The sequence below is a fragment of the Nocardioides candidus genome, assembly GCF_041321175.1.
Taxonomy (GTDB): Bacteria; Actinomycetota; Actinomycetes; order Propionibacteriales; family Nocardioidaceae; genus Nocardioides.
Window position 1 is genome coordinate 850785 of sequence record NZ_JBGGWC010000002.1, and the last position, 57671, is coordinate 908455.

Sequence of the window (57671 nt, forward strand, 5' to 3'; positions counted from 1 at the left end):
ACCCACGAGAGCCCGAAGGGGGACCGCGATGACGACGTCGCCTGACCTCCGCGCGCGGCCGCGGGTGGTCACTCCTGCCCTGCTCCGCGACTGGCCGTTGCCGGAGCCCGGCAGCGACAAGGAGTCGAGCGGACGGCTGCTGGTGCTCGGCGGCTCGACGCGGTCGCCGGGCGCGGTACGCCTGGCCGGCGAGGCCGCGCTGCGCGCCGGCGCGGGCAAGGTGACGCTGGCGACGGTCGAACGCGTGCTGGCCGGCCTGGCGCCGCTGGTGCCGGAGGCGGGACTGGTGCCGCTCGCCACCGACGGGGCCGGTTGCATCGACACGGACCAGTCGGGCGCGATCGCGGACGAGGTGCACGACGTGGACGTCGTCCTCGCCGGTCCCGGCCTCGTCGACGGCGAGCACGCCGTCGCGCTCCTGGAGCGGGTGCTGCCACGCACCGAGGGCACGCTCGTGCTCGACGCGCTCGGGTCGGCGTACCTGACCGCCTGCCCCGACGGCCTGCGGCACCTCGAGGGCCGGGCGGTGCTGACGGTCAACCCCGCCGAGCTCGCGCGGACCGCGCACACCTCTACCGAAGAGGTCCTGCACGACCCGCTCGCGGTCGCCGCACGCGTGGCGCAGCGCAGCCGCGTCGTCGTGCTCTGCGGCGGCACCGTGAAGCACCTGGTGACCCCCGACGGCGATGCCTGGGTGGTCGAGGGCGGCGGCCCGGGGTTGGCGGCCTCGGGGTCGGGTGACGTCCAGGCCGGCATCCTCGCCGGACTCCTCGCGCGCGGCGCCGAGCCCGCGCAGGCGGCCGCGTGGGCCGGCTACGTGCACGCCCGCTGCGGCGAGCGGCTCGCGGCGGGGGTCGGTCCGCTGGGATACCTCGCGCGGGAGCTGCCGGGACAGGTGCCGCGGGTGCTGGCCGAGCTGGCCTGACCGCGCCGCGGTCAGTCGCCGGACGACGGCACGTCGCCGCCCATCTCCTCGCTGGCCTCGCCGTACTCGGCGGTCTCCGGGGGGCCCTCGGTCCGCGCCTCCTCCTCCTCGATGGTCGCCATGATCCGCACGATCTCGTCGCGATCCGTGGCCGAGGGATAGCCCCAGTCGGGCTCGTAGCCGTAGATGTGGTCGAGGAGCCGGCCCTCGGCGAGGGTGTCGGCGATCTCCACGGAGCGCGGTCCGATCAGGGCCGGGTGCGGCACCCCGCAGGTCTCCGCGACCTTGAGCAGGTCGCGGCGCAGCGTGCGCACGTAGTTCGCCACCCGCTCCCCCTTGCCGACCGGGTCGACGCCCCGCGTCAGCCAGGGGTTCTGGGTCGCGACCCCGGTCGGGCAGCCGCCGGTGTGACAGCGCTGCGCCTGGATGCACCCGACCGCGAGCATGGCCTCGCGCCCGACGTTGACCATGTCGGCCCCGAGCGCGAACGCCACGACGGCGTTGTCGGGCAGGCCGAGCTTGCCGGCGCCGATGAAGGTGACCTGGTCCTGGAGGCCACGGCTCGCGAACTCGGCGTACACACGGGAGAAGCCCAACCGGAACGGGAGCGAGACCGCGTCGGTGAAGATCATCGGCGACGCACCGGTCCCGCCCTCGCCGCCGTCGATGTTGACGAAGTCGACGCCGCGGTCTCCCTTCGCCATCATGTCGCCCAACCGCTGCCAGAACCCGAGGTCGCCCACCGCGGACTTGATCCCGACCGGGAGCCCGGTCTCCTCGGCGAGCATCTCGACGAAGTCGAGCATCATGTCGGCGTCGTCGAACTCGGAGTGCCGGGAGGGGCTGAGGCAGTCCTTGCCGACCGGGATGCCCCGGGTGTCGGCGATCTCCTGGGTGACCTTCGGCGCGGGGAGCACACCGCCGAGGCCGGGCTTGGCGCCCTGGCTCAGCTTGATCTCGAGGGCGCGGACCGGTGCGCTCTCCACGAGCTCCTTCAGCTTCGCGAGGCTGAATCGTCCGTCGTCGTCACGGCAGCCGAAGTACGCCGTACCGATCTGGAAGATCAGCTCGCCGCCGTTGCGGTGGTACGGCGACACGGCGCCCTCGCCCGTGTTGTGGAGGCAGCCCGCCTCGGCGGCACCACGGTTGATCGCCTCGACCGCGGGCCCCGACAGCGCGCCGAAGCTCATGCCGGAGATGTTCACGACCGACCCGGGACGGAAGGCGTGCCGGCGCCCGCGCGGACCGCCGAGCACCTTCGCCGACGGCAGCAGCGCCTCCTGGCCGACGGCCCCGTGCGTCGGGTACTCGTCGCCGAAGGTCCGGTGGTGCACGATCACGTTGCCCAGCGACTTCTCGAAGTCGTTGTCGGTGCCGAAGCCGAAGTAGTTGTTCTGCAGCTTGGCCGAGGCGTAGACCCAGCGGCGCTGGTCGCGGCTGAAGGGCCGTTCCTCGTCGTTGCTCGCGACGATGTACTGGCGCAGCTCCGGCCCGACGGACTCGAGCAGGTAGCGCGCGTGGCCCACCACGGGGAAGTTGCGCAGGATCGCGTGGTCCTTCTGGAGCAGGTCGCGGGCGGCGACCGCGCCGAGGGCGGCGAGCGGGGCGAGCAGCAGGGACTTCCTCATCAGGACGCGGTACCCAACGCGCGACGGCATACGGCATTTCGCGGACGTGGGGCTGCAGGAGGTCTAGCGTGCCGAGGACGGGGGGACCATCCGTCGACAGCGAGCCATGGGGGCCGTCGTGCACCGTCCGTCCGTCTCATCCTCACGTGTCCGGGTCGCTCGCTGGGCCGCCCTCGTCCTCACCGCGGCAGGCGGCCTCGTCGCGCCGACCGTCCTCGCGCCGCCGGGCGCCCACGCCGATCCGAGCGGCACCGGCCTCATCATCAGCGAGGTCGGGTTCACCGGCGTGGCCAACGAGGGGTTCATCGAGCTCTTCAACCCGACCGCCTCCGACATCGACCTCAACGGCTGGAGCGTCCAGCACTCCGGCACGTTCGGGGGCGCGAACCTGCAGATCGACGACAACCCGGTCGCCCTGATCGGCACCGTCCCCGCGGGCAGGACGTTCCTCGTCACCGACACGTTCGAGGCGGGCAAGGCCCAGTTCACGCCGGACTACACCGCGGCCGCCCGGATCGGATTCGACGGCAAGTCCGCCACCTGGATCCTCGCCAGCACCACGGCGTCCGTCTCCCGGACCGGCGACCTGGTGGGCGCCGCCAACGTCGTCGACGCGGTGGGCTTCAGCGGTCCGGCCGCGAGCGCGCCGGGCTACGAGGTCAACCCGGTCGCGCCGTCCACGCTGGAGGGCGGCACGCGCGTCGCGTGCACCGACACCGACGACAACGGCGCCGACTTCGGCGACGGGGTGGTCCGGACCCCGACCAGCTCGACGGGCACCGACCCGGTCTGCGGGGCGCACAAGTGCGACGGCAAGACCGCCACGATCGTCGGCACGGGCAGCACGATCGAGGGCACCGACGGCGACGACGTCATCGTCGGCACCGACGGCGCCGAGGTCATCCACGGCAACGGTGGCAACGACACGATCTGCGCGCTCGACGGCGACGACACCGTCACGGGCGGCGACGGCAACGACAAGGTGTACGGCGGCCTCGGGGCTGACGGCCTCGACGGCACCAGCGGCATCGACCTCCTCCACGGCGGCGCCGGCGACGACGTCGTCTACTCCGGCCTGACCGGCACCGAGGGCGACACCGTGTTCGGCGGCCCCGGCGCCGACACCCTCAACGGCGGACCCGGCGCGGACACCATCAACGGCGGCGCGGACGACGACCAGATCAACGGCGACAGCGGCAGCGACACGTTGCGCGGCAACGGCGGCGTGGACCTGATCGGCGGCGGATCCGGGGCCGAGATCATCGTCGGTGGCCCCGGTGGCGACACCCTCAGCGGCGGAGACGACAACGACACCATCCGTGGCGGCGACGGCGCCGACGACGTCAGCGGGGAGGACGGCAAGGACTTCCTGCTCGGCGGGGCCGACGTCGACTCGCTGAAGGGCGGCGCGGGCGACGACCGGCTCAACGGCGGGGCCGGCGACGACACCTTGGACGGCGGCACCGGGCACAACATCCTGGTGCCGTAGGACCTCCGGTGAGGGGTACCGTGCCCGAGGGGGAAGCAGACCGACGTCTCTGGAGGTTCCCGGTGGCCGCTCCTACCCGCCCCGCCCTGACCCTGCTCGCCACGGCAGCGCTCGTCGCCGCCGGGTTGGCCGCGGCGCCACCGAGCCAGGCTCTCGCACGACCATCGGAGCACCGCTCGTCGGAGCACCGGTCCGACCACCGGCCGTCCTCCACGAAGGCGCTCGCGCGCCCGGCCACTCTGAAGAAGGTCAAGGGCGGCTACTACTACGGCGTCTGGGGCCAGAACAACCACGTCACGGTGACCGTCGTCGAGGCGGGCCTGCAGTTCCGCGACCCGAAGCCCGTGCGGTGGGAGGGCTTCCCGAAGGTCTGCCACAAGAAGCGGGTCCGGCACGGTGTCAAGGCGATCTGCCCGGTGCCCCGCTGGGTCAGCCCGGCCGACCCGCTCACCCTCGACTTCGAGATGCGCCTCGGCGACGACGTCGTGGACACCTCGACCCTGCCGGCGCAGTTCCAGGCCTCGGTGCTCGCCGACGCCGGTCGCGACGTCGTGCACACCGGCGCCGGTGACGACTTCATCAACGGCGCGTTCGACCACGACGAGCTCTGGTCCGGCGACGGCGACGACCTGGTCAACGGGGGCGAGAGCGCCGACCTGGTCTTCGGGGAGGGCGGCAAGGACCGCCTGGTCGGCGGGGAGGTCGGCGACGTGCTCCACGGTGGCGACGGCAACGACTCCGTCGAGGGCGGGCCGGGCGACGACACGCTCTACGGCGACGCCGGCTCCGACACCATCAAGTGCGGGGACGGCCACGACCTCGCCGAGTCGGACCCGGCCGACACCCGGTTCTCCTGCGAGGGCGTCGCGCCCTGACCGCCCACGCTGCGCACGGCTCGCGGTGCTGGGCCTTTCGTCCCGACCGGGTGTGACGGCGTGCCTCCGCGGGCACTCGCTCGTTGGGTGGGAGTACGGACGGCACGAACGGGAGGTAGCGGGCGATGGGTGCAACGGGTGTCATCTACACCGGCATACTGATGGCGGTCTCGCTGGGCATGACCGCGTGGCGGGTGGTGGCCGTGCAGGGCAAGATCACCCTCGAGACCGACCGCGCGCTCGCCGCCTGCCTGATCTGCTCGATCGGGCTGTTCGTCGCCTTCCTCCTGCCCCACTACGTGCCGGGGATCCGCGTCCCCTGACCCCCGCGGGGATCACGCCATCACGCCCACCGGGTCGGGCGTGAAGCCCGGGAAGAGCTGGGCACGGCTTCCGCTGATGTCGGGGAACCGGTGCGCCATCACCTCCCACAGCACGCTGCGGAAGTCCTGACGCATCGCGAGGTCACCGTCCTCCAGGTCGGTCTCGGCCAGGCCCGGCCACCCGCCGTGCACCTGCCCTCCGGCGACGCCCGCTCCGAGCAGCAGCATCGCGTTGCCGTAGCCGTGGTCGAGCCCGCCGTCGCCGTTCTCCTCGAGGCGCCGGCCGAACTCGCTGATCGTCACCACCGTGACCCGACCGGCGTGCGTGCCGAGATCGGCGAAGAACGCCTTCAGCGAGGCCGCGAAGTGGGCGAGGTGGTCGTTCATCCAGCCGTCGTGGACCTGGCCGACACCCTCGTGCATGTCCCAGTCGCCGTAGTCGACGGTGACGATGCGGGTGCCGACGTCGGCACGGATCAGCGCCGCCGTGTTGGCCAGCACCTCGGCGAGCGGACCCTCCGGGTAGGCGGAGACGTGGACCGTGTCGTCGGCGCTCTCCACCAGCGGCGCGAGCAGCGTGGTCGCCTGGAGCGCGAGCCGGACCCCGCCGCCGAGGAGGCCCTGGTCGCCCGCCCACATCGACCCGAGCGAGGCACGTCGCACCGCCCCGGACGTGCCGACGTCGGCGACCGTCAGGTCGCCGATCTGGTAGGCGCCGAGCGCCGGGGCCGGCCCGATCATCGAGGTCGGCAGCAGCGTCGTGCCGAGCGTCACCGCGTCCTGGGGCTGGGCGGAGGCGTCGAGGCCGATGAGACGGTTGATCCAGCCCACCCGCGCGCTCGAGCCCGGGTCGGCGTCCTCGATCTCCTCCATGGCGTCGAAGTGGCTGCGGTTGGGCGCGGGCAGCCCGACCGCGTGCACCGCACCGAAGCGGCCGGCCTCCCACATCGGCATCAGGTCGCCCAGCGCCGGGTGCAGCCCGAACCTCGGATCGGCACCGAGCAGGGTGCTCTCCGGCACCGCGATGCTGGGGCGCCACGACACGAGGTGGTCGTGGTCGATCCCGCGCGGCACGACGATCGACAGGCCGTCGGCACCGCCCCGCAGGCTCAGCACCACCACGACGTTGCCGCCGGGCTCGCCGCCGTACGCCACCTGCAGGAAGGCGTCGCCGAGCAGCTGCGCGCCGACCAGGGCGCCCGCACCGGCGGCGGTGCTGCCCAGCAGCCTGCGCCGAGACAGCCGGGAGCGACCGAGGCCGCGGGTGTAGTCGGGGCACCCGCAGTCGCGACGCGAGCCGGGGACCTGGTCCATCGGGACTCCTCTCATCAGCGGTGCAGGTGCAGGGGCGAGTCGAGCAGGGACGTGATGATCCCGCGGATCGTCCAGTAGTCGAGGGCGTCGTCCTTGGACAGCTTCTTCGTCAGCGGGATGCCGAGGAGCTCCGCGATCCCCTTGCGTACGGCGCGCGTGGGCGGTCGGCCGAGCATCCGCAGTCCCACGTGGTCGATCACGGTCCCGAGGGTCGCCGGCAGGGGCGGCAGCAGGGCGGCGTACTTGGGGAAGCGGGCCTGCTCCGTCGGCCACCAGCGGGCCGCGAGGTCGCGGTGGACGGTGAAGCTGGTGAGCACCCGACCCGCGCTGGCCCACGCGCCATCGGCCTCGGGGTAGCCGTTGGGCGCCGGCCACTCGTACGGCGGCTGGCCGTTGTCGCCGTACTGCCAGTACATGGCGTTGGCGAACGAGTCGTCCGTGGTCGGCCGCTGGAGCTGGATGCCGAGCGCGCGGACCGTGGCGACGTAGTCCTCCGTCGGCATCCGCACCTTCAGCCCGGCCCCGGCGGCGAAGTCGGGGTGGTCGACGAGCGCCCGCAGGGTCGGCTTGATGGCTGTCCCGTTGGCCAGGTAGGCCTTGGCCACCGCCTTCACGATCGCCGGCGAGGGCTGGTCCGACACGAACTTCCCGCACAGCCGACGGGCCAGGCGGGCTGCCGTGGCGGGGTGGTGGGCGAGGTAGGAGAGGTAGGCGCGGGTCGCCGCCCGACCGTCGCGATCACGGTTCGCGTGGGAGAAGCCGAGCACCTCGACCGCGTGCGTGTCGTGCCAGGACGTGTCGTAGAACGCCCGGAACCGCGGGTCCCACAGGTCCACCCGGTAGCCGGTCAGCATCCGCGCCGACGCCTTCACGTGGTCCTCGGTGTAGCCGGCGTCGACTCCGACCGTGTGCAGCTCGAGGAGCTCGCGGCCCAGGTTCTCGTTGGGCGCCTCCTTGGAGGAGAACGCGTTGTCGAGGAAGAGCCCCATCGCCGGGTGGGTGATCGCGGCGTTGAGGAGGGCGTCGAAGCTGGTCAACGCGTGTGCGCGGATCACCCGGTCGTAGTCGACGCGCCAGAAGATCGCGTCGTCGTGGAAGAGCGCGACGTTGAGGAGGTTGGACCAGAAGTCGACCATCACCTCCTGCAGCTGGCGGTTGCTGGCGATCCGGCGGGAGACGGTCCAGCGGCTCAGGTCCGTGGCCACCTCCCAGGCGCCGCGGACGTCGTCCTGCTGGTCCTGGAAGATCTGCTCCGCGCTGCTCCGCAGCGACGGGAACCAGGTGTCCACCTCGTCGCCGGGCGCATCGGCCACCTTGGCGGGGCGCAGCTGCTTCTCGAACCAGGCACGCGCTCCGCCGGCCGCCTTCACCTGGGCGGCGAGCGCGGGCGTGACACCGCCGCTGAAGCGCTGGACCAGGTGCCGGTCCGCGGCGCTCAGCACCACCGGCGCGCCCCGTTCGCCGACGAGGTCGTCGTAGGTCATGACGGGCCTGCCCCGGCGGCGGACCGGGGCGGAACGGGCGGGTGCGGATGTCACGCGTGGGGCTCCTGGGGGACGAGGACACCGGACCGCCCACCGTAGGCAGTGCGGGCCCTCGCGCGGCACACCCGCGCGGACCGCACGGATGACCCGATGTGACTAGACTCCGAAACAAGAACACGTTTCAGTTATGGGAGATGTCATGGCGGCTGACCGCGACCGGGTCCTCGAGACCATCCAGAGCTACGTCGACCTCGTCGGCAAGGGCACCGCCGACGAGATCATGGCCCTCTACGCGGAAGGCGCCACCGTCGAGGACCCCGTCGGGACCGAGGTGCGCACCACGCGGGAGTCGATCCACGAGTTCTACGCCGCGATCGAGCCGCTCGAGCAGGAGAGCCGGCTGGTGTCCGCGAGGATCGCCGACGGCCAGGCCGCCTTCCTGTTCGAGCTGGTCACCCGGGTCGGCGACCAGACCTACACCCTGGCCCCGATCGACGTGATGACCTTCGACGACGAGGCGAGGATCACCACGATGCGGGCCTTCTGGAGCAACGAGGACATGCAGGTCGGCTGACGGCGTGGACCCCCGGGTCGCCGTATGCGGCCGGTCCGGCCCGGGTACCGGCCGACCATGGCGATGAGCAGCTACCGACGCACCATCCGCGCCAGTCCCGACCAGGTCTGGGCGGTCCTGGCCGACGGCTGGCTCTACCCGCTGTTCGTCGTGGGCGCCTCGCGGATGCGCGACGTCGACTCCGACTGGCCGGCGCCGGGCGCCGCCCTGCACCACTCCGTCGGCTCCTGGCCGGTGCTGATCGACGACAGCACGACCGTCGAGGAGGCAGAGGCCCCGACGCTACTCCGGCTGCGCGCCCGTGCCTGGCCGGGCGGCGAGGCGGACGTGACCTTCCGCCTGGAGCCCCGCGGGGACGAGACTGAGGTCGTGATCGAGGAGGACGCCGCCGTCGGGCCGGCCCGGCTCATGCCGCCGTTCATCCGGCGGCCACTGCTGGTGTGGCGCAACAGCGAGACCCTGCGGCGGCTGGCCTTCGTGGCCGAGGGCCGCGCGGCGGGATGACGGCGTACGACGCCGTCGTCATCGGCGCCGGACCCAACGGGCTGGTCGCGGCCAACCGGTTGGCCGATGCGGGCTGGAGCGTGCTGGTGCTCGAGGCCCAGCCGGAGGTCGGCGGTGCCGTTCGCAGCGACCGCGAGCTCGACCCCGACTTCGTCACCGACACCTTCAGCGCGTTCTACCCCTTCTCGGCCGCCTCGCCGGTGCTCAAGGCACTCGACCTGGAGCAGCACGGCGTCCGGTGGTTGCACGCCCCGGCGGTGCTCGGCCACCCGCGGGCCGACGGCACGTGGGCCCTGCTGCACCGCGATCGGGAGGTCACGGCGGCCTCGCTCGACGCCATCCACCCCGGCGACGGCAAGGCCTGGCTCGACCTGGCGCAGTGGTGGGACGGCATCGGCGACGACCTGGTGCGAGCCCTCCTGTCCCCCTTCCCCCCGGTCCGTGCCGGCCTCCGCACCGGGCCCGGCCTGCTCCGCGCCGGTGGGCTCGAAGCCGTCCGCACGCTGCTCGCACCGGTGGCCGACATCGCGAAGGAGCGCTTCGGAGGTGAGGGCGGCCCGCTCCTGCTGGCCGGCAACGCCGCCCACTCCGACATCCCGCTCAACTCCCCCGGCTCCGGCCTGCTCGGCATCATGCTCGCGATGCTGGGGCAGACCGTCGGCTTCCCCGTCCCCGAGGGGGGCGCGGGCCGGTTGAGTGCCGCGCTGTCCCGCAGGCTCACCTCCCGCGGCGGCGTGGTGCAGTGCGACACCGAGGTCACGCGCGTCGAGGTCTCCGGCGGGCGCGTCACGGGAGTCACGACGGCCGACGGCGAGCGGGTCGCCGTACGCCGGGCAGTGCTGGCCGACGTCTCCGCCCCGGCCCTCTTCGACCGCCTGCTGCGGCCCGACGACGTCCCGGGCAGGGTGCGGCGCTCGATGGAGCGCTTCCGCATGGACCCCGGCACGGTCAAGGTCGACTGGGCGCTGTCGGGGCCGGTGCCGTGGGCATCGCCCCCGGACCACGCGCCCGGCACGGTGCACGTCGCCCCGTCGATGGAGGCGCTGACCCGGGCGACCCAGCAGCTGGAGGTCGGGGTCGTCCCGGCCGACCCCTTCCTGCTCACCGGCCTCATGACGTCCAGCGACCCGAGCCGCTCCCCGGCGGGCACCGAGTCGATGTGGGCCTACACGCACGTGCCGCAACCGGACGGGTTCATCGCCGACGCGGGCGGCACGATCACGGGCCGCTGGGACCACGACGACCTCGAGCGGATGGGCGACCGCATGCAGGAGCAGATCGAGCGGCACGCCCCCGGCTTCGGCTCGATCGTGCGGGCGCGTCGGGTGCTGGGGCCGCTCGAGCTCGAGGCACGCGACGCCAACCTCATCGGCGGCGCGCTCGGCGGCGGCACCAGCCAGCTCCAGCAGCAGCTGGTCTTCCGGCCGGTGCCGGCGCTGCGCGGACGCCCGGAGACGGGGATCGCCGGGCTCTACCTCGCGTCGGCGGCCATCCACCCCGGCGGTGGCGTGCACGGCGCGTGCGGCAACAACGCCGCCCAGGCCGCGCTGCGGCACGCGGCGCTGTCGGGATTGTTCTCGCGCTCCCGGTGAGACGGCGCAGCCGCTCGGCTGCGACGAGAAGTGCGCCGCTCCGATCGGGTGCCGCGTGGTCATCACCCGCCGGTCCCTCTATCGTTGGGACATCGGCGGGCACCACCCCCGCGCGCCGGTCACATCCCGCCACACACCCTCGTGGCTGAGCAGAAAGCGGCAGCAGATGTCCGACAGCAGCACCCCGCCCGTCCGACCCGCCACCGACCTCCTCGAGCACGCGCTCGAGCACGAGCAGGTCGTCTTCGCCAACGACCCCGCCAGCGGCCTCCGCGCGATCATCGCGATCCACTCCACCGCCCTCGGCCCCGGCCTCGGCGGCACCCGCTTCTACCCCTACGCCTCCACCGCGGACGCGCTGGCCGACGTGCTCGCGCTCTCGCGCGGCATGACCTACAAGGCGGCCGTGACCGGCCTCGACCTCGGCGGGGGCAAGGCCGTGATCATCGGCGACCCGACCACCCAGAAGACCGAGGCGCTGCTGCGCGCCTACGGCCGCTTCGTGGAGTCGCTCGGTGGCCGCTACCTGACGGCCTGCGACGTGGGCACCTACAGCGAGGACATGGACGTGGTCGCGCGCGAGTGCTCCTACGTCACCGGCCGCACCGAGGAGCACGGCGGGGCCGGCGACAGCAGCGTGCTGACGGCGTACGGCGTCTTCCGCGGCCTCCAGGCGGCCGCCGAGTCCGTGTGGGGCGACGCCGACCAGGCGGACGTGCTCGCCGGGCGCACCGTGGGCGTGGCAGGCGTCGGCAAGGTCGGCCGCCACCTGGTGGGCCACCTGCTCGAGGCGGGCGCCGAGGTCGTCGTCACCGACGTCTCCGCCGACGCCGTCGCGCGGGTGCGCGACGAGCACCCCGGCGTCCGGGCGGTCGAGTCGACCGAGGCGCTGGTCGCCTCCGCGCTCGACGTCTACGCCCCCTGCGCCCTCGGCGGCGCGCTCACCGACGACGTCGTGGCGCAGCTGAGTGCCAGGATCGTTTGCGGCGCCGCCAACAACCAGCTCGCGCACGCCGGCATCGAGAAGCTGGTCGAGGACCGCGGCATCGTCTACGCCCCCGACTACGTCGTCAACGCCGGCGGCCTCGTGCAGGTCGCCGACGAGCTCGAGGGCTTCAGCTTCGAGCGCGCCAAGCTCCGCGCGGGCCGCATCTACGACACGACGCGGTCGATCCTCGAGCGCGCCAAGAGCGACGGCGTGCCGACCGCGACGGCCGCCGACCGGATCGCCGAGCAGCGCATCGTCGAGGTCGGTCGCCTCCGCAGCATCTGGCTCCGCTAGGAGCCGGCCGCACCGTCAGGCGGGAAGGTCAGTCGCGCTGGGGGTCTGCGTAGTCCGACCACTTGTCGAGATCCTCGACAGGGTCGGACTCCACCTCTTCGCCACCGTGGAGCTCTCGCGCCAGGGCACTGAGGTCAGTCTCGTGAGTGCGGTACTTCAGGTCGCGTGCGACCTTCGTCTGCTTCGCCTTAGCTCGGCCGCGGCCCATAGGGTCCAGCCCCCTCGCACAATTGGCCGGGGCGGCCAAGCGCCCCGGACTACTGATACATAGTCTCGTGGGGGCAACGCTACCTGCTCGGTGGCTGTTCCCGCACACCGACGGGGCCACTTGTCTCGCAGATCACCAGCCGGGGTGCTGGCCGACCAGGGTGACGGTGCCCTCCTGGTCGGGGTCGACATCGACCTCGCCGGCCACCCAGGCGTCGACGCCGTGGTCGGCGAGGCGGGTCAGCACGGCGTCCGCGTCGTCGGCGTGGGTCAGCGCGACCATGCCGACCCCGCAGTTGAGCGTGGCCTCGAGGTCGGGCTGGCTCACCTCGCCGAGGGTGCGGACCACGTCGAAGATCGGTGCCGGCTGCCAGGTGGCGCGGTCGAGGGTGGCGCGCAGCTCGACCGGCATCACCCGGGCGAGGTTGTTGGCCAGGCCGCCGCCGGTGACGTGGGCCATCGCGTGGGTGCGGGTCTCGCGCGCGATCGCGAGGCCCGCCTTGGTGTAGATCCGGGTCGGCTCCAGGAGCTCCTCGCCGAGCGTGCGGCCGAGCTCCTCGACCTCCCGGTCGACGCTCCAGCCGGCTTCGGTGAAGAACACGTGGCGCGCCAGCGAGTAGCCGTTGGAGTGGAGTCCGCTCGAGGCCATCGCGATCACCACGTCGCCCGGACGGACGCGGCCGGGGCCGAGGAGCTGGTCGGCCTCGACGACACCGGTGGTCGCGCCCGCGACGTCGTACTCGTCGGGCGCCAGCAGGCCGGGGTGCTCGGCGGTCTCGCCGCCCACGAGGGCGCAGCCGGCCTCGACGCACGCCTCGGCGATGCCCTTGACGATCGCCGCGATGCGCTCGGGCACGACCTGGCCGGTCGCGATGTAGTCGGTCATGAAGAGCGGCTCGGCGCCGCACACGACCAGGTCGTCGACGACCATGCCGACCAGGTCGAAGCCGATCGTGTCGTGCTTGTCCATCATCTGCGCGACCGCGACCTTGGTGCCGACGCCGTCGGTGGACGTGGCGAGCAGAGGCCGCTTGTACGACGTCAGCGCGCTCGCGTCGAAGAGGCCCGCGAAACCGCCGAGGCCACCGACCATCTCCGGCCGGCGGGCCTTCTCGATCCACGTCTTCATCAGGTCGACGGCCTTGTCGGCGGCGTGGATGTCGACGCCGGCGCGGGCGTAGGCGCCCGGCTCGGTCGGTGCGTCAGGCTCGGACAAAGCTGCGCTTCCTTACGGGTTGTTGAAGACGGGCAGGGCCTCGCCGTGGATCGGCGACGTCAGCGTCGCCTCCAAGAGGTGCTTGCCGAGCAGGCTCGCGTCGGGGAGCTCGATCGGGTAGTCGCCGGTGAAGCAGGCGGTGCAGAGGCTCGGCTGCAGCTGCCCGGTCGCCTCGACCATGCCGTCGAGGGAGATGTAGCCGAGGCTGTCGGCACCCACGCTCGCCGCGATCTCGTCGACGTCGAGCCCGTTGGCGATGAGCTCGGCACGGGTGGCGAAGTCGATGCCGTAGAAGCACGGCCACTTCACCGGCGGGCTCGAGATCCGCACGTGGACCTCCGTCGCGCCCGCCTCGCGCAGCATCCGGATCTGGGCGCGCTGGGTGTTGCCGCGCACGATCGAGTCGTCGACCACCACGATCCGCTTGCCGCGGATCATGTGCTCGAGGGCGTTGAGCTTGAGCCGGATGCCGAGCTGGCGCAGGGTCTGGCTCGGCTGGATGAACGTGCGGCCGACGTAGGCGTTCTTGACGAAGCCCTGGCCGAACGGGATGCCGCTCTCCAGCGCATAGCCGGACGCCGCCGGGGTGCCGGACTCCGGGACGGGGATGACCAGGTCGGCCTCGACCGGGAACTCGCGCGCCAGCTGGCGGCCCATCTCGACCCGGGCCTCGTGGACGCTGCGCCCGGCGATGGTCGCGTCGGGTCGGGCGAGGTAGACGTACTCGAACACGCAGCCCTTGCGCTGGGGCTCGGAGAACTTGTGGCTGCGCAGGCCGCCCTCGTTGATGACGATGAGCTCGCCCGGCTCCACCTCGCGGACCACGCTCGCGCCGATCGTGGCCAGCGCGGCGCTCTCGCTCGCCACCACCCAGCCGCGGTCGAGGCGGCCGAGCACGAGCGGGCGGATGCCCTCGGGGTCGCGCGCGGCGTAGAGGGTGTCCTCGTTCATGAAGACGAAGCAGAACGCGCCGCGCACCTTCGGCAGGAGCTCCATCGCCCTGGCTTCGAGCGACTGGTCGGGGTGGTGCGCCAGGAGCGCGGTGACCAGGCTCGTGTCGTTGGTCGTCGCCTCGAGCTCGCGGGCGTGGATGTCGAGCTCGTCCTCGTCGCTCGGCAGGTCACGGACCAGCTTCGCGAGGTCGGCGGTGTTGATCAGGTTGCCGTTGTGGCCGAGGGCGATCGAGCCGTGGGCGGTGGGCCGGAACGTCGGCTGGGCGTTCTGCCAGGTGCTCGCGCCCGTCGTGGAGTAGCGGCAGTGGCCGACCGCCAGGTGGCCCTGGAAGGAGTCGAGCGTGGTCTCGTCGAAGACCTGCGAGACGAGCCCCATGTCCTTGTAGACCAGGATCTGGCGGCCGTTGCTCACCGAGATGCCTGCTGACTCCTGACCGCGGTGCTGCAACGCGTACAGACCGAAGTAGGTGAGTTTTGCGACGTCCTCCCCAGGGGCCCAGACGCCGAATACGCCGCACACGTTCGTCAGCCTACCGGCCGCACCGCTCCAGCCCGGAACTCGCGCCGCCCGTGGGATCCGTCACGCGCCCAGGTTGCGCAGCACCATGGCCTCGGCCGCGAGGACCTTCTCGAACTCGGCGAGGTGCAGGCCCTCGTTGGGGCCGTGGGCACGGGTGTCGGGGTCCTCGACGCCCGTGACGAGCACGCTCGCACCGGGCATCGCGTCGAGCAGCTCGGCGATGAACGGGATCGACCCGCCCACGCCCATGTCGACGGGCTCGGTGCCGTCCCAGGCCTCGGTGAACGCGCTACGGGCGGCGTCGTAGGCCGGTCCGGTGACGTCGAGCGCGATCGGCTCGCCGGTGTCGACGACCTCGATCGAGAGCTGCGCGCCCCAGGGCACGTGCTCCTCGAGGTGGGCCTTGAGGCACGCCAGCGCGTTGTCGGAGGTCTCGCCGGGCGCGGTGCGCAGCGCCAGGCGCGCGCGGGCCGCGGGGATCAGGGTGTTGGAGGAGCCGTCGACCTTCGGCGCGTCGAGGCCGATCACCGAGAGGGCGGGCTGGGTCCAGAGGCGCTCGACCTTCGGTCCGTGACCGATCCACTCGACGCCCTCGGCCACGCCGGACTCGGCGCGCAGCCGGTCCTCGGGGTAGTCGACGTCGGCCGCCGGGCCGCTGACCAGGCCCTCGACGCGCAGGTTGCCCTCGTCGTCGTGGAGCGAGGCGATCAGGCGCGAGAGGGTCATGACAGCGTCGGGCACGAGGCCGCCCCACATGCCCTGGTGGACGGCGTGGGAGAGCGTGCGCACCTGCACGTTGACGCGGACGAGGCCGCGCAGGCTCGTGGTGAGGGCCGGCACGCCGATGTCCCAGTTGCCGGAGTCGGCGATGATGATGACGTCGGACCTGAGGTCCTCGAGGTTCTGCTCCAGCAGCTGCGGGAGGGTCGCGCTCGCGACCTCCTCCTCGCCCTCGATGAAGAGGCGGACAGTGACGGGCAGCTCGTCGCCGAGCACCCGCAGGGCGGCGACGTGGGTCATGATGCCGGCCTTGTCGTCGGCCGTCCCCCGGCCGTAGAGGCGGCCGTCGCGCTCGGTGGGCTCCCACGGCGGGCTGTCCCAGTCGGCCGGGTCGTTCTCGGGCTGCACGTCGTGGTGGGCGTAGAGCAGCACCACCGGAGCGCCCTCGGGGCCGCGCTTCTCGCCGATCACGGCCGGGGGCGCGCCGTCGTAGGCCCGCACGATGCGCGCGTCGACGCCCTCCGCACGGAACAGCTCCGCGGTCTTCTCGGCACTGCGCTCGACCTCGTCGAGGCGGGCGGGGTCGGCACTCACGGACTGGATGCGCACCAGGGCCTCGAGGTCTTCGCGGACACCGGGGAGCACAGCCGCGACGCGGGATCGGATCTCGTCACTCGTCATCGTCATGGTGGAGAACCTACGTCAGCGGAGAGGGAGGTACGGCGACAGGTCGGTGCGCTCCCCGCTGGCGGTCACGAGCCCGCGATCCACGGCGGTCGCCCAGGCGAGCGCACCGCTGGCGAGACCCACCCAGGTCGCCGCGTCGGTCTCGACGACCGCGGGGGGCGTGCCGCGGGTGTGGCGCACGCCCTCGACGACCTGCACGGCCGCGTAGGGCGGCACCCGGACCTCCACCGAGCGGCCCGGCGCGCGCTGCTCGAGGAGGGCGAGGAAGTGCTTGGTCAGCAGGCGCAGGTCGGCGCGCTCGGCGGCGCCGGACGCCACCCGCTCGAGGGCCTCCTCGACCGCGATCGGGTCGGCGGGACGCAGCCGTGATGACACGGGTCCGAGCCTAGCGACGTGCGTCCGTCACAATGTGGGGCATGCGTGCTCGTGCGGCCATCGGCTCGATCCTTCTCGTGCTCATGCCGCTGCTCGCGGCCTGTGGAGACGACCAGGACCAGCCCAAGGCGGGTGACATCATCCGGGCGCGTCTCGACAACCAGTTCAAGAAGGGCCACGAGTCGGAGGTGGTGCTGCCGACAGGCAAGCTCCTCATCCACGCCGGCACCCCGGTCGACAGCGCCTCGGCCGACGAGACCCGGACCCGCGAGAAGGTCGACGCACCCTCGGGCGCCGTGCTGGTGCCGATCTCGTGGCAGTACGACCCGTGGCGCTCGAACAAGGTCGACGCCATCTTCGACACCGACGGCACGCCGATCGTCGACCTCGTGAGCGGCGACGACGACTACCGGCTGACGCCGCCCCAGTCCGAGGACGACGGCGCGGAGTCGTTCTACGTCGTCGTCGAGGGCGACGGCAAGGACCCGGCCCTCGAGATCACCTTCGACGGCGTGAAGCAGACGGTGGACCTGCGCACCGGGGACCGCGACGAGGGCGACGCCGCCGGCCTCTACGACATCGTCGACGAGAAGCTGGACAAGAAGCCCTGCGACCAGGGCAAGTGGTTCGACACCAAGACCGCGGCCGCCGAGTTCACCTGCAGCCTGACAGGGCCTGTGCTGACGCCCTACGCGGCCGGCAAGTGGGCGCCGAGCGGGAGCCTGTGGCTCGCCGTCACCGTCGCCACCAACATGCGCGTCTACCAGGAGACCGACCTGCTCGGCGCGGGCGCGCGCTACTTGGCGGCCGACGTGAAGATCAAGCCGACGATCGACGGCGAGGCCCCGCACCGGATCCTGTCGACCGAGGACGACGCCGACGTCTGCCCGGTGACGTCGCAGGCCGACTGCGGCTGGTCCAAGCAGCTGGTCTTCGAGGTGCCCGCCGACGATGCCGAGCAGGGCCCGCTCGACCTGGCCGCGAGCTATCACATGTCGCTCGCGACGGCCTGGAACGGCTACGACGCTCCCAAGATCAAGAAGATCAAGGCCGAGGAGAAGCTCAAGATCTGGAAGTGAGCGCGTCCGCCACGGCCGCCAGGCCCGCGGCCACCTCGGCGAACGAGGTGCTCAGGGGCGAGAGCCCCACCCGCAGCCCGTGGGGCGGCCGGAAGTCCGGGATCACCCCGCGTCGCCACAGCTCGGCGGTCACCGCTCGGAAGTCCGGGTGGTCGAGCGTCACGTGCCCGCCCCTGGTCGCCGCGTCGCGGGGCGAGGCGAGCACCACGCCGTGCGGCGCGAGCAGGGCGTCGGCCACCTCGACGGCGTACGACGTCAGGGCGATCGACTTGTGCCGTACGGCTGCCATGCCGGCCTCCTCGATGAGCGCGAGCATGTCGCGCATCGGGAGCATGCCGATCACCGGCGGGGTGCCGCTGATGAGCTGGCGGACGCCGGCGTCGGGCGCGTAGCCGGGGCCCATCGCGAACGGGTCGGCGGCGCCCATCCAGCCCTGGATCGGTTGGCGGAAGCGGCCGTGGTGGCGTGCGGCGAGGTAGGCGAACGCGGGCGCGCCGGGACCGCCGTTGAGGTACTTGTAGGTGCAGCCGACCGCGAGGTCGACGTCGTGCTCGTCGAGGGCGATCTCGACGGACCCCACCGAGTGGCACAGGTCCCAGAGCACCTGGGCGCCGGCGTCGTGCGCCAGCGCCGTGATCGCGGGTACGTCGGCGACGTGGCCCGAGCGGTAGGCGATGTGGCTCAGCAGCACCAGCGCCGTGCGGTCGGAGAGCGCCTCGCGGACCAGGTCGGGCGTCACCCCGCTGTCGGCCTCGGGACGGATCCAGCGCAGCTCGAGGCCGCGCTCGGCGGCGATCCCCTCGACGACGTAGCGGTCGGTCGGGAAGTTGTCGGTGTCGACCAGGATCTCGGTGCGCCGCTGGTCGTCGCGCACCTGGGCGTCCACCGCGGCCCGGACCAGCTTGTAGAGCAGCACTGTGGTCGAGTCGGCGACGACCGTCTGCCCCGGCGCGGCGCCCAGGCAGACGCGTGCGATCGTGTCGCCGAGCTCGGTGGGCGCGTCCATCCAGCCCTCGTCCCACGCGCGGATCAGGCGGTCGCCCCACGGCCGGTCGACGAAGCCCGCGAGACGTTCGCGGGTGGCGTGCAGCGGCCTCCCGAGCGAGTTGCCGTCGAGGTAGGCGACGACCTCCTCGTCGGTGACGAAGGCGGCCCGGTGGTGCGCGAGCGGGTCGGCCGCGTCGAGCTCGGCGGCCCGGGCGAGCACGTCGCTCACGGCATGCCGATCTCGGTGCGGACGGTGATCAGCTCGGGGAAGAAGGTCAGGTCCAGCGCGCGCTTGAGGAACGAGACGCCGGACGACCCGCCGGTGCCGCGTTTGAAGCCGATCGTGCGCTGCACGGTGCGCAGGTGACGGAACCGCCAGAGCTGGAAGGCGTCCTCGAGGTCGACGAGGTCCTCGGAGGTCTCGTAGAGGTCCCACAGGCGGGTCGTGTCCTCGTAGATCTCGCGGAAGACCGGCACCAGGGCGGGCTGCTCGACCCACGGCTTGGTGACGTCGCGCTCGAGCACCTCCACGGGGACGGGCAGTCCGCGCCGGGCGACCAGGCGCAGGAAGGCGTCGTACACGGTGGGGCTCTCGAGCGCGTCGGCCAGGAAGGTGCGGGCGGCCGGCTTGGCCTCGAAGACCTTGAGCATCGCGGCGTTCTTGTTGCCCAGGAGGAACTCGACCGCGCGGTACTGCACCGACTGGAAGCCCGACGCCGGTCCGAGGACGTCGCGGAACTCGGCGTACTCGCTGGGCGTCAGCGTCGCCAGCACCGACCACTGCTCGGTGACCGTGCGCAGGATGTGCTTGACCCGCGACAGGCTCTTGCGGGCGCGCGCGAGGTCGTCGGTCGCCATGAAGGCGCGTGCACCGACGAGCTCGTGCACCATCAGCTTCAGCCAGAGCTCGGTGGTCTGGTGCTGGATGACGAACAGCAGCTCGTCGGGGTGCGTCGGGTTGCTCAGCGGGTGCTGGGCGGACAGCAGCGTGTCGAGATCGAGGTAGCCGGCGTAGTCCAGCTCGCGGCTGAAGTCCGTGCGCACGCCCGGCTCCAGTGGTCGGTAGCCCTCCTCGATCGACACCGGCACACCGTATCCCCGCAGGGCGCGGCTGTCGTCAGCGCAGGTCGTCGAAGATGGCGCGGATCCGTGACCACGCCGTCGACTCCGTCTCGACGAGGCCGAAGTGACCCCCGCTCACCTCGACGAGCTCGGCGGTGGCGCCGGCGGCGGACGCCCGCGTGACGTAGTCGCGGGACTGGGAGATCGGCACGATGTCGTCGTCGGGCGCGTGCACGCACCACACGGGTACGGCGAGGGGCAGCTGCTGCATCGGGTCGGCACCGGCGTCCGCGGCGGTCGGCGCGTGCCCGAGGAAGGCCTGCACCGCGTCGCTGCCCAGGTGCTCCTCGGCCGCGGCGACCAGGTCGAGGACGCCCGCCTGCGAGACGACGTGCGTGAGCGGGACCTCGGCGTCGCGCCGCCCTCCGGCCCAGGCCGCGAGGTGTCCGCCGGCGGAGTGCCCGAGCGCCACCACGCGCTGCAGGCTCTCCTCCGGAAGCATCCCGGCCGACGCCATCGCGGCGAGGTGGTCGATCCCTGCGGCCACGTCGTCGAGCGTGACCGGGACACCGCCCCCTCCCCCGGCTCCGTCGCCGACCCGCCGGTACTCCAGGTTCCAGGTCACCCACCCGCGGTCGCGCAGGTCCCGCGCGAGGGGCGTCCCGAGCGTGAGGTCGTAGGCCGACTTCCAGAAGCCGCCGTGGATCACCACGACCACGCCGTGCGGCCGGCCGTCGGGCACGAGCAGCTCGCCGTACTGGCTGGGGTCGTCGCCGTACGTCGTGCCCACGTCACCCTTCCTCCGGGTCTCGCCGTCCGTGTCCTGCTCCCCGCCACACGCGGCGAGGGCCGCCGCGACGGCCGTCGCCAGCACCGTACGCCGCCCGGCGGAGAAGCGGGCGGCCACCGTGGTCAGCTGCTCAGGCGCCGAGTGCGGCGGGCAGCGTCGCGGTCCACGCGGCGCGCAGCTCGTCGAGAGGCAGCTCGAACAGACCCTCGACGACCAGCGCCTCGCCCCCGGTGGTGCCGAGCTCCGTCATCGGGACGTCGTGGCGGGCGCACAGGGCGCGCAGCTCCTCGAGGTCCTCGCCGGCGACCGTCACCACGGCGCGGGCCGCCGACTCGGCGAAGAGGCCGAGGAACGCGTCACCCTCCAGGGCCACGGTGACGCCGACGCCCCCGACGAGGCTGGCCTCGGCGAGCGCCTGCGCGAGCCCGCCGTCGGACAGGTCGTGCGCGCTCGTCGCGATGCCGACGAGGTCGGCGAGGAGGCGAGCGAGGTCGCGCTCGGCCTGCAGGTCGACCTGCGGCGGCAGGCCGCCGAGGTGGCCGTGGACGACGTGCGCCCACTCGCTGCCGGCGAGCTCCTCGCGGGTGGTGCCGAGCAGCACCACGCGGTCGCCCGCGCCCTGGAAGGACGAAGGGGTACGCCGCCGTACGTCCTCCATCACGCCGAGCACCGCCACCACCGGGGTGGGCAGGATCGCGGTCTCGCCGGTCTGGTTGTAGAGGCTCACGTTGCCGCCGGTGACCGGGATGCCGAGCTCGATGCAGGCGTCCTTGAGGCCGCGGCAGGCCTCGGCGAACTGCCACATCACGTCGGTGTCCTCGGGCGAGCCGAAGTTGAGGCAGTCGCTGACCGCGAGCGGCCGCGCACCGCCGGTGGCGACGTTGCGGTAGGCCTCCGCGAGCGCGAGCTGCGCGCCGGCGTACGGGTCGAGCTTGGCGAAGCGGCCGTTGCAGTCGGTGGCGATCGCGACGCCGAGGTGGGTGTCCTCGTCGACGCGGACCATGCCGCTGTCGGAGGGCTGCGCGAGGACGGTGTTGCCCTGCACGTAGCGGTCGTACTGGTCGGTGATCCACGACTTGTCGCAAAGGTTGGGGCTCGCGACGAGACGCAGCAGGGTGGCCCGCAGGTCGTCCCCGGTCTCCGGCCGCGGCAGCGCCTCGGCGCGGTCGGCCTGGAGGGCGTCCTGCCACTCGGGACGGGCGTAGGGGCGTTCGTAGACGGGACCGTCGTGGGCCACCGTCCGCGGCGGTACGTCGACGACGACCTCCCCGTGCCAGGTGATCTCGAGCCGGCCGCTGTCGGTGACCTCGCCGATCACGACCGCCTCGACGTCCCACTTCGTGCAGATCGCCAGGAACGCCTCGACGTCGCCGGGCTCGACGACCGCCATCATCCGCTCCTGGCTCTCGCTCATGAGGATCTCCTCCGGAGCCAGGGTGGAGTCGCGCAGCGGCACGCGGTCGAGCTCCACGCTCATCCCGCCGTCACCGGCGGAGGCGAGCTCGGACGTCGCGCACGAGAGGCCCGCGCCGCCGAGGTCCTGGATGCCGGCGACGACGCCGGCCCGGAAGAGCTCGAGGGTGCACTCGATGAGGAGCTTCTCCATGAAGGGGTCGCCGACCTGGACGCTCGGCCGCTTCGCGGGACCGTCCGCGTCGAAGGTCTCGCTCGCGAGCACGGAGACGCCGCCGATGCCGTCGCCGCCCGTGCGCGCGCCGTAGAGGACCACCAGGTTGCCGGTGCCGGAGGCCTTGGCGAGGTGGAGGTCCTCGTGGCGCAGCACGCCCACGCAGAGGGCGTTGACGAGCGGGTTGCCGAGGTAGGTCTCGTCGAACACCGCCTCGCCGCCGATGTTCGGCAGACCGAGGCAGTTGCCGTAGCCGCCCACGCCGGCGACGATCCCCGGCAGCACCCGGTGGGTGTCGTCGGCGTCGAGCGGACCGAAGCGCAGCGGGTCCATGACCGCGACCGGGCGGGCGCCCATCGCGATGATGTCGCGGACGATGCCACCGACGCCCGTCGCGGCACCCTGGTAGGGCTCGACGTAGGACGGGTGGTTGTGGCTCTCGACCTTGAAGCTGACCGCGTAGCCCTGCCCGATGTCGATGACGCCGGCGTTCTCGCCGATGCCGGCGAGCATCTTGCCGACCGGCGTCTCCTGGGGGATCTCGCCGAACTGCCTCAGGTGCACCTTCGACGACTTGTAGGAGCAGTGCTCGCTCCACATCACGCTGTACATCGCGAGCTCCGAGCTCGTCGGCCGGCGCCCGAGGATCTCGCGGATCCGCTGGTACTCGTCCTTCTTCAGCCCGAGGTCGGCCCAGGGCTGCTCGCGGTCGGGATCGGACGCGGCGACGGAGACGGTGTCCAGCACGGCGCAAATCTATAGGTGCCGGGCACCCTGCCCGCACCGAGGCCGCGCGGCCGGACTGGACTGTTGTGCGCCGCCGCACCCACCGGTTGCCCTACCTTTGCCGACATGCACCGTCGGGGGATCGTCGTGACCGCGCTGCTCGCGCTCCTCCTCAGCGGTTGCTCGGCAGGTGACGAGCGCACGTCAGCACCGCAGAAGGCCGACCGGTCGCGGTCCGCCCACGCACGGACCTCCGCGCCGGTCGCGAAGCCCACGAAGCCCGGCCGCACCACCGAACCGCCCGCGCCGCCCACGGCCACCTCGATCGCGGTCGCCCACCGCGGGGCTCCCACCGACGGCAGGACCGAGAACGGCCTTCCGGCCCTCGAGAACGCCGCCCGGCTGCACGCCGAGATGTCGGAGTTCGACGTACGACCCACGCTCGACGGCGAGCTGGTGATCATGCACGACGGCGGCCTGGTGCGCACGACCGACTGCCTCGGTCAGGTCGCCGGGCGCACGTATGCCGACATCGCCGCGCACTGCCGGCTCGACGACGGCAGCCCGGTTCCGACCTTGAGGGAGTTCCTTGGCACCGCGGTCGCCCGAGGACTGCCGTTGATGATCGAGCTGAAGGAGGGCCCCGGGTGGACGCCCGAGGTCTTCGCGCAGATGCGCGCGGACATGGAACCGCTCAGCCGGTTCGACGACAGCGTCTTCCTGTCCTTCGACGACGACCTGCTCGCGATGGCCCATGACACCATCCCCGAGCTCCCCGGCATCTGGATCGTCCCGCGGCGACTCTCGGTGTCCCGGTCCGTGATCGCCAAGCCGGTCGGCGGCTTCCTCATCGACGGCGAGCTCACGACCGACGGCTGGATGCGCGCCGCACGCGCCCACGACAAGCTGGTGTACGCGCGGGTCGTCGACAGCGTCGAGGGGTGGCAGCGCTGCGTGGACATCGGGATGGACGGCATCCTGACCAATCGGCTCACCGACTACCTGCAGTGGCGGGCCGCGACGGTCGACTGACTCACCGGGTCAGGACGTGGTCCGGCTTCCTCTGCAGGACGAGCTCACGGAGACCGTCGTCGATCGCACGCTGCGAGGCGCCTTCCACCGAGACCGAGAACGGCCAGTCGTGGTAGACCGAGCTGAGCGTGACGCGTCCTTCCCTGTTGAACCCGTCGTAGCGCCAGACCGTGCGGACCACGTCGCCGTCGGCGGACCTGATGAAGGTCTGGTGACTTCCTCGATCCTTCGAGGCGTAGCTGGCGTCGGCGAGTGCGGCGGACTGCCACTCGGTGTAGCGGATCAGGACGGGGTCGCCTGCGGCCGTCACCTTCGGGCACTGCCACACCGTCAGCCGTGGGTAGGGGAGCCGCTTCGGTCCGCACTCGCGCCGGTCGAAGCTCGGATACATCCACTCGAGGCCGGCCACCCCGGACGGGTCCGGACACTGCTGCGCCGACGAGGTCGTCATGCCGTTCCAGCAGGTCACGTCGTCGACGGGGGTCGGGGGCGGCTGCGTCCGGTCGGTGCCGTCGGAGGCACGGTCGGAGCCCCGGTCGCTTGCCGTGTCCGTCGAGGTGTCGGCGCCGGCGGAGTCCTGCGGCGAGTCGTCCCCACGGCTCAGCAGGACGGCTCCGGTCGTCGCCGCGCCCAGCAGCAGCGCGACCGCGGCGGCTGCGGCGACGACGCGCCACGGCGACCTCCCACCGCCTGGGGACGGCGGCCGCTGGGTCGGCGGTGGCGCCGGAGCGACAGGTCCGGAGAAGCCGGCGGGCGGGACGCCGTACGCCGCCTGGGTCGGCGGGTCCTCGTGGCCGAGCGGCGTCGGCGGCCACGCCGGCGGAGGGGGCGGCGTCGGGGACGGGGCGAAGGTCTTGACGATCGTGGGCTCGATGCCGCCGGTCGTCTCGCCGGCGGACGCGACCGCGCGCGCCGAGGAGCGCAGGGCGCTGGCCAGGGCGGAGGCGCTGCGAAAACGCCGCTCGGGGTCCTTGGCCAGGGTCATGGCCAGGATGCCGTTGACGGCACTGCCGTACGGGTTGGCGGCCGAGACCTGCGGCAGCTCGCCCCGCAGGTGCCCCATCAGCACCTGGGACGGCGTGCCGAGGTAGGGCGCAGCACCGGTGATGCACGCCCAGAGCACGCATCCCATGGCGTAGATGTCGGCGGCCACCGAGGCACCGCCGCCCTCGTGTCGCTCGGGCGCCAGGTAGGCGGGCGTGCCGATGAGACCCTGGGTGCGCGTCGCGTCGAAGTCCTCCACCGCTGCGATCCCGAAGTCGCAGAGCACGCCGCGGACGCTGCCGTCGCGCAGGGTCTTCAGCAGCAGGTTGGACGGCTTGACGTCGCGGTGCAGGACGCCGGCCGCGTGGGCCGCGGCGAGGCCGTCGGCCGCTCCGGCGAGCAAGGTCAACGCCTCGGCGACGGGCATCGGCCCCTGGGTCTCGATGCGGTTGCTGAGGTCGCCGCCCGCGACCAGCTCGGTCGCGATGAAGAGCCACTCGTCGTGCTCGCCGGCGTCGTAGACGCGGATCACGTGCGGCGAGTCGAGCCGGGCGAGCGCCCTCGCCTCGCGCAGGAACCGGTGGCGGTAACCCTCGTCGTCGGCCAGGTCCGGCGACAGGAGCTTCAGGGCGACGTCGCGCTGCAGGTCCTGGTGGACGGCAGCGAACACCACGCCCATGCCGCCGCGCCCCAGCCGCCCCACGATCCGGTAGCGGCCGAAGTCAGAACCAACCCCCGGCAACACGGCGTCACCCTACTGACGCGGCGCGCGCGCAACGGTGGAATCGGACAAAGAGGTCACCCGAGGTCAGGTCAGCTCGATGAGCAGGTGGATCAGGCTCGGGCGGTAGCGGTGGCAGCTGCAGGGCTGGCCCTTCAGCCGGCTGCCGACCATGCGCTCGGTGTCCGGAGCCGTGCAGCGGCCCTTGGACTCCTCGTGCTCTCCGTCGTGGTGACCGCACTTGCAGTCGATGCCCTGCTTGGCCAGGAACTTGCGCATGTCTTCCCCCTGAGGTCGTCGGTGAGGACTTCATTGACCCAGAGGTCGCGGCGCCGGGGAATGGGTCGATCACCCCATCTCGCGTTGGCGCGAATCGGCCCGAGCGCCGAGACGCGGGGATAGCATCCGAAGCTGATCCGACGCTCTCCGGACGACCTTGGGGGACCCATGAAGGCACGCAGTGCAACCATCCTCGCCGCGGCGCTGCTGGTGGCAGGGCAGACGCTGGTGCCCGCCGATGCGTCGGCGCCCACGAGCAGGGCGGACGACGAGCCCAGCACCGTGCACGGTCCCTACCGACCGCCGAAGGCACTGGTGACCGACGCCGCCGCGAGCTGCACCGACTTCCAGAGCGCGCACGCGGTGCCCGTCAAGGTCGAGGCCACCGAGCCGTCCGACCTGGGCCCGAGCGTGCATCCCCCACGGGGCGACCGAGCGTTCAAGTACAAGGCCCAGTTCCGCTACGCCATGGGCACGATGGTCGACTACCGCAACGACCAGGTGGCGAAGCTGCAGGACCTCACCACGTTGAGTGTCGCCGTGCTGTCCCGCCAGCACGCGGCGACGGGCATGGTCGCGGTGACCTACCAGACGTCCCCGGGCACCACCTGGTACGGCTCCCTGACGCTGACGCCGCAGGTGCAGGACCGCTGGAACACCGTCGACGCGGGCACCGCCGTGCTGAGCTGGCGCAGGAACAGCGACCCCGCGTCGGACTCCAAGACGATCGCCGAATTCGCCCGGGCCCACCCCAACAGCACGCACGCCCGCGTCGGCATCCTGTTCGGCTGCAACGGCACCAACTTCTACCTCGACGACCTTGCGGTCGGCTCCGCCGACAGCGTCCGGCGGTGGGACTTCCAGGGCGTGCGGACGCACATGACGTTCCGGCCGACCCAAGGACGCAAGCACATCTACACCTATCTCCAGCCTGCCTACCTGGAGACCTCGCTCACGAGTCCCGACGTCCCCGCACGCTTCCTGCTCGGGCAGGAGATCACCCACAAGACCTGCAAGGCGGATCACTGCCCGTCGAAGGACTACTCCAACAAGGCGAAGACGATGCGCATCAGGGCATGGCCCTACGCCGGCTGGACGGAGTGGGCCTACTTCGAGGGTGGGTCCGGATACGAACGGAGCAGCTATCCGCCGGTCATCGAGTGGAAGGTCCGGCCCTACGTCGTCGCTTCGGTCAACATCCAGCACCCCAAGCGGGGACAGACGCTGGTGGTGACCGGGAAGATCTCGCCCTGCCACGAGGGCCACAAGGTCTTCTTCCAACGGAAGCTCAACCACCACTGGCGGACCATCAAGTCCGCGGTTGCCACGGACTGCAAGCCCAACAAGCGCTCGCCGTACTCCGTCTACCGGCTCGCCGTGAAGCTGAAGACGGTCGGCCTCTGGAACTGGCGCGTGAAGCTCGACAGCATGGATCCGTGGGAGCCGGGGCTCTCGCGTGAGTACCGGCAGAAGGTGAGCGTGCCGCACCACCCGCAGCCCACTCCGACGCCCGCGCCGGTCTACATCCCACCGACCTACACGCCGCCGCCTCCTCCGGACCCGATCCCGCACGGCTGACAACGCGGTCCGGTCAGGGCACGACGACCCGCCGATCGACGCCTCCGACGGAGATCAACAAGACGTTGCCGTTGTAGGCGTAGGCCGCTGCGTCGAGTTCGCCCCTGCCCCGCCGGTCGACCTTGATCGACTTCTGGCAGTGGATCTCACACGGGGCGCCGATGGTCATCGTCTGGCTCGTCCCTGGGCTGAAGCCCGCGATGACGACCTTGTAAGCACGGCAGGTGCGGCCGGCAACCTGGTCCTCGCTGCTGCACTGGCTCGTCGTCGACTCGACCACGCGGACCGACTTCTTCTCGCTCTTGCCGCACTCGTGTGCGGGCGCGCCGGACGTGGAGAGATCGCCGGCTGTGACGGTGGCCCGGACGTCAGCACAAGTCTGCTCGCCCCCCGCGGGAGTCGGCAGGCTGAACCGCTTGTCCACGGAGACCCAGTGCTTCCCCTCGCGACGCTCGTAGGTCACGGTCGAGCCGGACGGGGGATCGACCGGGGCGATGGTGAAGTCCACGGAGAGGTAGGCCGGCTTCGCAGAGACCTTCGGGGCCTTCGGTGCGGGCGGCGGGGCGACGGTCGGGTCCGAGCTCGGAGGCTCGGTGGGCGTCGTGCTTCCGTCCGCGGCCGTGGGGTCGGTGGCGTCCTCGTCACTCCCCGACCAGGGCGCCACCGCGACGAGGACCACCGCCGCAACGGCGGCGAGGGCGAGCGCCACGATGCCCACGAGGACCGCCGACCGGCGACGACGCGAGGACGGCGGTGGTGATGACGACGGCACGAACGCACTCGGCGGCGGAGGCGGCACGGGTGCGCCGGGCGGGCGCTGCGACGTGGTGTTCGGGTCGGCCTCGGGGACGGCGACCGTCTCGACAGCAGGCGGTGCCGGGGGCGGCGGTTCCGAGGGCGGCGGCGCCGAGGGCGGCGGCGGAGCCGGCGGCAAGATCGCCGGTGACGCGGCCTCCGCCACCGGCGGCGGAGGGGGCAGCTCCACCGAGGCCTCGAGCGCGGCCGGCGGGGGGAGGTCGACCGAGGTGTCCGCGGCCGGTGGCGGGAGCATGTCGAACGAGGGCTCGTACGTCGGCACCGGCGGCGCCTCGATCGAAGGTTCCGCCGCGGGCACCGCGTCGGCGGCGAGGAAGTCGGCGCTCGGGGCGTCGGCCGGGGGCACCGGACCGACCCCGACGCTCTCGACGTACGGCACGACGATCGTGCCCTCGGGGACCACGCCTCGCTGGGTGTCGGTGGTGTCGTCGCGGTAGGAGCCCTGGAACAGGAACGGGTCGACGGCGCGGAGCGCGACGAGGACGTCGGCCGCGGAGAGGTAGCGCTGCGCCGGGTCCTTCGCCAAGGTGCCCGCCAGGACCTCGTTGAGCTGCGCCGAGTGAGGTACGCCGGCCTGCAGCTGCGGCACCGGGCCGTGGACGTGCCCGCGGAAGATCTCCGCCGACGTCCCCTGGTACGGCGGCCCGCCGGTGATCGTGGCCCAGAGCAGGCACCCGAGCGCATAGATGTCCGAGGCGACAGTGGCGTCCTCGCCCTGGTGCCGCTCGGGTGACATGTAGGTAGGGGTGCCGATCACCCCAACGGTCAGGGTGCTGTCGGAGCCGGCGACGGTCGCGATGCCGAGATCGCAGAGGATCGCCTGCCGGCGGCCGTCCGAGCGGGGACGCAGCAGCACGTTCGACGGCTTGATGTCGCGGTGCAGGATGCCCGCCTCGTGGGCCTCGGCCAGGCCCTCGCAGACCTGCGCGACGAGCTCGACCCCCGCGGCAAGGGGCAACGGGCCGGTGGTGTCGAGGACCTGCTTGAGGTCGCCGCCCTCGATGAGCTGGGTCGCGATGAACAGCCAGCCGTCCTGCTCGCCCGTGTCGTAGACACGGACGATGTGCGGGGAGTCGAGGCGGGCCAGGATCCGCGCCTCGCGCAGGAACCGGTGGCGGTAGGAGTCGTCGTCCGACAGGTCGGGCGTGAGCAGCTTCAGCGCGACCGGTCGGTCGAGGTCGCGGTGGACGGCGGAGAACACCACGCCCATCCCACCGCGTCCGAGCCGCCCCGTGATCCGGTAGCGCCCGAAGTCGGAACCCACCCCCGGAAGCACGGCGTCAACCTAGGCGATCGCGCGCCGCGCTGGGGCCGGTTCCGAAAACCGGTGTCACGCGGGCTCGCCGGCGCACAGCACCCGAGGGTTGCCGAACACGCCGTACCCGTCGTAGTCGGTGCTGGGGTACTCCATGGTCAGCCGCACCCGCAGGATCGACTGGATGTCGACGTCGACCCGGGCCGAGGGGCCGAGACCCCGGGTGCCGAGCGGGGTGCGAGCGCCGTCGGCGCTCATCGAGAAGGTCGCTCGCATGCCTGTCTCGGAGTCGTCGTCGATCCCGATGTCGGCGCGCAGCGTGGCGCAGCGGTAGGAGACGTTGTACTCCGCCCAGTCGGCCGTGCAGCAGGTGCCGTGGACGCTGTACTCGTAGCGGTGGCCGCCGATGGTGGCCGAGCCCTCGCTACTTCCCGAGTCGTCCACCATGGCGTAGGACGTCAGGTAGTACCACTGGTAGACCTTGTGGCTGAGGGTCTTCGAGCTCGTCGCCACACCGTTGCGGGTGTAGGTGGCGCGCCAGTAGTTGGTGCCCGACCCGGTCGCCTTGCCCGACGCCGCCCACGCACCACTCGCAGCGATGCGGGTCGACGCGACCGTGATCCACCTGCCCCGCTTGCGGGTCTTCCGCTGGAGCTTGAGCGCGACGCCGTGCGCGGCCGACGGTGCGTGGCCGGAGAAGCTCACGGTGTCGCCGGTCTCGACGAGGGCCGAGGCCGCACGGGTGATGGTGAGGGTCGGGGTCGCCTCGGCCGGAGCGGCCGGAGCGACGAGGAGGGCGGCGAGTGCCACCGCGGCGGCGACGAGCTGGGCGATGAAGGAGCGCATGCCGGCAATGCTCGATCCATCCGCCCGGCGCGTCCATGGGTCGAGCTCCCCATCCCCTGAGCCCATTTCGCGATTCGGCCCTGCCGGGCGGTGTGGCGTGCGATGGTCTGAAGCCATGGGGGCACGACATGGGGCGATCGCCGTACTCACGTTGCTCGGCTGCCTCCTCGCGGCCTGCACGGGCGATCCGGACACGTCGACGTCCGCCGTCAGCTCGATCCCGTCGACGCCCCACCACTCGAAGGGCCAGCGACCGCCGCGCACCTCGGCGCCGGCCGTCCCGCCCACCACCGCCCCGGCCGGCGCGACCGACCGGCCCAACATCATCCTGCTGCTGACCGACGACCAGACGGTCCAGGAGATGACCTACCTGCCGCGCACCCAGCGGTGGTTCACCGAGCACGGCACGACGTTCACGCACGCGTTCTCGCAGTACCCCCTGTGCTGCCCCGCCCGCGGCAGCCTCCTCACCGGACAGCTCCCCCACAACCACGGCGCGATGGGCAACAAGGTGCCGTGGGGTGCCTGGCCGAACTTCCGCGACGAGGCGGACACGCTGCCCGTGTGGCTGCAGGCCGCGGGATACCGCACCGCGATCGTCGGCAAGTACCTCAACGGCTACCCGGAGCCGGGCGCGGAGACGCTGGTGCCGCCGGGCTGGACGGACTGGCGGGTGCCGGTGACCGGTGAGTACAACTACCTGTCGCGGGTGGTCAACGAGAACGGCCGGCTGGTCCGGCGCAACGGCTACCACTCGACGTACCTCGCCGACGAGGTCACCGGGCTGATCGACTCCTACTCGGCCGACGACGCGCCCTTCTTCATCTGGGCGGGCTTCCTCGCCCCGCACGACGGCGGCCCGGCCGACCCTGTCGAGCCGGACCGCTCCCGGCCGCCCTTCCGCACGCCGTACGTCGAGCCGCGCTACCGCGGCACCGAGTCGAGCGAGCTCGGCGGGGCTCCGAGCGTGTTCGAGCAGGACCTCTCCGACAAGGTCGAGCTGCTCCGGCACTCCCACGACTTCACCCGGCACGACGTGGAGATCCAGGCCGAGCAGCGCCGCGAGTCACTCCACTCCGCCGACGACGCGGTGATGCGGATCATCGACGAGCTGCGGACGACCGGTGAGCTCGCGAACACCGAGCTCGTCTTCGTGTCGGACAACGGCTTCCTGCTGGGTGAGCACGGCCTCGACCAGAAGATCTACGGCTACGAGGAGTCCGTCCGCGTGCCGTTGCTGATGTCCGGGCCGGACGTGCCCGCGGGCGCGACCCGCGACCAGCTCGTGGGCATCGCCGACCTGGCGCCGACGATGCTCAGCTGGAGCGGTGGCACGACGGACCGGGTGATCGACGGCGTCTCGCTCACCGGCGTCCTCGACCACCCGGGCGAGCTCGAGCACCGCGACCTGCTGCTGGAGGCGGGCGGCGAGCCGTTCCCCCAGGTGGACCGGCTCTACACAGGGGTGCGGACCTGGGACGGCAAGGTCCTGCTCCGCTACTGGAACGGCTGGGTCGAGACCTACGACCTGGCCACCGACCCGTTCCAGCTCGACGGCACGACGTCGACGGACGAGGCCGGGTGGCGCGACGACCTGATCGCCGAGCTCGACCAGCTGCAGACCTGTGCCGGCGCGGACTGCCTGGTGGACTGACGGGCGAGGAGACGGAAGAGCATGGAACTCCATCACGAGCTCAAGGAGATGATCGGCGGCCACGGGTCGGGCCTGCTCGAGGACGCCACCACCTCCCGCGGCGCGATCGACGACGCGGCGACGTTCCGCGGGGCGCTCGACGACTACTTCCCCGAGGGCCGCATCCCGGCCGGCGAGATCAACCTCCTGGTCGACGCGGTGCGGTTGGGGGCGCTGTCGTCGTTGGTCCGGATGGTCGACTGGGGCGGGGATCCGGCGGCTTCGGTGGAGAGCGCCGCCAGTGCCTTCGCGCGCGACCGCGGCGGACTCCCCTACCCGGCCGCCGCCTGGGCGTGCGCCGTGCTGGGGTACGCCGTCGGGCGGGTGCCCGAGCACGTCGTACGACGCTTCCCGCCGATGTCCGCCGACCAATTGTGGTCGCACCCCTCACCGCCTCCCACCATGGCACCTCCGCCTCCACCGCCTCCGGCCGACGCGACGACCGCGCCGGTCGACCGCACGATGTGGTCGCCGTACGGCGACTCCTTCGGCGCGGGCGCCGAGGCGACGGTGGCGGGCGCGCCGCGGTACGCCGCCCCACCGCCGTACGCGCAGGGCACCAGGTCGGCGCCGCTCCTGCCGCCGCGTCGTCGGGGCGGTCGGGTGGCGCTCGCCGTCGTCGCCGCCGTCCTGGCCGCGGCGGCCGGGGGCGGCGTGGTGCTGGCGCTCAGCCAGGAGGGCGACGACCAGCGGGCCGGTGCCACCGCAGGCGCGCGCGACCGGACGGAGGCGCCTCCCTCGACCCCGGCGTCGTCGCCCACGGAGCCCGCACCGACCACCCCGGCGACGTCCTCGACGCCGCCCGAGCCGGTGCGCTCGGCCGATCCCCGTGAACCGGCGCCCGACGTGCCCGGTCTGCCGGTGACGCGCCTGGACCAACCGCTGTGCAACGACGCCTACGTCGTCATGCTGGCGAAGGGCTTCGGCACGAGCGACGGCTCCAAGCACACCGTGGCCCAGAAGTACTTCGGCCGGGCCGGCGAGTGGGACGTCGATCCGTCCGACCTGCGCTACCTGAGCAACCGCGGCTCGTGCCTCGGCGGCAGGCCCGGCGCCGACCCACCGGGCCTCCCGCCGACGTACCAGGTCTACGTCGGCCCGTACGACTCCGCGGCCGACGCCTGTCGCACGCGCGAGGTCGTGGGCGACCCACGGGCGTGGATCCGGCGCCTGGGCACCGAGGGTCCGCTCGGGGACTACTGCTTCTGCCAGGACACGCCCGCCGAGCTCGACGCGCAGACCGCCACGCTCCAGGAGTCCGCCGAGTACGGCGTCGTCGCCGAGGTGCAGCAGCTCTTCCTCTACAGCGACCGCAAGCTGTTCACGAGCTACAACCCCGGGATGCTGATCGGAGGGCGGATGCAGAGCTTCCACGAGGACCTGCAGGCGTTCCAGCTCGATCGCGGCCTGTCGGGCACCGGTGACTTCAACGTGGCGACGTGGGAGGAGATCCAGGCGCTCGCCCAGTGCGGGTGAGGCGGGCGTTCAGGCAGTGGCGAGCACGACGACGGTCATGTCGTCGTTGACCACGGCACCGCTGTCCCGTGCGTCCGCGATAGCTGATCGCAGGGGATCACCCCCAGCGGAGATCAGCTCCCACACCGGCGCCCCCGCCGCCTCACGGCTCAACGCCCATCTCGCCATCTCGTCGGTCAGCAGCAGCCACGAGTCCCCGGTCTCGGCGAGGCCCTCCACGAGGCGGATCGACGGCACCTGTCGCAAGGTGGTCGCGCCACTCGACAGCAGCAGGGGTGCCCCGTCCGCGCCCGCGGCGCTCTCGTAGGGGAAGCCGGTGACCATGTGGAGCCCGCGGTCCGAGGAGCGCAGCTGCACCACGAGTGCGTCTCCGACCGCGACAGCCCGCCAGACCCGGGTGTCATCGCGGCTCTGGACCGCCAGCCCGACGAACGTCGCGTGGGAGTCCCCCGCCGCCTGGTCCAGCCAGGAGCCTTGGTCGGGAGACGCCAGCTCGCGGAACCCCGAGGCCGCGGTCAGCGCCCAGGCGGTCAACGCCGCCCCGTCGAACGCCGGACTGTCCGTCACCCAGCGCTCACACAGCCACCGCGCCCACGCACCGGCGTTGTAGGAGCTCGACGCGCCATCGGCGACAGCCGCGCGGCCGGTCTCCGGAGCCACGGCCGAGGCGTCGTCGTTCTCGTCGTCGCTGGCGCCGGCTTTCGGCAGGGTGAAGGACACAGACGACAGGGCCACCAGCCCAGCCGCCTGACCGGCGACGGGCGGCGACGCCGGCAGCGACGACGGCAGGGACGGCGCCGGACCGGCCGAACGGCTCGCCGGCGGCTGGGGCGCGCGGTGCAGCCCCGCGGCCGCCGGCGCAGCCTCGCCCGCAGGTGGAGACGGGATCAGCAGGGCGAGCACGCCGGCACCGACCGCGCCGGCGGCCAGCCAGTACCAGTGGTCGCGAAGCCCCTCGTCGAGGTAGAGCAGGGCCCCGAACACCGCTGCGACCGGGACGAGGAGGCCGAGGACCACGCCGGCTGCGGCCGCCAGCGCACCTCGGTTCACAGGGCGCGTCCGATGCTCGTGCCGACGCTGAGGAACTGGGCCAGAGCACGGACGTCGGCGTTGTAGGCGAAGGCTCGTGCACCTCGCTCGACCGGGATGCCCTGCGACCGCGCGCTCTCCAGCATCGCCTCGGGGAGCTCCGAGGACCAGCCGAACATCCGGGCGGCGTACTGGTTGAGCCGGCCTTCCGCAGCCGGGGGGAACAGGACGGGCGCAGCCGCGCTGGTGGAGAGGTTGATGTTGAAGAGCAGCGCATTGCCGTCGCTCGTGGCCAGGCTCCTGATGCGTCGGGTCCACACCTCCGGGTCCCCGTCGGTCGCGAACCCGTCGGACAGGTTGAGGATGATCGGCGGGAACGCGTCGGGGTAGCGCTGGATCCAGTTGGCAGCCGTGCGTCCGGCCGCATCCAGCGCAGCGCACATGGGGGTGCCACCTCTTGCGAACGGCTCCACCCACACCGGCCGGTTCACGAGCGTCTCGCCGTTCCCGGCGACCTGCGCGATGCGGAGCGGTCGCTCGGCCAGCTCGGTGGTCGACATCAGACCGTAGGGATCGGCGGCACTCTCGCCGAGCTCCCGGCGCAGCACGACGTGCCCCGACCCATCGGTCGAGTATCCGATCACATCGACGAAGAAGTAGGGCCGCGGCGCTTCCCGAGGGTTCTTGACGCAGCGCAGCACCAGCTCGTAGATGAGGTTGTTGATCTGCTCCGCGACGGCTGTCGACTTCGGGGTCGGACCTCCGGCGATGCCCTCGTCCATCGACTCGGACTGGTCCACCAGGATCAGGATCAGCGCGGGATTGAGCCGGTCGACGCGCCGCTCGTGGGTCACGGGGTCGCCTCCGCACCCGACGGCGACGGGCCCGCCGAGGACAACGCCGCGCACGCCGCGGTCAGAGGGTCGTCGACCGTCGCCGAGGGCTGGTCGGCCACGAGCGCGGCGACTGCGTCGCACAGCGCCAGCAGCGTCGTGCGCCGCAGCTGGGCGTGCGGCGCGCACGAACGTGGCGTGACTTCCAGCTCCCAGTCGGCGCCGTCCCCCTCCATCTGTTGCGCGTGTACGACGACGGCATGGTCGCAGGTCGGGTCGAAGTCCTCTGACGAATCGGCGCCCGAGGACGCGCCCGACGTGGGCGCGACCGCGTCGTGACCTTCCGTGCCGTCATCGAGCTGGCTCGCAAGCACCAGGACCGCCGCGACGAGGAGCCCGACCAGAGCCCCCAACGTGGCCTGCAGGGTGGACCGATGGTTCACCGGGTCTCCTTCGAGTTGAGCTGCATGAAGGTCCCGCCCACCGCGAGGACCTGCCCGTCATGGAGGCGGACGGTCGCACCTCCGGGGAGTCGATGGCCGTCGATGACGCACTCAGCGGCGGCCTCGAGCACGATGCCGTGCTGGTCGGCGGTCATGCGCACGTGCATCGGTGCCGCTCCGGGCACACGGAGTGCCGCCCCGCGGTCGGAGCCCACGGTCATCGGACGGCGGTCGACGACGACCACGCGCCCGCGCAGCGGGCCTTCGATGACCGACACCCACGCGCGGCGTGCGACCCGCTCTGCAAGACCGATGGCGAGTCCGACCACCGCACAGGCGGCAACGACCGCGGCCAGGGTCCCGGGACTGGTCGGGTCAAGATCGAGCACCGTGCGGTTGAGGTCGTCGAGGATGAGGCGAGGTGCGCTCAGCAGGTGCAGGACCCCACCGACGTACCCGCCGAGCGCACCGCCGATGAAGCCGGAGACCGCGGCTCGACCGGACAGGCGGACGATGCCCACGCTCAGCCCGACCACGGTGCCGGCCACGGCCCACGGGAGTATCACCACCCACGCGGGCGGAGTGCCGGCGGACTTCGGGATCGAGGAGTAGGCGACGAGCTGGAAGAGGCCGAGCCCGAGGAGTCCGGCCGCGAGGCCGGTGATCGCTCCGGTCGCAGCGCGCTTCGAGGCGCGTACCCAAGCCTTCAGCGTGAGGTCCGGGACCGCAGCGACGGCGCTCGTCAGCAACGCACCGATCGCTGCCATCATGAAGCCGGGGCGCACGCGGAGGTCCAGCGAGGGCCAAAGAGCGCCGCACAGCAGACACGCGAGGACGCCTGCGATGACGCCGCCAGTCACGCCGCTGATGGCTGCGTTGAGGCCGAGGAAGTTGAGGACCGAGCGCCGTTCCACCGTGTGGACCGGGCCCTGCACGACGCCCACGTTGCTGCTCCCCCGCACCGGTGGCGGGGGCGGCGACGGAGCCGCGCGTCTGACCGGCTCCTCGGCCACGGCGGCCTCGTCCCACCACGCGGTGGACCCGCCCGCCGTGGTCGGGGCCTCGGAGACGACCACGCGGTGCGCCGAGGCAGACGGAGGCGGCGGCGGCATCGTCGCCGCCGCGAACGGCGGCGGAGATGGTGGTGCCTTCTTGACAGGTGGACGGAGGCCGACCTGCAGATCGGCCAGGCGGGGTGGCTCGCTCGCGCGGCAGAGATCTTCGAGGTGACGCGTGAGCCGCTGGACCTCGGGGTCTCGGGACGCCCTCAGGGCGGCCCATCGCTCCCCCACGCCCGGCTGGGTGAAGTCGACGTTCGAGAGCACCAGGTTCTCGCCGTCGTGGAATCGCCACAACCCGGGGTCGGCACTCAACGCACGGAGGCTCAGGTAGCCGACGACCAGGCTGAAGGCGTCGATGTCAGGACCCCAGTGGGCCGGGCCGCGACGGGGGTGCTGGAAGTGCGGATGCCCGAGCTCCGAGGGCGCCATGGCGGGCGACATCCCCGGGATGAACATGCCATCGAGGTCCACCAGCCGCAGGTCCTCGTTGTCGACGAGGACGTTGCCGCACTGCAGGTCGCCGTGTGCGACGCCGAGATCGATGAGCCGTTGCCCGAGGGCGAGCCACTCGTCGGCGAGCGACGCGAGGAACGCGGGTTGGTCCACTGCGGCCTCGACCGCGTGGTCCAGGGGAACGCCGGGGACCCATGGCATCACGATCGCCGGTCGTCGCTGGCCCTCCACCGGCACCGCCGCATCGACCCACAGCGACGGAGGCAGGTAGTGGAGGTCATGGCCCCGGGTGAAGTCCGCCAGCATCCGGTAGCGCTGGGCGGCCTGACCTGGATCGCGCGTGAAGCAGCGCAGGGCCAGCGGCCCGTCCGGGTGGTCGAGCTCCACGACGACGGCATTCTGGCCGGTCGCGGCCAGGGGGGCGCCCCACGCATTCGTGGAGGCGACGGTGGCCGCCGCGAACTCACGCACCCCGTAGAGCGGATGCGGGTCGGCCTGCAGCGCTGCGAGGTAGTCGCTCGCCGTCGGCCACATCGTGCCCCTGGCCCCCTGTGGCCGCGATGGAGGGGAGACCGCGGTCCGGAACCCTGCGGGCCATCCGGAGGCGCGGGGGACGTCCCCGCTCTCGAGCTCGGTGTCGGCGAGCGACGGCGCGGGCGCCATCGCGTCGAGCGCCGCGACGACCTCGGCGGCCGACTGGTAGCGCTCGGCCCGGTCCCTGGCGAGCGTCTTGCGCAGCACGGAAGCGAACTCGGGGCTCACTCCGAGGGCATCCACGTCAGGGGACGGGCCGCTCAGGATGTCGGTGATGATCTTGCTGATCGACGACCCCGCCGAGGAGAACGGCGGCTGTCCGGCCAGCGCTGCGTAGACGGTCACTCCGAGCGAGTAGACGTCGGACCCGGCCCAGGCGTCATCGCCCTGGAGGAGCTCGGGAGACGTGTAGGCGATGGTGCCGGCGAGTCCCTGCACCGTCGACCGCGACCCATCGACGAGACGTGCGATCCCGAAGTCGGCCAGCAACGGCTCGTCCTGCCGCGAGAGCAGGATGTTGCCGGGCTTGACGTCGCGATGGAGCACCCCCGCGGTGTGAGCGCTGTCGAGCGCGAGGGCGATCCGACGAAGGAGACCGCGTGCGGGGCCCTCGCTCCACGGACCGTCCCGACGCAGACGCGCGTCCAGCGAGCCGCCGGGGGCGAACTCCATCACGAGGTACGGCGACCCGTCGGGCGCCACGCCCGTGCTGTAGACCGTCACGATCTCCGCACATCCGTCGAGCTGCCCGATGGCGCGGCACTCCCGCGAGAAGGAGTCGAAGCCGGCGTCGTCCGCCGCGAGCCGGAACACCTTGATGGCGACCGTTCGGTCGAGCGCGATCTGCCGGGCGCTGAAGACCGAGCCGAAGGACCCACGGCCGATGACGGCGATCCGATCGAAACCTTCGATCCCGAGGTTGACCCCAAGGTCCGTCACGAGTGCCCCCATCGAGCTCGCGTCCAGTGCCGACCCGTGCCCGATTCACGGCTTGCAGCCGCACACGCTAGCAACGGGCGCGGGCCGCGGGAGCCCAATCCGAAATCCTCTTGGACGGCCCTCGAGGCGGGACGGTCCCTCCTCCACCCGCGCATCAGCAGTTGTCCGTGGCGAACTTGTCGACGCGGTCGAGCGGACCGGAGATCTCGAACCAGCCGACCATCGCCGACGCGAACCCGGCGAGCGGGTCGCCGGCAGCCTGCCCGGCGAGCTCGTCCTGCTTCTTCCACTGGTCGCGGACCGCCTCGGTGTCGACCCGGATCTCCTCGGGTGCGACCTCGGCGAGCTCGGTCCACATCTGGGAGATGTCGCCGATCGCCGACGCGGCCTGGACGAGACCGGCAAGGGCGTCGCCGTCGTCGATGGCACCACTGGCCGCGTCCATCGACGTCAGGTAGCGGTCCTTGTGCTTGTTCAACGTGTCGCAGAAGGCGTCGGTCGAGCGACCGTCGTCGCAGCCGGCGACGCCTCCGGCCACCAGCACCACCACTGCCACCAGCATGCTCGTGCGCACCGTCATCGTCGTGACCTCTTCCGCGTCGTCGGGTCGTGCCGCCGGTCGATGGTGCGTCACTCGCGTCGCCCGCGCCATGGGTTCTTCGACCCATTCCGCGCCGGCCGGGCCGTCCCTAGCGTTCGGGCAACACCAAGCCCAGGAGGCCAGCATGCACACCACTTCGCGGTTCACCCGCCTCTCCCTCGCCGGTGCCGGGATCGGCGCGACTCTCGGGCTCTCGGTCCTCACAGGCTGCGGGATCCTCAACCCCGGACCGGAGTTCGCCGAGGGCGACTGCGTGAAGATCGATCCACACCTGACCGACTCCGAGCTCGAGAAGGCGACGTGCAGCAACAACGCCGGCGTGCTCGAGGGCGACGAAGCGGTCTACGAGGTCAAGCACGTCATCGACGGGAAGGACGGGTCATGTCCGATGCTCGAGGGCTTCTTCCCCGTCACGTTCTCCGACGAGCCGACGGACACGACGTACTGCCTCGTCCTGGCCACCGGCCAGTGATTTCGAATTTCGTCGGTGCATTCGGCGTCGAACGACGACACTGAGCCACAGCGCGAGGGATGGGGACCGATGACGCCGAACTACTGCCGCCACTGCGGAGCCGGGCTCGCGGCCGGCGTCGCGTTCTGCGCATCCTGCGGTGAACGCGTCGACCAGAGGACGAGCGCCGCGCCCGCGGCCGAGGTGACCGCCGCGCGGCCGCTCCCGACGCCGCCTCCTCCGCCGCCACCGCTCGTCGTCCCTGCTCCCGCGCCGCAGTCCGCGTTCCCCTTCGCGCCTGCGCCGCCGCCCCGACGGCGGTCGCCCCACGTCTCGATCCTTCTCGGCGTCGTGCTCGTCATGTTCCTCGCCGGTGCGGGCATCGCCTTCGTCGTCAGCCGCAGCGCGGACCGTGATCAGGACGCGGGACCGACCGGCACGCGCGAAGGAGACCTCGAGGTGCTCCCGGCGGGCTTCGACGGCGGTGTCTCGCTCACCTCCCAGCCCGGACGGACCTGGGTCTTCCACGCCGACGACGTCCTCCCGGGCGGCACCGTGTACGTCGCGACCACACTCGACGACGCGATCGTCGCGACGGTGGGTCGCAACCGCCAGCAGGTCGTCGCCGGCATCGACCCGGACGACGGCAGCGTGCTCTGGCAGGACTCCGGAGAGCGCATCGGAGACTGGTGCTCGGCCGTCGACGACGCCACCCGACTCGTCTGCAGCCTGCCCGACGAGGCGGGCGTCGCCGTGGTCGACGCCCGGACCGGCGAGATCGGGGAGACCTACGAGGTCCGCCATGCGGAGTGGGTCAACAGCATCGGCCCCGTTCTCTACGTCGGGTCGAGGATCGGCGGGCACTGGAGCTACAGCGAGACCCTGACGGCCCTCGACCTCGACACCTTCGACCGGCTCTGGTCGACCGACCTCAACGCGGACGGCGGCAGCGAGGACTACGGGAGCTCGGTCGTGCAGGCCGCGGGCGGTGACCTCTTCATCCACACCGGCCCCACGGCCTGGCGACTCTCCCCCGGCGGCTTCGTCCTCTCCCGTTTCGCGATGGGCTTGCAGGACGACCTGCATGACGGCTACCGCACGGGGAGCGGTTCGGCACTGCGCCGGTGGGACCGCTCACTGGTCCTGCGCGGGCACGGTGCCTTCTGGTGGGGCTCCGACTACAACCACCTCGTGATCGACGGTCGCGTGGGCCTCGGCGAGACGCTCTACGACGTCGCCACCGGCGATGCCCTGTGGTCGACATCCGACGTCACCGGCTACGACGTGACCTCCGCGAGCTGGGAGTGGTCGCCGCTGGAGGACTACCTGCTCGCAACGGACTTCTCGGACGACTACGAGCCGATCGGCACCACGCTCGTGGATCCTGGGTCCGGCGAGGCGCTGTGGCACAGCGACACCGGCATCGAGGCGTACTCCAGCGTGGAGACCGACGACGCGTTCGCGACGGTCACCGGTGACGAGGGCTATCGCGAGGTCGTGGTGCTCGCCTCCGCCGACGGCGAGATCGCCTGGTCGGCGGACCTGTCGGAGATCGACTCGTACGACGACTACTCCTCCCTCGTGCCGGGCCTGACCAGCAGCACGCTGATCGCCACGAGCGACCTCGGCATCAAGGGCTTCACGGACTTCGCGGGCACGGGCGCGAGGGACGACTCCGGCGACACGACGGACTCCGGGTCGGACGACACGGCGTACACCACCGCCTGCGGGTCGCCGCCGGAGTTCACCCCGGTCGCTTCCGTCGCCGCCAACGGAGGCATCACCATCACCTACGAGGTGCACGCGACCTGCCCGGGCGGCCAGTGGCTGAACCTGAGCCAGCTCCGCGTGCCGTTCGTGGTCGACGGCGACGGCAGTGACGTGGACTCCGGCTACCTCTACGCCGACGGCTACTTCGACTTCAGCGCCGACCCCTACTGGATCCCCGACGAGGGCGAGACCCTCGACCTCGTCTATCCGTACGGCCAGACGACCGTCCCTGCCGACGACATCGCGCAGGCGATCGCCGACGACGGCGGTTCGGGCGAGGTCGTCTTCGTCCCCTGCGAGCAGGGGCCCTCGAGCACCGAGGGCGCGGTCCCCGACAGCCCGGAGTACGGCGCCGACCCGTCGGACCCCAACGTCGCCGCCGGCTCGCCCGACGACAGCGTCAGCACGGAGGACCGTGAGGAGTCGGCCCTCGAGGCGCTGCAGCGGATCGCCGCCGAGGACGAGGTCTACGTCGAGGGTCTGGACTGGACCGCCCAGCTCTCGTCGAAGAAGCCGGGCACCTACGACGACGGCATGGTCTACGACAGCTACGACGACATCCTCGCGCTCCACCTGCAGCTCCGCGCGCAGTTCCCGGGCTCGCTCCTGTTGTTCAGCTCCGACTGGCCGGGCACCTACGGTCCGAAGAGCAGGGGCTACTGGGTCACCCTGAGCGGCGACTCGGACCTCACGACCCAACCGGTGCTGGACTGGTGCAACGAGCAGGGGCGCGGGTCGGGCGACTGCTGGGCCGTGCGCGTACGACGGACCGGCGACCCGGCCGACAACGTCGACCACGCACCCGCGGACGAGCGGAACAACTGACCTACTCGAGGTAGGCGCGGCGACCGTCGATGACGATGGATGCACCGTCGCCTGGTCGCGGCCACCACGAGTAGACGAACTCGTTCGCCCGGCCATGTCGATCGGTCGTCACCTCGTTGGCCGCATTGTCGAGATCGCCGCTCGGGAAGTAGTTGGCGAACCGGATCGTCTTGTTCGGGGGGAAGCCACTCAGCACGACCCAGTGCTGGCAGTACTCCTGATCGAATTTCTTGTCGTAGGCACATCCGCCGTGCCACTTGTATCGGACGGTCTTGTCCTCGGACCTTCCGCAGACCGTGCGGGTCGGTCCGTGCTGCGTCAGTCGACCCACGCGCCCAACCGACCGCACGGTCGCGCAACCAGGGAGACCACCTTCACGAGTGCCGACCTCGAAGTCAGCGCCGACCCTGTGCCAGCCTGACGGACGTCGGACCTCGACCCACGAGACCTTCGCCTCGTTGCTCGGTACGTGCAGCTTGAAATCGACGGCGCGGTAGGCCGGATGACCCGTGCCGGTCGGCTTTCCCGGCGCGGCCCACGGATCCATCGTGACCACGACCGATCCGCCCCGGACGGTCTTCCCGTCGATGTCGAAGAGAGGGACCACCTCAGCCCGGTAGACCCCGTTGCCCGGCGTCCGCACCCGGGCATCGTCCTCGTCGTCGAACTCGACGTTGCGACTGCTGCCGGCGATACGCAACGAGTAGCCCTCGGGCGGCTCCGTCGGCCCGAGGGGCGGGTGGAACCGGAGCCGCACCTCGTGGTCGGCGGTGCCGATCACGTCGACGCCTGCCGGTGCGGGAGCGACGCACTCGGTGATGTCGCCCGCGCCGGACGGCAGGTCGGCAGTGTCGTCGCCGTGCGCGGCGGCGAACTGCGCACCCAGCACGGACGCGACGACCTCGGGTCCCTCGCGGGCGAGGCAGCGCATGCCCTGGTCGCCGTACTTCCAGCGCTTCGCGAGGACCGACGCCCAGTCACTGCCGAGACAGTCGATCGCGGCGCTCTCGTACGCCGTCGCCAACCGGGCGGTCCAGACATCGTCGTGGTACTTCGAGTCACCGTCGAGGAGGCCGACGCTCCGCAGCCCGCCCGCCCGGTGCTCGTCGACGAACTGTCGCGAGGCACACTTCGCATCGTGCTCGTCGAGCCACCCGATCCGGACCGAGTCGGCCAGCACGTCGGCGGCGTGCTTGTCCGCTGTCGAGAGCGGACCGAAGCCGAGCCGCCCGGTCGCGTAGGCCACACCGAAGCCCGCGAGCACGGCGACGACCAGCAATGACGTCAGCACGGACACAGCTGCTCGCGTCCCCGAGTGACGCGTCGGCCCGGCGATCGTGACGACGACCCCGCTGTCCTCCTCGACCGGCGCGGTCGGAGCCGGCTGCGCCGGCGGTCGGGTGGCGCCGACAGTGGGCGGCGGCGGCGCCGCGAGGACCGGACGGTCCTCGGTGTCGCCGTCGTGCCACCAGCCCGCGTCGTCAGAGGTCCGGCGCACCTCCGCCAGCGGTGGCGCCACCGCCGTGGGTGCCGCCGCGCTGCTGAATTCGACCGCTGCGAGCGCGTCGGCGAGCTGCCGTGCGGTCGCGTAGCGGTCCGCGGGCGCCTTGGCCATGGCCTTGGCGAGAACGACGTTGATCGGTCCGGCCCCGGTTGCCGTCAGAGGCAGCTGCGGGACGGGCTCGCGGAGGTGGGCGAAGAGGACCTGCACGGCCGTGCCGACGTACGGCGGCCGGCCGGTCAACGCCGCCCACAGCAGGCATCCCAGCGAGTAGATGTCCGTGGCGACCGTCGCTGGCTGCCCCTCGTGGCGCTCCGGCGCCATGTAGGTGGGCGTGCCGATGATGCCCTGGGTCTGGGTGTGCTCCTCGTCCTCGACCGCAGAGATGCCCAGGTCGCACACCACGGCACGCACCTCGCCGTTCGGGCGTCGGCGGATCAGCACGTTGGACGGCTTGATGTCGCGGTGAAGGACGCCGGCGTCGTGCGCGGCGGCGATCCCCTCGGTCGTCTGCCGCACGAGGTCGATTGCGGCGGCGGCCGGTAGGCCGTCCCTGGGGATGAAGTTCGTCAGGTCGCCGTCGGGCACCAGCTCGGTGGCGATGAACAGCCAACCGTCCCGCTCGCCCGCGTCGTAGGCCTTGATCAGGTGGGGTGAGTCGACGCGCCCCAGTGCGCGCGCCTCGCGCAGGAACCTGTTGCGGAACGACTCGTCCTCCGACAGCTCCGGCGCCATGATCTTGAGGGCGACGGAGCGTTCGAGGTCGCGATGGACGGCCGAGAAGACGACGCCCATGCCGCCCTGGCCGAGGCGGCCGGTGATCCGGTAGGGACCGAAGTCCTCTCCCATGCGCGGCAACACGCCGTCAGGTTACGAACGCTCGTGCGCGGCCGTCGGTCGAATGCGCGAAGTCTTTACCTTCGCTCGCGCCCGGCCCGGGCGAGCCGGTTCGTTAGGTTGACCGTCATGTCGAACCTGTCCTCGCCGCGACCGCAGGCGACGGCGGCCACGGTCGGGGTGGTCGCCCTGGTCGTGGCGATCACCGTCGGTGGCGTGTGGTGGGTACGGCACCAGGACTCCGGCGGCGACGATCCGGCCGCGGCCGCGAGCAGCACGTCGGCGACGGACGGGCGCGGCCGGCCCGACCACTCGCGGAGCGAGCCGACGCACGCGCCGGGCACCGAGGACGCGCCGGGCACGGCGGGCGACCGCGACCTCGGCAACACCGCGGAGGACCTGGCAACGGGAGGGCCCGCCGATCCGCGGGTCGTGGTGATCTCCGTGGACGGCCTCGGCTCGCAGTGGGTCACCCGGTCGACGACCCCGACCATCGCCGATCTCCTCGACGAGGGGGCCGGGACCCTCAACGCACGCACCGAGGTCGAGAAGACCGTCACCCTCCCCAACCACACCGGCATGGTGACCGGGGTGCGGGTCGACGCGGCGCAGGGCGGTCACGGTGTCACCTGGAACCACACGTCGACGCGTTCGGTCGCGCCCGGCACGTCGTCGGTGTTCTCGACGATTTACGACGCCGGCGGCACCAGCTCGGTCTTCGCCGGGAAGGACAAGTTCGAGATGTGGGGCCGCGCCTGGCCGGGCACGATCGACCCGCTCGACATCGACGAGGACCAGCCCGCTCTCGTCGACGCGGCCATCGGCGAGCTGCGCTCCGGCGACGACGACCTCGTGTTCCTCCACCTGGCAGGGCCCGACTCGGCCGGCCATGCCCAGGGATGGGGCAGCCCGTCGTACCTCGACGCCGTCGAGCGGGCCGACGCCGACATCAGCCGCGTCGTGTCCGCCATCGGCGCCGACGACGCGCTGGCCGGCGAGGTGGTCGTGATCGTGACCGCCGACCACGGCGGCCTGCCGGGCCGACGTGAGCACGCCGACCGCACCCGTCCCGAGGACTACACGATCCCGTTCGTCGTCTGGGGCCCCGGTATCGCGCACGGCGACCTCTACGCGCTCAACCCCGACTACCGCGACCCCGGCACCCAGCAGCCCGGGTACGACGGCGCGCAGCCGGTCCGCAACGGCGACGTCGCCAACGTGGTGACCGACCTGCTGGGTCTCGACGCGGTCGACGGCAGCCAGCTCGACGCCGCGCACGACCTCGACGTGGCGGACTGAGACTCAGGCCTTCTTGCCCTGGAGGTCCTCGAACGGACGCATCCGGAGGTCGCTGAGCAGGGCGTCGTACTGGGCCTCGTCGGCGGCGTAGATGGTGACCGACCACAGCGCGGTCGGCGATGAGTAGTAGATCGCGACCTTGTAGCCGACGTCGCTCTCGCGGGAGACGACCTGGAAGGCGGTCAGGTCGCTGCGGCCCCCGGGCGGGTCGATCGAGGTCAGGGCGATACCGCCGTAGTACTGCTCCAGAGCCGCGCGGCTGCGCCACTCGCTGTAGTGGAAGCGCACCCCGTCGGGTGCGCACTCGATCTCCGAGGCACGCTGGGCGCTCGCGTCGGCCGTGCACCCCGGACCCGCCGACGACGGGAACACCCACTTCAGGCCCTCGGGGCCGGTCGGCGTGCCGCAGTCGGCGAGCTCGGCCACGAGGGCGCCGCCGCTCCAGCAGCGGAAGGTGCCCTGCTCCTGGGTGGGTGGGTCGGTCTCGGTCGGCGCCGTCGTCGTCGGCTCGCCGGCCGTCGTCTCGGTGGTCGTCGAGCCTGCCCGACCGCCGTCGCGGTCCTCTGCCGTCGGCGCGGCACTCTTGTCGTCACCGCCGAGCAGCAGCACCACTCCGCCGGCCCCGACGAGCGCGGCGAGCAGGGCGGCGACCACCAGCACCAGCAGCGGCCCGCGGCGCCGCCGCGGCTCGAGGGGTCGCGTCGGCACGACGACCGGCGGGAACGACGGCGAGTACGCCGGCGGCGGCATCACCGTGGGTGCGTCGTCCGCGTAGAGCGGGCCGGTGACGGGCGAGGGCGGGTGGTACGCCGGCGGAGGGACCGCCGGCCCTCCGCTGTGCACCGTCGGCTCGGCGCCACCACCCGGCCAGGACGGTCCCGCCTGCTCGCCGGAGCCCGGCCTCAGCTCCCCGCCGCAACGGGCGCAGAAGCGCTGGTCGGCTCGGACAGCGGCTGTCCCGCAGAGAGCGCAGTACATGGTGGCCGCACTCTAGTTCTCAGACCTGATCACGTCAGCCGACCGATTCCTGGATTGCCGCCCGGCCTCCGACTTCTGGGGCTAGCGTGCGGCTCGCACCACCGTCGATGGGGTCGTCGCCCCATCGACAGGGACCTGCGCGTCCTCGATCGTGGTGCTGCCGCTCGGGGCACGGACAGGCAGTGCTTCATGGGGAACGGATGGGACCCGAGCGATGGGCATGAGGACCCGGCTGGCAGCCGCGCTCCCCGGTCAGCGCACCCGGACGGTCGGGGCGTTCACCGCGCTGACCGTGGCCCTCGCGACTCTGGCGCTGCTCCACGACGGCACCCTGGTCGACGACCTCGAGCTCCACGACGGCGGGGTCTGGGTCACCAACCTCCACCTCCGCGACGGGTCCGCGGTCGCGGCGCACCTGAACTACCAGTCGCGCCAGTTCGACAGCTTCAGCGTGATCCCGTCGCACGAGTCCGACATCTCCCAGGAGGCGAACCAGGTCGTCGTCCACGACCCTCCTGACCGGCCCGCGATCTCCACGATCGACACGGCGACCTGGACCCCTGGGACGCCGAGCGCCCTCCCGCGCGGTGCCTCCGCCTCGCAGGGCACCGACATCGTGGCGGTCGCCGATCCCAACAAGGGCACGGTGTGGGCGTTCCCCGCGACGGACGCCAGCCAGTTCTCGCCCGAGGCGACCGACCCGGTGCTCAGCGACGTGATCGGCGTGCGCATCACGGTCGGCAAGGACGACGTCGTCCACGCCGTGACGCCCGACGGGACGTTGCGCGACCTCCACCAGAAGGGATCCGGGTGGTCGGTCGAGAAGGTCGGCGAGGTGCCTGCGGTCGAGGACCCCGCCGCTCTCCAGCTCGCCACGGTCGGCGCGGACGCCGTCGTGCTCGACCCGGCGGGCGGATGGCTCGCCTGGCGCGACCACCGGGTCGATCTCGAGGACGCCGACGCGATGCTCCTGCAGCAGAGCGGCTACGACGTGGGCAGCATCGCGCTCTCCGGACCCGCGTCCCTCGTCGAGGTTCCGCTCGACGGCGGCGATCCACGCACGACCACGACCGGCGCGACCGGCGAGCCCGTGGCTCCGGTCACCGTCGGCGAGTGCACCTACGCCGCGTGGTCGGTCTCGGGCCAGTACGTGCGGCACTGCGCGAACCTCCCGGACGTCGAGCGCACCTACGACAAGCTGCGGCGCACCGGCGTGCCCGACACCCACCTGGTCTTCCGCACGAACCGCGACAAGGTGGTGCTCAACGACACCGGCAACGGCGACGTCTTCCTGGTCGACGAGGACATGGCGCTGGTGAACGACTGGCGCGCGGTCCTCGCCCAGCTGGAGCAGGACCGCAAGGACGACAGCAACGACCCCACGATCGCCTTCCACCGGACCCGCAAGAACCAGGACCCCGAGCCGAAGCCGGACGAGTTCGGCGTACGCGCAGGTTCCTCCGTCACCCTTCCGGTGCTGGCCAACGACACCGACGGCGACGGCGACCTGCTCTCCGTCGACCTCTCGGAGACCACCACCCGCCTGGGCCGTCTCGAGGTGGTGCGCGACGGTCGCGCGATCCGCATCGAGGTCCCGGGCGACGCCTCGGCGCCGTCGGTCAGGTTCGACTACGTCGCCGACGACGGCCGCGGGGGCACGGCATCGACGAGCGTGACCGTCGCCCTGCACGACGACCAGGTCAACGGGGCGGTCGAGCTGCTCACCGACCAGCGCAGGCCACAGCTCACCATCCACGCCCGGCAGTCCGGCGAGTACCACGTCCTCCAGGACTTCAAGGACCCCGACGGTGACCCGTTCTGGGTCGACGGCGTCAAGAGCCCGGCCGGCCTCTCCGTCGTGTGGGACCCGTCGGGCTACCTGAAGGTGACCGACGCCGGCACCGACGGCGACCGGGTGCGTCAGGTCGGGGTGACCGTGACCGACGGCCTCGGCGGCGACCGTGTCGTCCAGGTGCCGGTCACCGTGCTCCCGCAGGGCTCGGCGAACGCACCGCCGGTCGCGAACGGCGACTTCGTGACCGTGCCGGTGGGTGAGGACGTGGTGGTCCGCCCGCTGCGCAACGACACCGATCCCGACTCCGCCGAGCTCTACCCCGTCCTCGGCGACCACGATCCCGGCCTGCGGGTGCGCGCCAACGCCGACGACACCTACACGATGTCGAGCGACCAGGCGAAGACCTACTACGTCGTCTACTCCGCCTCCGACGGGTACGCCCAGTCGGAGTCGGTGATCCGTGTCGACGTCCGCAAGAAGGAGGGCCTGGCCCCGATCCCGGACGACGACCTCGCGGTGGTGCCCGCCAACGGTCAGGTCCTGGTGCCGGTCCTCGCCAACGACACCGACCCGCTCGGCGGCGTCCTCGTGCTGCAGTCGGCCTCCTTCGACGCCCGCGACGGCATCACCGCGGAGGTCGTGGACCACGAGTTCCTGCGCGTGCGCGACAACGGGATGACGGCACCGAAAGCCACCCTCACCTACCGTGTCGCGAACGGCACGCTGCCCGCCGAGGGCACCGTCACCGTGGTGCGGCAGGACCCCGATCCCGACGCCCGTCCGACCGCCGTCGACGACGAGGCCGTCGTCCGCAGCGGCGACGTGGTGACCGTCGACGTCCTCGACAACGACCTCTCCCCCTCGGGTGCCGACCTGCACGTCCGCCCGCTGCGCGACGACGCGGTGACGATGGGGGCCGACCTCGGCCGGGCCTTCGTCTCGGAGGACAAGGTGCGCTTCGTGGCGAGCGGCGACGCCGGCGACGTGCGGATCCAGTACGACGTCACCGACCCCGACGGCAACATCAGCAGCGCAACGGTGCACGTCGCGATCCAGCCGAGGTCCGGCTCACGGGCGGCGCCCGTGCCGAAGCCCCTCACCGGGCGGGTCATCGAGGGCGGCACCACCGACATCCCGGTGCCGCTCGACGGCATCGACCCCGACGGTGACTCCGTCACACTCGTGGCCGTCGAGGACGCCCCGACCCTCGGCCAGGTGCGGCTCGGGACCGACACGATCACCTACTCCGCCCCGATCGGCAGCACCGGTACGGACGTCTTCAGCTACGTCGTCGAGGACGAGTACGGCGACCAGGGCGTCGGCGAGGTCCAGGTCGGGATCGCCGCTCCGCCGGCCACCGACCAACCGCCGATCGCGATACCCGACCGGGTCGTCGTCCAGCCCGACCGCCAGCTCGCCGTGCCCGTCACCGTCAACGACATCGACCCCGAGGGCGACGTGCTGTCGCTGGCCGGTGTCGACGCTGCCGACGGCACGGACGTCGACGTGAGCACCGACGACGGTCGCGTTGTCCTCACGACGCCGAAGGACGAGGGGACCCTGGTCTTCCACTACGCGGTGGACGACGGGATCACGTCGACCGAGGGGGCGCTCGTCGTCAAGGTCAGGAGCGACGCCGCCACCATCGCGCCGATCGCCCGCGACGACCGCGTCCCGCTTGCCGACGTCGTCCGCAACGACGAGGTGACCGTCGACGTGCTGCACAACGACGAGGACCCCGACGGGGCCGTCTCCGCCATCCGCCCGGAGACCGACGCGGACGTCACCGTCGACGACGCCGGCGAGCTCGTCATCCCCGTGACCGCCGAGCGGCAGGTCATCCCCTACACCCTGAAGGACCTCGACGGCGGCGTCGGCACCGCGGTGGTCGTCGTTCCGGGCAGCGAGAGCCCGGCGGCGCAGCGGCCGCTGCTCCGCAACGACGTCGACCTGCCGATCACCGTGAAGGCAGGCACGACGAAGAACATCCGTCTGGCGGACTACGTCGTCGTCCGCGACGGGCGGGCGCCGGTCGTCGCCCACGACGAGAACGTCCAGGCCGGACCTGGGCAGGACGGGTCCACCCTGGTCGACGACGCCCTGACGACGATCACCTTCGGTGCGAGCGCAGGCTTCTACGGACCCACGTCGGTGACGGCGGCGATCGCCGACGGGCCGAACGGCGACGCGTCCACCGAGTCCTCGGTGATCACCTTCCCGATCTTCGTGTCAGCCGCCGGCGAGACACCTCCGCGCCTCCACGTCCCTGACATCCGGGTGGCGCGCAACGAGCCGCTCGAGCTCGATCTCGACGACCTCGCGACCGACCCCGATCCCGGCGACCAGGACTCACTCACCTTCAGCGTGCCCGACCACGACCCAGACCTGGACGTCCGCGTGGACGAGCAGCGGCGCAAGCTGGTCATCAACGCCGACCAGGACCCGCCGGCCACGCTGACCTTCAGCCTCGTCGTGAGCGACGGCACCGACACGCCGCCGGGCCGGGCCGACGACCTCCCCGTCACCGTGGTGAGCTCGGTCCGGCCGCTCCTCCAGCTCCAGCCGCTCGAGATCGACGCCGAGTCCGGCGAGCCCGTGGACTTCGACCTCGCCGACGCGGTCCTCTCCAACCCCTACGACGACGACCCGACGCTGGTGAGCGCGACCGTCACTCCGGACGGCGCGGCCGAGGTCGAGACCGAGGCCCACGGCATGACGATCACCCCCGCCTCGGGCTTCCACGGGCGCGTCCAGGTCGGCTACATCGCCCGCGACGGCAGCGAGGACTCCGCACGCGACGTCCAGGGCCTGGTCACCGTGGCGGTGACGGCGAAGCCGGACCCGCCGACGGCGGTCTTCGCCGAGGCGACGGAGTCGCACACCGTCGAGCTCGACTGGGTGCCGGGACCCAACAACGGTGCCCCGATCACGGGCTACCAGGTGCTCGGTGCCGGCCGTGAGATCACCGTCGACGGCGGTCAGACGACCACCACGATCAGGGACCTGGAGAACGGCCACGAGTACCACTTCCAGGTGGTGGCCCACAACAGCGCCGGCGACTCCGACCCGTCGGGCCTCTCGCGCGGCGTCGTGCCGGACGCGATCCCACCCGCACCCACCGGGGTGACCGCCGACTTCGACGACGGCGCTCTGCACCTGAGCTGGACGCAGCCGGCGATCGACGGCACCCCCATCAAGCGCTACGAGGTCCGGGTCAACGGGACGATCCGCGACACCGGCTCGAAGCGCCCGGCGTACGATCTCGCCCCGGTCGAGAACGGAGTGCCACAGCGCATCCAGGTGCGCGGCGTCAACGGGATCGAGGGGGAGGACCAGCTCTCACCCTGGTCGAGCATCACGACCGAGCACGCCAGCGGCGCTCCCGCGATCACCAGCGTCGACGTGGACGCCGACGGCCCCTCCCCGCACCCGTCCGCCACGGTGACCTGGGAGGCCGAGGAGAACGGCGAGCCCGTCACGCGGGTGGAGATCAAGCAGAACGGCAAGGTCATCCACCCCACGTGCACGATCCGGACCCAGCAGTGCCGGGTCGACCTCCCCGACCAGGAGCACATCAGCTACACGCTGCGTCTCTTCAACCGCGAGGACAAGTACGTCGACGGGTGGAGCGCGCCGGTCACCGGCAACCCTGTCGCGGGGGCACGGCTGGCCGGGCCGGTGACGAACCTGCGGTTCCGCGGCACCGGCGTGGCCAACCAGGTGCGTGCGGAGTTCGCACCGGCGGACCTCCACAACGGCACCCTCGTGGACTACCGCTACCAGGTGAAGAACGGCGGCACCGGGTCCGTCACACCGGGCGGGCTGATCTCCGACGCCGCGCTCCACGCCGGCGAGGACGTGTCCATCACCGTGTGGGCGGTGACCACCGCCAACGAGTCCGGGGAGTACGCACGGGGCCAGCTCAGCTCAGCCACGGGCAACGCGTTCCAGCCGTGCACGGTGGACGTCTCGAGCGGGACCGCCGGCTACCGGCAGTACGACTTCACCTACACCGTCACCTCCCGCGGCCGCGCCTGCGACTACCACCGCAGCGGGGGCGGCGACCCGCAGGGGACCGTCCCCCGCAACGGAACCACCGGCACCCAGCACCAGAGGCTGACCGGGGGCGACAACGACACGCTGCACCTGAGCATCGACGCCGTCACCCAGCTCGTCGCGAGCGACGACGCGTCCGTCCCGACGACCGCCAGCGACTCTGCTGACGGCACGACGTGGAACCCGCAGATCACGGGCACCGACGAGGGCGCAGCACCCAACAACACCGGCAACTGCCACACGTCCTGCCACTACTTCGGCGCGCGCCTGGACCACTGGGAGCCCGGCGGCTACGGCTGGTGCTCGATCACCCACGAGGGCACCTCGGACGGGTGGCGGATCGGCCAGACCTGGTGGTACCGCGCCGGACCCGCGGACGGCAACGGCAACTGGTCGGGGCGGATGCCGACGCGCGACGGCCACGTCCTGGCCTGGAGCACGCAGTCGTTCGGCAACCCACCCCCCTACAACGGGTGCCAAGGGACACGCCCGTCCGGCAACGTCGACCAATGACCCGCACCACCACCGAGGAGACCCGATGACACCCGAGAACGCCGCGTGGTTCGCCGACACGTTCGACAAGCTGACCGACAACATCGGACGCGCCCTGCTGGGCAAGACCGACGTCATCCGGCTGACGCTGGTCTGCATGCTCGCCGAGGGCCACCTCCTCCTCGAGGACGCCCCCGGCACTGGGAAGACCGCCTTGGCGCGGGCGATCGCCGCGACCGTGCGCGGCTCGCACAACCGGATCCAGTTCACCCCCGACCTGCTGCCGTCGGACATCACCGGCGTGACGATGTACGACCAGAACACCGGCACGTGGAACTTCCACAAGGGCCCGGTCTTCGCCTCCATCGTCCTGGCGGACGAGATCAACCGCGCCTCGCCGAAGACCCAGTCGGCCCTGCTGGAGGTGATGGAGGAGTCGCGTGTCACCGTCGACGGGGTCCGGCACGAGGTCGGCAGGCCCTTCATGGTCATCGCGACCCAGAACCCGATCGAGCAGGCCGGCACCTACAAGCTGCCCGAGGCCCAGCTCGACCGCTTCCTGATCAAGGCCTCGGTGGGCTATCCGGACCGCGCCGCGGCCCGGCAGATCCTGGCGGGATCGGCCAACCCCGACCGCACCCAGACCCTTCAGGCGATGGTCTCGACCGAGGCGGTCGCGCAGATGATCGACCTCGTCAAGGACAACCACGTCGACGAGGCGGTCCTGGACTACGTGCAGCAGCTCTCGGAGGCGACTCGCGACGACCACGAGACGACCTTGGGCGTCTCCACCCGCGGCTCGATCGCGCTGGTCCGGGCTGCGCGCGTGCTGGCGGCGGCCCAGGGACGCCACTACGTCACGCCCGACGACGTGAAGGCGCTCGCAGGACCCGTCTGGGCACACCGGCTCGCGCTCTCCGCCGAGGCCGAGTTCGCCGGCTCGACGCCCGCCCAGGTGATGGGCCGCGTGCTCAACGCGATCCCCGCGCCGCAGCTGCGCGGCGTCGGGTGAGAGGACGACGCGACTCGTGAGCCTCGCCGCCCCCGTCACCGGCTGGATCCGCAGGGTCCCGCGACCACCGCTGCCCGCGGTCGGTCAGTGGGTCACGCCCGCAGGATGGGTCGCAGGGGCCGGCGCCGGCGCCGGCCTGGTGCTCGGCGGCATCGAGGGGTGGCTCGAGCTGCGCGTGCTCGGGCTCACCTTCCTGCTGCTGCTCGTGGCCGCTGGGGCGTGGTTGCTCGGCCGGACGTCGTACGACGTCGTCTTCGACCTGCATCGGGAGCGCGTCACCGCTGGAGAGACCGCCGGCGGCCGCGTCGTGATCCGCAACCGGGCGGGCCGCTCGCTCTTCCCCACCCGCATCGAGATGGTGGTGGGCAAGGGACGCGCGCAGTTCACGCTCCCGTCGCTCGGTCGTGACGAGGAGCACGAGCAGCTCTTCGAGATCCCCACCCGCCGACGCGGGGTCATCACGATCGGCCCGGTCAGCTCGGTGCGCTCCGACCCGCTCGGGCTGCTGCGGCGCACCCAGACCTGGGCCCGCTCCACCGACCTCTACGTCCATCCCGTGACCGTCCCGCTCAGCAACGACAGCACCGGTTTCCTCCGCGACATCGAGGGCGTCACCACCCAGGAGCTGTCGTCCAACGACGTGTCGTTCCACGCGTTGCGGGAGTACCAGCCCGGTGACGACCGCCGGGCGATCCACTGGCGGACGACCGCCCGCGTCGGCCGCCTGATGGTCCGCCAGTTCGAGGAGACCCGGCGCGCGCACCTGCTCGTCGTGCTGCCCACGGGGGCCGCCGACTACGCCACGGAGGACGACCTGGAGTCCGCGATCTCCATCGCCGGCTCCCTCGCGCGCCACGCTTTCGGCCTCGACCGCGAGGTCTCGATCCACACCACCTCGGGTGCGCTGAGCTGCACCTCCGGTCCCCTCGTGCTGGACCGGCTGGCCGAGCTCGAGCCCGCTGAGCGGACGGTGCCGGTCCGCGACCTCGCCGCCCGCGCCATCGCCGCGTCACCGCAGGCCTCGGTCGCAGTGCTGGTCACCGGGTCCGAGGTCGACGCCCGCGACCTGCGCGGGGCGCACCGGGCACTCCCGGTCTCGGTGCCCTCGTTCGGCCTCCGGTGCGGCCGCGAGCTCACCCTGACGCAGCGCCGGCTCGGCGACCTCACGATCACCGACCTGCCGGACGTCTACGCCCTTCCTCGCGCCATGCGGAGCATGCGATGACCAGCGTGGCGCCCTCGATCGGCGCCCCTCGGAGCGAGACCGGTGGCCGCACCACCCAGCGGATGAGCGTGTGGAGCTCTCCGACGGTCCGACGCAGCGCGGTCGACCTCCTCGCGCTCTGCGTGCTGTTCGCCGCGGGCGTGCAGGCGTTCGGCCCCGTCTTCGGCGATGCCACCGGCTACGTCAGCGCCGGCACGGGCGTGCTCGTCGGCCTTGCGATCGCCGCCGTGGCGACCTGGCTGGGCTGGAGCCGGCTCGGCACGCTGCTCGCGTCGATGCTGTGCTACCTCCTGCTCGGCGGCGCGGTCGCGCTGCCCTCGACGACCACGGGTGGCGTCCTCCCGAGCGTCGAGACCCTCCAGCGCCTCACCCTGCTGTCCTGGCAGTCGTGGCGCGACCTTCTCACGGTCGCGCTGCCGGCCGGCGACTTCGAGGGACCCGCCGTGCTCCCGTGGCTCGTCGGGCTCGCAACAGCGACCGTCGCGGGCAGCGCCGTGCTGCGGCTCCGCCGGATCGGCTGGGTCCTGGCACTCGGCCTGCTCCCCCCGGCCGCGCTCCTCGTCACCGGCATCCTGTGGGGAGGTCGTGCCGCACCGGGCGCCGCCCTCCAGGGTGCCGTCTTCGCCGTCGCCGCGCTGGCCTGGGCCTCGTGGCGCACGCACGTCGGCGCCGGAGCGCAACGCGCGGTCTTCGTCGCCCTGCCGCAGCACACCCGGGGTCCGCGCCTGCGTCAGGTCGCGACGGCCGCGACCGTGCTCGCGGTCGCCTCCGGCGCGGGCGTCGGCGGTTGGGCCCTCCTCGCGCCGCACCCCGACCGCTTCGTGCTGCGCGACCACGTCCAGCCGCCCCTCGACCTCCAGCAGTATCCCAGCCCCCTCACCCAGTACCGCCGGCTCGAGGCCGATCTCGAGCACAAGACGCTCTTCACGGTCAGCGGGATGCCCGCAGGGGCGCGGGTGCGCCTCGCCGTGATGGACGTGTACGACGGCAACGTCTACCGCGTCGCGGCGGGGACCGACGGGGCCGCGCAGGGGTCCGGCGCGTTCGTCCACGTCGGCCGCACGATCGAGCCGTCGTCGTACTCCGACACCGAGGCGCCCACGTCCGAGGTGACCTTCACCATCGGCGCGTACGACGGGATCTGGCTGCCCGGCGGCGGCGACCTTCGGGGGGTGGACTTCTCCGGCGACGAGGGCGCCGGCCTGCACTACAACGCGGCGACCGGTTCGGCCCTCACGACCACCGGCGTGAGCGCCGGGACGTCGTACACCGTCGACGGGGTGTTCCCGCCGACGTACGACGCGAAGGAGGACCTGCCGGCCTCCGCCCAGGTCGACACCACCTACCCGATGCCCGCCAACACGGTGCGCGTGGAGGCCGTCGGGAAGGCGACCGGGAAGCTCGTCGGCAAGGCCACGACCCCGCTCCAGCAGCTGATCGGCGTCGAGCAGAACCTCCAGCAGGGGTACTACTCCAACGGCACCGACATCGCCAACCCCTCGTTCCCCGGGCACAGTGCCGGGCGCATCAAGGAGCTCCTCGATCCCGAGACCGGGCAGATGATCGGCGACGACGAGCAGTACGCCGTGGCGATGGCCCTCGTCGCGCGAGACCAGGGTCTGCCGGCCCGGGTCGTCATGGGTTTCTACCCGGACCCCGACAAGGCGACCAGCGGCCCCGTCGCGATCACGGGCGACGACGCCCACGTCTGGGTCGAGGTGCTCTTCAAGGACATCGGCTGGGTCAACTTCGACCCCACCCCCGACGAGGACCGGACGCCCGAGCAGAACCAGCCGAAGCCGGAGCCGAAGCACGAACCCCAGGTGCTGCCACCGCCGGAGGTCCCCGACGACCACGACCTCCAGGCTCCGCCGCGGAAGGACTCCGACGAGAAGAACGACGACCACGGCGGCGACTG

General features: G+C 72.1%; 44 protein-coding genes (2 of these 44 cut by a window edge). 21 read left to right on the plus strand and 23 right to left on the minus strand.

Annotated features, from left to right (window positions below; translation table 11 throughout):
- A protein-coding gene (locus tag ACAX67_RS13885) for a histidine phosphatase family protein (protein ID WP_370704439.1) crosses the window boundary here: on the plus strand, positions 1-45 show its final stretch. The gene continues 708 nt to the left of window position 1, outside the view; only the last 45 of its 753 coding nucleotides appear in the window; its start codon lies off the left edge, out of view; it ends in the stop codon at positions 43-45.
- A complete protein-coding gene (locus ACAX67_RS13890; protein ID WP_370704440.1) occupies positions 29-925 on the plus strand; it encodes an NAD(P)H-hydrate dehydratase in 897 nt (298 codons plus the stop codon). Before ACAX67_RS13885 ends, ACAX67_RS13890 begins: the two co-directional genes overlap by 17 nt.
- 11 nt (positions 926-936) lie before the next feature.
- Here ACAX67_RS13890 and ACAX67_RS13895 read toward each other — a convergent pair whose 3' ends face one another.
- Complete coding sequence (locus tag ACAX67_RS13895; RefSeq protein WP_370704441.1) at positions 937-2553, minus strand: glutamate synthase-related protein; 1617 nt, start codon at positions 2551-2553, stop codon at positions 937-939.
- 118 nt (positions 2554-2671) lie between these two features.
- Between ACAX67_RS13895 and ACAX67_RS13900 the strand changes: the two genes are divergently transcribed.
- The 3 genes from ACAX67_RS13900 to ACAX67_RS13910 all read left to right on the plus strand — a co-directional run bounded on the left by ACAX67_RS13900 (position 2672) and on the right by ACAX67_RS13910 (position 5240).
- A complete protein-coding gene (locus ACAX67_RS13900) occupies positions 2672-4042 on the plus strand; it encodes a lamin tail domain-containing protein (protein WP_370704442.1) in 1371 nt (456 codons plus the stop codon).
- A 62-nt stretch (positions 4043-4104) separates the two neighbouring features.
- Positions 4105-4917, plus strand: coding sequence for a calcium-binding protein (locus ACAX67_RS13905; RefSeq protein ID WP_370704443.1), 813 nt, complete (start codon positions 4105-4107; stop codon positions 4915-4917).
- Positions 4918-5042: 125 nt separating this feature from the next.
- Positions 5043-5240, plus strand: a complete 198-nt coding sequence (locus ACAX67_RS13910; protein WP_370704444.1) for a hypothetical protein — start codon at positions 5043-5045, stop codon at positions 5238-5240.
- A gap of 12 nt (positions 5241-5252) precedes the next feature.
- Here ACAX67_RS13910 and ACAX67_RS13915 read toward each other — a convergent pair whose 3' ends face one another.
- Positions 5253-6554 carry a DUF1501 domain-containing protein gene (locus ACAX67_RS13915; protein ID WP_370704445.1) on the minus strand — a complete coding sequence of 434 codons (1302 nt, stop codon included), beginning with the start codon at positions 6552-6554 and terminating at the stop codon, positions 5253-5255.
- 14 nt (positions 6555-6568) lie between these two features.
- Positions 6569-8092 (minus strand): DUF1800 domain-containing protein, encoded by a 1524-nt coding sequence (locus ACAX67_RS13920; RefSeq protein ID WP_370704446.1) that lies wholly within the window; start codon positions 8090-8092, stop codon positions 6569-6571.
- A 145-nt stretch (positions 8093-8237) separates the two neighbouring features.
- Here ACAX67_RS13920 and ACAX67_RS13925 point away from each other — a divergent pair, with 145 nt between their 5' ends.
- The 4 genes from ACAX67_RS13925 to ACAX67_RS13940 all read left to right on the plus strand — a co-directional run bounded on the left by ACAX67_RS13925 (position 8238) and on the right by ACAX67_RS13940 (position 11990).
- Positions 8238-8612, plus strand: coding sequence for a nuclear transport factor 2 family protein (locus ACAX67_RS13925; RefSeq protein ID WP_370704447.1), 375 nt, complete (start codon positions 8238-8240; stop codon positions 8610-8612).
- 63 nt (positions 8613-8675) lie between these two features.
- Positions 8676-9116 (plus strand): SRPBCC family protein, encoded by a 441-nt coding sequence (locus ACAX67_RS13930; RefSeq protein ID WP_370704448.1) that lies wholly within the window; start codon positions 8676-8678, stop codon positions 9114-9116.
- Positions 9113-10708, plus strand: coding sequence for a phytoene desaturase family protein (locus tag ACAX67_RS13935; protein WP_370704449.1), 1596 nt, complete (start codon positions 9113-9115; stop codon positions 10706-10708). The genes ACAX67_RS13930 and ACAX67_RS13935 overlap by 4 nt, the downstream gene beginning before the upstream one ends.
- 166 nt (positions 10709-10874) lie before the next feature.
- Positions 10875-11990 (plus strand): Glu/Leu/Phe/Val family dehydrogenase, encoded by a 1116-nt coding sequence (locus ACAX67_RS13940; protein WP_370704450.1) that lies wholly within the window; start codon positions 10875-10877, stop codon positions 11988-11990.
- Positions 11991-12018: 28 nt separating this feature from the next.
- Here the strand turns inward: ACAX67_RS13940 and ACAX67_RS13945 are convergent, their stop codons facing one another.
- The 5 genes from ACAX67_RS13945 to ACAX67_RS13965 form a co-directional block, all read right to left on the minus strand.
- Positions 12019-12198: a DUF3073 domain-containing protein gene (locus ACAX67_RS13945; RefSeq protein WP_370704451.1), complete on the minus strand. Its 180-nt coding sequence runs from the start codon at positions 12196-12198 to the stop codon at positions 12019-12021.
- A gap of 132 nt (positions 12199-12330) precedes the next feature.
- Complete coding sequence (purM, locus tag ACAX67_RS13950; protein WP_370704452.1) at positions 12331-13413, minus strand: phosphoribosylformylglycinamidine cyclo-ligase; 1083 nt, start codon at positions 13411-13413, stop codon at positions 12331-12333.
- A 12-nt stretch (positions 13414-13425) separates the two neighbouring features.
- Positions 13426-14886 (minus strand): amidophosphoribosyltransferase, encoded by a 1461-nt coding sequence (purF, locus tag ACAX67_RS13955; RefSeq protein WP_370704453.1) that lies wholly within the window; start codon positions 14884-14886, stop codon positions 13426-13428.
- 60 nt (positions 14887-14946) lie between these two features.
- Positions 14947-16293, minus strand: coding sequence for a dipeptidase (locus tag ACAX67_RS13960; protein ID WP_370704454.1), 1347 nt, complete (start codon positions 16291-16293; stop codon positions 14947-14949).
- 15 nt (positions 16294-16308) lie between these two features.
- The gene (locus tag ACAX67_RS13965; RefSeq protein ID WP_370704455.1) at positions 16309-16668 is read right to left on the minus strand and encodes a sterol carrier family protein; all 360 of its coding nucleotides are present in this window, start codon (positions 16666-16668) and stop codon (positions 16309-16311) included.
- A gap of 41 nt (positions 16669-16709) precedes the next feature.
- Between ACAX67_RS13965 and ACAX67_RS13970 the strand changes: the two genes are divergently transcribed.
- Complete coding sequence (locus tag ACAX67_RS13970) at positions 16710-17747, plus strand: hypothetical protein (protein WP_370704456.1); 1038 nt, start codon at positions 16710-16712, stop codon at positions 17745-17747.
- Here the strand turns inward: ACAX67_RS13970 and ACAX67_RS13975 are convergent.
- The 4 genes from ACAX67_RS13975 to purL are packed head-to-tail and all read right to left on the minus strand — an operon-like array spanning position 17731 to position 22960.
- A complete protein-coding gene (locus ACAX67_RS13975; RefSeq protein ID WP_370704457.1) occupies positions 17731-18963 on the minus strand; it encodes a kynureninase in 1233 nt (410 codons plus the stop codon). The two genes, ACAX67_RS13970 and ACAX67_RS13975, sit on opposite strands and share 17 nt — an antisense overlap.
- Positions 18960-19817, minus strand: a complete 858-nt coding sequence (locus ACAX67_RS13980; RefSeq protein ID WP_370704458.1) for a tryptophan 2,3-dioxygenase — start codon at positions 19815-19817, stop codon at positions 18960-18962. The genes ACAX67_RS13975 and ACAX67_RS13980 overlap by 4 nt, the downstream gene beginning before the upstream one ends.
- Positions 19818-19851: 34 nt before the next feature.
- Entirely contained in the window at positions 19852-20703 is an 852-nt protein-coding gene (locus ACAX67_RS13985) for an alpha/beta hydrolase (RefSeq protein ID WP_370704459.1), read from the minus strand.
- A 13-nt stretch (positions 20704-20716) separates the two neighbouring features.
- Positions 20717-22960, minus strand: a complete 2244-nt coding sequence (gene purL / locus ACAX67_RS13990; protein WP_370704460.1) for a phosphoribosylformylglycinamidine synthase subunit PurL — start codon at positions 22958-22960, stop codon at positions 20717-20719.
- A gap of 105 nt (positions 22961-23065) precedes the next feature.
- Here purL and ACAX67_RS13995 point away from each other — a divergent pair, with 105 nt between their 5' ends.
- Positions 23066-23971: a glycerophosphodiester phosphodiesterase gene (locus tag ACAX67_RS13995; RefSeq protein WP_370704461.1), complete on the plus strand. Its 906-nt coding sequence runs from the start codon at positions 23066-23068 to the stop codon at positions 23969-23971.
- Between the two features lies 1 nt (position 23972).
- Here the strand turns inward: ACAX67_RS13995 and ACAX67_RS14000 are convergent, their stop codons facing one another.
- Both ACAX67_RS14000 and ACAX67_RS14005 read right to left on the minus strand, forming a co-directional pair.
- A complete protein-coding gene (locus tag ACAX67_RS14000; RefSeq protein ID WP_370704462.1) occupies positions 23973-25700 on the minus strand; it encodes a serine/threonine-protein kinase in 1728 nt (575 codons plus the stop codon).
- Positions 25701-25763: 63 nt separating this feature from the next.
- Positions 25764-25955 (minus strand): hypothetical protein, encoded by a 192-nt coding sequence (locus ACAX67_RS14005; protein ID WP_370704463.1) that lies wholly within the window; start codon positions 25953-25955, stop codon positions 25764-25766.
- 168 nt (positions 25956-26123) lie between these two features.
- On the opposite strand from ACAX67_RS14005, the gene ACAX67_RS14010 reads away from it, so the two are divergent.
- Positions 26124-27533 (plus strand): hypothetical protein, encoded by a 1410-nt coding sequence (locus ACAX67_RS14010; RefSeq protein ID WP_370704464.1) that lies wholly within the window; start codon positions 26124-26126, stop codon positions 27531-27533.
- Between the two features lie 13 nt (positions 27534-27546).
- Here the strand turns inward: ACAX67_RS14010 and ACAX67_RS14015 are convergent, their stop codons facing one another.
- Both ACAX67_RS14015 and ACAX67_RS14020 read right to left on the minus strand, forming a co-directional pair.
- Positions 27547-29625 (minus strand): serine/threonine-protein kinase, encoded by a 2079-nt coding sequence (locus ACAX67_RS14015; RefSeq protein ID WP_370704465.1) that lies wholly within the window; start codon positions 29623-29625, stop codon positions 27547-27549.
- Positions 29626-29679: 54 nt separating this feature from the next.
- Positions 29680-30450, minus strand: coding sequence for an NPCBM/NEW2 domain-containing protein (locus ACAX67_RS14020; RefSeq protein ID WP_370704466.1), 771 nt, complete (start codon positions 30448-30450; stop codon positions 29680-29682).
- Between the two features lie 115 nt (positions 30451-30565).
- On the opposite strand from ACAX67_RS14020, the gene ACAX67_RS14025 reads away from it, so the two are divergent.
- Positions 30566-32104: a sulfatase family protein gene (locus ACAX67_RS14025; RefSeq protein ID WP_370704467.1), complete on the plus strand. Its 1539-nt coding sequence runs from the start codon at positions 30566-30568 to the stop codon at positions 32102-32104.
- A gap of 21 nt (positions 32105-32125) precedes the next feature.
- Positions 32126-33619, plus strand: coding sequence for a superantigen-like protein SSL4 (locus tag ACAX67_RS14030; RefSeq protein WP_370704468.1), 1494 nt, complete (start codon positions 32126-32128; stop codon positions 33617-33619).
- A 9-nt stretch (positions 33620-33628) separates the two neighbouring features.
- Here ACAX67_RS14030 and ACAX67_RS14035 read toward each other — a convergent pair whose 3' ends face one another.
- From ACAX67_RS14035 to ACAX67_RS14055, 5 genes are all read right to left on the minus strand, one after another.
- Complete coding sequence (locus ACAX67_RS14035) at positions 33629-34669, minus strand: hypothetical protein (protein ID WP_370704469.1); 1041 nt, start codon at positions 34667-34669, stop codon at positions 33629-33631.
- Positions 34666-35502 (minus strand): hypothetical protein, encoded by an 837-nt coding sequence (locus ACAX67_RS14040; protein ID WP_370704470.1) that lies wholly within the window; start codon positions 35500-35502, stop codon positions 34666-34668. The genes ACAX67_RS14035 and ACAX67_RS14040 overlap by 4 nt, the downstream gene beginning before the upstream one ends.
- Complete coding sequence (locus tag ACAX67_RS14045; RefSeq protein WP_370704471.1) at positions 35499-35924, minus strand: hypothetical protein; 426 nt, start codon at positions 35922-35924, stop codon at positions 35499-35501. The genes ACAX67_RS14040 and ACAX67_RS14045 overlap by 4 nt, the downstream gene beginning before the upstream one ends.
- Positions 35921-38911 (minus strand): protein kinase domain-containing protein, encoded by a 2991-nt coding sequence (locus ACAX67_RS14050; RefSeq protein WP_370704472.1) that lies wholly within the window; start codon positions 38909-38911, stop codon positions 35921-35923. The genes ACAX67_RS14045 and ACAX67_RS14050 overlap by 4 nt, the downstream gene beginning before the upstream one ends.
- Positions 38912-39065: 154 nt before the next feature.
- A complete protein-coding gene (locus ACAX67_RS14055) occupies positions 39066-39491 on the minus strand; it encodes a hypothetical protein (RefSeq protein WP_370704473.1) in 426 nt (141 codons plus the stop codon).
- A 145-nt stretch (positions 39492-39636) separates the two neighbouring features.
- Here ACAX67_RS14055 and ACAX67_RS14060 point away from each other — a divergent pair, with 145 nt between their 5' ends.
- Together ACAX67_RS14060 and ACAX67_RS14065 are read left to right on the plus strand one after the other, a co-directional pair.
- On the plus strand, positions 39637-39984 hold the full coding sequence (locus ACAX67_RS14060) for a hypothetical protein (RefSeq protein ID WP_370704474.1): 348 nt from the start codon (positions 39637-39639) through the stop codon (positions 39982-39984).
- A gap of 69 nt (positions 39985-40053) precedes the next feature.
- Entirely contained in the window at positions 40054-42558 is a 2505-nt protein-coding gene (locus ACAX67_RS14065) for a BamB-related PQQ repeat family beta-propellar protein (RefSeq protein WP_370704475.1), read from the plus strand.
- Between the two features lies 1 nt (position 42559).
- Here the strand turns inward: ACAX67_RS14065 and ACAX67_RS14070 are convergent, their stop codons facing one another.
- Complete coding sequence (locus ACAX67_RS14070; RefSeq protein ID WP_370704476.1) at positions 42560-44920, minus strand: serine/threonine-protein kinase; 2361 nt, start codon at positions 44918-44920, stop codon at positions 42560-42562.
- A 105-nt stretch (positions 44921-45025) separates the two neighbouring features.
- On the opposite strand from ACAX67_RS14070, the gene ACAX67_RS14075 reads away from it, so the two are divergent.
- Entirely contained in the window at positions 45026-46195 is a 1170-nt protein-coding gene (locus tag ACAX67_RS14075; protein WP_370704477.1) for an alkaline phosphatase family protein, read from the plus strand.
- A gap of 3 nt (positions 46196-46198) precedes the next feature.
- Here ACAX67_RS14075 and ACAX67_RS14080 read toward each other — a convergent pair whose 3' ends face one another.
- On the minus strand, positions 46199-47173 hold the full coding sequence (locus tag ACAX67_RS14080) for a hypothetical protein (protein WP_370704478.1): 975 nt from the start codon (positions 47171-47173) through the stop codon (positions 46199-46201).
- Between the two features lie 220 nt (positions 47174-47393).
- On the opposite strand from ACAX67_RS14080, the gene ACAX67_RS14085 reads away from it, so the two are divergent.
- The 4 genes in view from ACAX67_RS14085 to ACAX67_RS14100 are tightly spaced (at most 25 nt apart) and all read left to right on the plus strand, a layout consistent with a single transcriptional unit that may run on beyond the window.
- On the plus strand, positions 47394-53537 hold the full coding sequence (locus ACAX67_RS14085; RefSeq protein WP_370704479.1) for an Ig-like domain-containing protein: 6144 nt from the start codon (positions 47394-47396) through the stop codon (positions 53535-53537).
- Between the two features lie 25 nt (positions 53538-53562).
- Positions 53563-54528: an AAA family ATPase gene (locus tag ACAX67_RS14090; RefSeq protein ID WP_370704480.1), complete on the plus strand. Its 966-nt coding sequence runs from the start codon at positions 53563-53565 to the stop codon at positions 54526-54528.
- Positions 54529-54544: 16 nt separating this feature from the next.
- Positions 54545-55753, plus strand: a complete 1209-nt coding sequence (locus tag ACAX67_RS14095) for a DUF58 domain-containing protein (protein WP_370704481.1) — start codon at positions 54545-54547, stop codon at positions 55751-55753.
- On the plus strand, positions 55750-57671 hold the 5' portion of the coding sequence (locus ACAX67_RS14100; RefSeq protein ID WP_370704482.1) for a transglutaminase TgpA family protein. The gene runs 490 nt beyond the window's last position; 1922 of the gene's 2412 nt are visible here — the first part of the coding sequence; it begins with the start codon at positions 55750-55752; its stop codon lies off the right edge, out of view. Before ACAX67_RS14095 ends, ACAX67_RS14100 begins: the two co-directional genes overlap by 4 nt.

Bases quoted from the DNA above. Each gene is read 5' to 3' on its own strand.
- ACAX67_RS13930 (WP_370704448.1), top strand. From the start codon at position 8,676: ATGAGCAGCTACCGACGCACCATCCGCGCCAGTCCCGACCAGGTCTGG.
- ACAX67_RS13970 (WP_370704456.1), top strand. From the start codon at position 16,710: ATGCGTGCTCGTGCGGCCATCGGCTCGATCCTTCTCGTGCTCATGCCG.
- ACAX67_RS14090 (WP_370704480.1), top strand. From the start codon at position 53,563: ATGACACCCGAGAACGCCGCGTGGTTCGCCGACACGTTCGACAAGCTG.
- ACAX67_RS14065 (WP_370704475.1), top strand. From the start codon at position 40,054: ATGACGCCGAACTACTGCCGCCACTGCGGAGCCGGGCTCGCGGCCGGC.
- ACAX67_RS14030 (WP_370704468.1), top strand. From the start codon at position 32,126: ATGGAACTCCATCACGAGCTCAAGGAGATGATCGGCGGCCACGGGTCG.
- ACAX67_RS14010 (WP_370704464.1), top strand. From the start codon at position 26,124: ATGAAGGCACGCAGTGCAACCATCCTCGCCGCGGCGCTGCTGGTGGCA.
- ACAX67_RS14075 (WP_370704477.1), top strand. From the start codon at position 45,026: ATGTCGAACCTGTCCTCGCCGCGACCGCAGGCGACGGCGGCCACGGTC.
- ACAX67_RS13925 (WP_370704447.1), top strand. From the start codon at position 8,238: ATGGCGGCTGACCGCGACCGGGTCCTCGAGACCATCCAGAGCTACGTC.
- ACAX67_RS14060 (WP_370704474.1), top strand. From the start codon at position 39,637: ATGCACACCACTTCGCGGTTCACCCGCCTCTCCCTCGCCGGTGCCGGG.
- ACAX67_RS13945 (WP_370704451.1), bottom strand. From the start codon at position 12,198: ATGGGCCGCGGCCGAGCTAAGGCGAAGCAGACGAAGGTCGCACGCGAC.
- ACAX67_RS13960 (WP_370704454.1), bottom strand. From the start codon at position 16,293: ATGACGATGACGAGTGACGAGATCCGATCCCGCGTCGCGGCTGTGCTC.
- ACAX67_RS14005 (WP_370704463.1), bottom strand. From the start codon at position 25,955: ATGCGCAAGTTCCTGGCCAAGCAGGGCATCGACTGCAAGTGCGGTCAC.
- ACAX67_RS14055 (WP_370704473.1), bottom strand. From the start codon at position 39,491: ATGACGGTGCGCACGAGCATGCTGGTGGCAGTGGTGGTGCTGGTGGCC.
- ACAX67_RS13910 (WP_370704444.1), top strand. From the start codon at position 5,043: ATGGGTGCAACGGGTGTCATCTACACCGGCATACTGATGGCGGTCTCG.
- ACAX67_RS14080 (WP_370704478.1), bottom strand. From the start codon at position 47,173: ATGTACTGCGCTCTCTGCGGGACAGCCGCTGTCCGAGCCGACCAGCGC.
- ACAX67_RS13940 (WP_370704450.1), top strand. From the start codon at position 10,875: ATGTCCGACAGCAGCACCCCGCCCGTCCGACCCGCCACCGACCTCCTC.
- ACAX67_RS13890 (WP_370704440.1), top strand. From the start codon at position 29: ATGACGACGTCGCCTGACCTCCGCGCGCGGCCGCGGGTGGTCACTCCT.
- ACAX67_RS13935 (WP_370704449.1), top strand. From the start codon at position 9,113: ATGACGGCGTACGACGCCGTCGTCATCGGCGCCGGACCCAACGGGCTG.
- ACAX67_RS14085 (WP_370704479.1), top strand. From the start codon at position 47,394: ATGAGGACCCGGCTGGCAGCCGCGCTCCCCGGTCAGCGCACCCGGACG.
- ACAX67_RS14025 (WP_370704467.1), top strand. From the start codon at position 30,566: ATGGGGGCACGACATGGGGCGATCGCCGTACTCACGTTGCTCGGCTGC.
- ACAX67_RS14020 (WP_370704466.1), bottom strand. From the start codon at position 30,450: ATGCGCTCCTTCATCGCCCAGCTCGTCGCCGCCGCGGTGGCACTCGCC.
- ACAX67_RS13895 (WP_370704441.1), bottom strand. From the start codon at position 2,553: ATGAGGAAGTCCCTGCTGCTCGCCCCGCTCGCCGCCCTCGGCGCGGTC.
- ACAX67_RS13915 (WP_370704445.1), bottom strand. From the start codon at position 6,554: ATGGACCAGGTCCCCGGCTCGCGTCGCGACTGCGGGTGCCCCGACTAC.
- ACAX67_RS13995 (WP_370704461.1), top strand. From the start codon at position 23,066: ATGCACCGTCGGGGGATCGTCGTGACCGCGCTGCTCGCGCTCCTCCTC.